51 protein-coding genes and 1 tRNA gene (2 of these 52 cut by a window edge) are annotated in these 57,671 nt (G+C 30.3%); 31 read left to right on the top strand and 21 right to left on the bottom strand.

All coding sequences use genetic code 11. From position 1 onward, the window contains the following. Positions 1–1,332: the 3' portion of a PAS domain S-box protein gene (locus CRV03_RS05100; RefSeq protein ID WP_129084070.1), read on the top strand. The gene continues 870 nt to the left of window position 1, outside the view; the window shows 1,332 of its 2,202 coding nt (coding positions 871–2,202); its start codon lies beyond the left edge, outside the window; it ends in the stop codon at positions 1,330–1,332. On the opposite strand, the gene CRV03_RS05095 is transcribed toward CRV03_RS05100, so the two are convergent. Further along, complete coding sequence (locus CRV03_RS05095; protein ID WP_258239010.1) at positions 1,329–2,051, bottom strand: RluA family pseudouridine synthase; 723 nt, start codon at positions 2,049–2,051, stop codon at positions 1,329–1,331. The genes CRV03_RS05100 and CRV03_RS05095 overlap by 4 nt on opposite strands. A gap of 329 nt (positions 2,052–2,380) precedes the next feature. Between CRV03_RS05095 and purB the strand changes: the two genes are divergently transcribed. The 4 genes from purB to CRV03_RS05075 all read left to right on the top strand — a co-directional run bounded on the left by purB (position 2,381) and on the right by CRV03_RS05075 (position 8,253). Continuing rightward, positions 2,381–3,712, top strand: a complete 1,332-nt coding sequence (purB, locus tag CRV03_RS05090) for an adenylosuccinate lyase (protein WP_129084068.1) — start codon at positions 2,381–2,383, stop codon at positions 3,710–3,712. A gap of 29 nt (positions 3,713–3,741) precedes the next feature. Continuing rightward, the gene (locus CRV03_RS05085) at positions 3,742–6,126 is read left to right on the top strand and encodes a ribonucleoside-diphosphate reductase subunit alpha (RefSeq protein WP_129084067.1); all 2,385 of its coding nucleotides are present in this window, start codon (positions 3,742–3,744) and stop codon (positions 6,124–6,126) included. A gap of 76 nt (positions 6,127–6,202) precedes the next feature. Then, a complete protein-coding gene (locus CRV03_RS05080) occupies positions 6,203–7,222 on the top strand; it encodes a ribonucleotide-diphosphate reductase subunit beta (protein ID WP_129084066.1) in 1,020 nt (339 codons plus the stop codon). Positions 7,223–7,389: 167 nt separating this feature from the next. Next, positions 7,390–8,253 carry a putative phage abortive infection protein gene (locus CRV03_RS05075; protein WP_129084065.1) on the top strand — a complete coding sequence of 288 codons (864 nt, stop codon included), beginning with the start codon at positions 7,390–7,392 and terminating at the stop codon, positions 8,251–8,253. Between the two features lie 346 nt (positions 8,254–8,599). On the opposite strand, the gene CRV03_RS05070 is transcribed toward CRV03_RS05075, so the two are convergent. The 3 genes from CRV03_RS05070 to CRV03_RS05060 form a co-directional block, all read right to left on the bottom strand. Further along, positions 8,600–10,972, bottom strand: a complete 2,373-nt coding sequence (locus tag CRV03_RS05070) for an EAL domain-containing protein (protein WP_129084064.1) — start codon at positions 10,970–10,972, stop codon at positions 8,600–8,602. A 2-nt stretch (positions 10,973–10,974) separates the two neighbouring features. Next, positions 10,975–11,829, bottom strand: coding sequence for a sulfurtransferase (locus CRV03_RS05065; RefSeq protein ID WP_129084063.1), 855 nt, complete (start codon positions 11,827–11,829; stop codon positions 10,975–10,977). A 91-nt stretch (positions 11,830–11,920) separates the two neighbouring features. Next, on the bottom strand, positions 11,921–12,580 hold the full coding sequence (locus tag CRV03_RS05060; RefSeq protein ID WP_129084062.1) for a response regulator transcription factor: 660 nt from the start codon (positions 12,578–12,580) through the stop codon (positions 11,921–11,923). Positions 12,581–12,625: 45 nt separating this feature from the next. On the opposite strand from CRV03_RS05060, the gene CRV03_RS05055 reads away from it, so the two are divergent. From CRV03_RS05055 to CRV03_RS05035, 5 genes are all read left to right on the top strand, one after another. Further along, positions 12,626–13,813, top strand: coding sequence for a HAMP domain-containing sensor histidine kinase (locus CRV03_RS05055; RefSeq protein WP_258239009.1), 1,188 nt, complete (start codon positions 12,626–12,628; stop codon positions 13,811–13,813). Between the two features lie 62 nt (positions 13,814–13,875). Then, entirely contained in the window at positions 13,876–14,256 is a 381-nt protein-coding gene (locus CRV03_RS05050; RefSeq protein ID WP_129084061.1) for a FixH family protein, read from the top strand. A 41-nt stretch (positions 14,257–14,297) separates the two neighbouring features. Beyond that, positions 14,298–15,470, top strand: a complete 1,173-nt coding sequence (locus tag CRV03_RS05045) for a TolC family protein (RefSeq protein WP_164968618.1) — start codon at positions 14,298–14,300, stop codon at positions 15,468–15,470. Continuing rightward, on the top strand, positions 15,467–16,468 hold the full coding sequence (locus CRV03_RS05040) for an efflux RND transporter periplasmic adaptor subunit (RefSeq protein WP_129084059.1): 1,002 nt from the start codon (positions 15,467–15,469) through the stop codon (positions 16,466–16,468). The genes CRV03_RS05045 and CRV03_RS05040 overlap by 4 nt, the downstream gene beginning before the upstream one ends. An 8-nt stretch (positions 16,469–16,476) precedes the next feature. Further along, complete coding sequence (locus tag CRV03_RS05035; protein WP_129084058.1) at positions 16,477–19,593, top strand: efflux RND transporter permease subunit; 3,117 nt, start codon at positions 16,477–16,479, stop codon at positions 19,591–19,593. Positions 19,594–19,808: 215 nt separating this feature from the next. On the opposite strand, the gene CRV03_RS05030 is transcribed toward CRV03_RS05035, so the two are convergent. The 6 genes from CRV03_RS05030 to hisF all read right to left on the bottom strand — a co-directional run bounded on the left by CRV03_RS05030 (position 19,809) and on the right by hisF (position 24,976). Further along, positions 19,809–20,075 (bottom strand): RNA-binding protein, encoded by a 267-nt coding sequence (locus CRV03_RS05030; protein WP_129084057.1) that lies wholly within the window; start codon positions 20,073–20,075, stop codon positions 19,809–19,811. A 66-nt stretch (positions 20,076–20,141) separates the two neighbouring features. Beyond that, entirely contained in the window at positions 20,142–21,554 is a 1,413-nt protein-coding gene (gene gltX / locus CRV03_RS05025; protein ID WP_129084056.1) for a glutamate--tRNA ligase, read from the bottom strand. A 96-nt stretch (positions 21,555–21,650) separates the two neighbouring features. Beyond that, entirely contained in the window at positions 21,651–22,718 is a 1,068-nt protein-coding gene (gene rlmN, locus CRV03_RS05020) for a 23S rRNA (adenine(2503)-C(2))-methyltransferase RlmN (RefSeq protein WP_129084055.1), read from the bottom strand. Between the two features lie 296 nt (positions 22,719–23,014). Further along, complete coding sequence (locus tag CRV03_RS05015) at positions 23,015–23,551, bottom strand: purine-nucleoside phosphorylase (RefSeq protein ID WP_129084054.1); 537 nt, start codon at positions 23,549–23,551, stop codon at positions 23,015–23,017. Further along, the gene (locus tag CRV03_RS05010) at positions 23,551–24,213 is read right to left on the bottom strand and encodes an SIMPL domain-containing protein (protein ID WP_129084053.1); all 663 of its coding nucleotides are present in this window, start codon (positions 24,211–24,213) and stop codon (positions 23,551–23,553) included. The genes CRV03_RS05015 and CRV03_RS05010 overlap by 1 nt, the downstream gene beginning before the upstream one ends. A 1-nt stretch (position 24,214) precedes the next feature. Further along, the gene (gene hisF, locus CRV03_RS05005) at positions 24,215–24,976 is read right to left on the bottom strand and encodes an imidazole glycerol phosphate synthase subunit HisF (protein WP_129084052.1); all 762 of its coding nucleotides are present in this window, start codon (positions 24,974–24,976) and stop codon (positions 24,215–24,217) included. An 89-nt stretch (positions 24,977–25,065) separates the two neighbouring features. Here hisF and rsmA point away from each other — a divergent pair, with 89 nt between their 5' ends. Genes rsmA through CRV03_RS04950 form a run of 11 tightly spaced genes read left to right on the top strand, consistent with a single transcriptional unit; the run spans position 25,066 to position 36,499 of the window. Continuing rightward, positions 25,066–25,860 carry a 16S rRNA (adenine(1518)-N(6)/adenine(1519)-N(6))-dimethyltransferase RsmA gene (rsmA, locus tag CRV03_RS05000; protein WP_129084051.1) on the top strand — a complete coding sequence of 265 codons (795 nt, stop codon included), beginning with the start codon at positions 25,066–25,068 and terminating at the stop codon, positions 25,858–25,860. Next, entirely contained in the window at positions 25,841–27,787 is a 1,947-nt protein-coding gene (locus tag CRV03_RS04995; RefSeq protein WP_129084050.1) for a ribonuclease J, read from the top strand. Before rsmA ends, CRV03_RS04995 begins: the two co-directional genes overlap by 20 nt. Before the next feature lie 10 nt (positions 27,788–27,797). Next, entirely contained in the window at positions 27,798–28,763 is a 966-nt protein-coding gene (locus CRV03_RS04990) for an SIS domain-containing protein (RefSeq protein ID WP_129084049.1), read from the top strand. Next, positions 28,763–29,557 (top strand): pseudouridine synthase, encoded by a 795-nt coding sequence (locus tag CRV03_RS04985; protein ID WP_129084048.1) that lies wholly within the window; start codon positions 28,763–28,765, stop codon positions 29,555–29,557. Before CRV03_RS04990 ends, CRV03_RS04985 begins: the two co-directional genes overlap by 1 nt. Beyond that, on the top strand, positions 29,550–30,737 hold the full coding sequence (locus CRV03_RS04980) for a replication-associated recombination protein A (protein WP_129084047.1): 1,188 nt from the start codon (positions 29,550–29,552) through the stop codon (positions 30,735–30,737). The genes CRV03_RS04985 and CRV03_RS04980 overlap by 8 nt, the downstream gene beginning before the upstream one ends. A 13-nt stretch (positions 30,738–30,750) precedes the next feature. Further along, the gene (gene hemJ, locus CRV03_RS04975) at positions 30,751–31,284 is read left to right on the top strand and encodes a protoporphyrinogen oxidase HemJ (protein ID WP_129084046.1); all 534 of its coding nucleotides are present in this window, start codon (positions 30,751–30,753) and stop codon (positions 31,282–31,284) included. Next, a complete protein-coding gene (locus CRV03_RS04970; RefSeq protein WP_129084045.1) occupies positions 31,284–32,699 on the top strand; it encodes a PhoH family protein in 1,416 nt (471 codons plus the stop codon). Before hemJ ends, CRV03_RS04970 begins: the two co-directional genes overlap by 1 nt. Positions 32,700–32,750: 51 nt before the next feature. After that, entirely contained in the window at positions 32,751–33,680 is a 930-nt protein-coding gene (locus tag CRV03_RS04965) for a D-2-hydroxyacid dehydrogenase (protein WP_129084044.1), read from the top strand. 29 nt (positions 33,681–33,709) lie between these two features. Continuing rightward, positions 33,710–34,171 (top strand): hypothetical protein, encoded by a 462-nt coding sequence (locus CRV03_RS04960; protein ID WP_129084043.1) that lies wholly within the window; start codon positions 33,710–33,712, stop codon positions 34,169–34,171. A gap of 1 nt (position 34,172) precedes the next feature. Continuing rightward, the gene (locus CRV03_RS04955) at positions 34,173–35,774 is read left to right on the top strand and encodes an FAD-binding protein (RefSeq protein ID WP_129084042.1); all 1,602 of its coding nucleotides are present in this window, start codon (positions 34,173–34,175) and stop codon (positions 35,772–35,774) included. After that, positions 35,771–36,499 (top strand): succinate dehydrogenase/fumarate reductase iron-sulfur subunit, encoded by a 729-nt coding sequence (locus CRV03_RS04950; RefSeq protein WP_129084041.1) that lies wholly within the window; start codon positions 35,771–35,773, stop codon positions 36,497–36,499. The genes CRV03_RS04955 and CRV03_RS04950 overlap by 4 nt, the downstream gene beginning before the upstream one ends. Position 36,500: 1 nt before the next feature. Here the strand turns inward: CRV03_RS04950 and CRV03_RS04945 are convergent, their stop codons facing one another. From CRV03_RS04945 to CRV03_RS04910, 8 genes are all read right to left on the bottom strand, one after another. After that, positions 36,501–37,592, bottom strand: a complete 1,092-nt coding sequence (locus tag CRV03_RS04945; RefSeq protein ID WP_129084040.1) for a TRAP transporter substrate-binding protein — start codon at positions 37,590–37,592, stop codon at positions 36,501–36,503. Positions 37,593–37,722: 130 nt separating this feature from the next. Next, complete coding sequence (locus CRV03_RS04940) at positions 37,723–38,772, bottom strand: M48 family metallopeptidase (RefSeq protein WP_129084039.1); 1,050 nt, start codon at positions 38,770–38,772, stop codon at positions 37,723–37,725. Then, positions 38,769–40,244 carry an adenylate/guanylate cyclase domain-containing protein gene (locus CRV03_RS04935; RefSeq protein WP_129084038.1) on the bottom strand — a complete coding sequence of 492 codons (1,476 nt, stop codon included), beginning with the start codon at positions 40,242–40,244 and terminating at the stop codon, positions 38,769–38,771. The genes CRV03_RS04940 and CRV03_RS04935 overlap by 4 nt, the downstream gene beginning before the upstream one ends. 93 nt (positions 40,245–40,337) lie before the next feature. Next, positions 40,338–40,413 (bottom strand) — tRNA-Val (locus CRV03_RS04930). 63 nt (positions 40,414–40,476) lie between these two features. Next, positions 40,477–40,779, bottom strand: a complete 303-nt coding sequence (locus tag CRV03_RS04925; RefSeq protein WP_129084037.1) for a hypothetical protein — start codon at positions 40,777–40,779, stop codon at positions 40,477–40,479. A gap of 98 nt (positions 40,780–40,877) precedes the next feature. After that, positions 40,878–42,656, bottom strand: coding sequence for an asparagine synthase (glutamine-hydrolyzing) (asnB, locus tag CRV03_RS04920; RefSeq protein ID WP_129084036.1), 1,779 nt, complete (start codon positions 42,654–42,656; stop codon positions 40,878–40,880). A gap of 2 nt (positions 42,657–42,658) precedes the next feature. Beyond that, positions 42,659–43,561 (bottom strand): AEC family transporter, encoded by a 903-nt coding sequence (locus tag CRV03_RS04915; RefSeq protein WP_258239017.1) that lies wholly within the window; start codon positions 43,559–43,561, stop codon positions 42,659–42,661. 70 nt (positions 43,562–43,631) lie between these two features. Beyond that, entirely contained in the window at positions 43,632–45,212 is a 1,581-nt protein-coding gene (locus CRV03_RS04910; protein WP_258239008.1) for an inorganic phosphate transporter, read from the bottom strand. A gap of 279 nt (positions 45,213–45,491) precedes the next feature. Here CRV03_RS04910 and CRV03_RS04905 point away from each other — a divergent pair, with 279 nt between their 5' ends. Beyond that, complete coding sequence (locus CRV03_RS04905; RefSeq protein ID WP_129084034.1) at positions 45,492–45,701, top strand: hypothetical protein; 210 nt, start codon at positions 45,492–45,494, stop codon at positions 45,699–45,701. A gap of 25 nt (positions 45,702–45,726) precedes the next feature. Here CRV03_RS04905 and CRV03_RS04900 read toward each other — a convergent pair whose 3' ends face one another. The 3 genes from CRV03_RS04900 to accB all read right to left on the bottom strand — a co-directional run bounded on the left by CRV03_RS04900 (position 45,727) and on the right by accB (position 49,262). Beyond that, positions 45,727–47,190: a DEAD/DEAH box helicase gene (locus CRV03_RS04900; RefSeq protein WP_129084033.1), complete on the bottom strand. Its 1,464-nt coding sequence runs from the start codon at positions 47,188–47,190 to the stop codon at positions 45,727–45,729. Positions 47,191–47,435: 245 nt separating this feature from the next. Beyond that, entirely contained in the window at positions 47,436–48,788 is a 1,353-nt protein-coding gene (locus CRV03_RS04895; RefSeq protein ID WP_129084032.1) for an acetyl-CoA carboxylase biotin carboxylase subunit, read from the bottom strand. A 12-nt stretch (positions 48,789–48,800) separates the two neighbouring features. Beyond that, complete coding sequence (gene accB / locus CRV03_RS04890) at positions 48,801–49,262, bottom strand: acetyl-CoA carboxylase biotin carboxyl carrier protein (protein WP_129084031.1); 462 nt, start codon at positions 49,260–49,262, stop codon at positions 48,801–48,803. A gap of 223 nt (positions 49,263–49,485) precedes the next feature. Between accB and CRV03_RS04885 the strand changes: the two genes are divergently transcribed. The 9 genes from CRV03_RS04885 to CRV03_RS04845 form a co-directional block, all read left to right on the top strand. Then, on the top strand, positions 49,486–49,920 hold the full coding sequence (locus CRV03_RS04885) for a dCMP deaminase family protein (RefSeq protein ID WP_129084030.1): 435 nt from the start codon (positions 49,486–49,488) through the stop codon (positions 49,918–49,920). After that, the gene (locus CRV03_RS04880) at positions 49,917–50,495 is read left to right on the top strand and encodes a class I SAM-dependent methyltransferase (protein ID WP_129084029.1); all 579 of its coding nucleotides are present in this window, start codon (positions 49,917–49,919) and stop codon (positions 50,493–50,495) included. The genes CRV03_RS04885 and CRV03_RS04880 overlap by 4 nt, the downstream gene beginning before the upstream one ends. Before the next feature lie 86 nt (positions 50,496–50,581). After that, positions 50,582–51,325, top strand: a complete 744-nt coding sequence (locus CRV03_RS04875; protein ID WP_129084028.1) for a (Fe-S)-binding protein — start codon at positions 50,582–50,584, stop codon at positions 51,323–51,325. A 2-nt stretch (positions 51,326–51,327) separates the two neighbouring features. After that, on the top strand, positions 51,328–52,710 hold the full coding sequence (locus CRV03_RS04870) for a lactate utilization protein B (protein ID WP_129084027.1): 1,383 nt from the start codon (positions 51,328–51,330) through the stop codon (positions 52,708–52,710). Then, positions 52,700–53,284, top strand: coding sequence for an LUD domain-containing protein (locus CRV03_RS04865; protein ID WP_129084026.1), 585 nt, complete (start codon positions 52,700–52,702; stop codon positions 53,282–53,284). The genes CRV03_RS04870 and CRV03_RS04865 overlap by 11 nt, the downstream gene beginning before the upstream one ends. Before the next feature lie 43 nt (positions 53,285–53,327). Continuing rightward, positions 53,328–55,529, top strand: a complete 2,202-nt coding sequence (locus CRV03_RS04860; RefSeq protein ID WP_258239007.1) for an ABC transporter substrate binding protein — start codon at positions 53,328–53,330, stop codon at positions 55,527–55,529. Further along, positions 55,510–56,154 (top strand): response regulator transcription factor, encoded by a 645-nt coding sequence (locus tag CRV03_RS04855; protein WP_129084025.1) that lies wholly within the window; start codon positions 55,510–55,512, stop codon positions 56,152–56,154. Before CRV03_RS04860 ends, CRV03_RS04855 begins: the two co-directional genes overlap by 20 nt. Positions 56,155–56,327: 173 nt before the next feature. After that, positions 56,328–57,398, top strand: a complete 1,071-nt coding sequence (locus CRV03_RS04850) for a TRAP transporter substrate-binding protein (RefSeq protein ID WP_129084024.1) — start codon at positions 56,328–56,330, stop codon at positions 57,396–57,398. 119 nt (positions 57,399–57,517) lie between these two features. Beyond that, positions 57,518–57,671: the start of a TRAP transporter small permease subunit gene (locus CRV03_RS04845; RefSeq protein WP_258239006.1), read on the top strand. 473 nt of this gene lie beyond the right edge of the window; the window shows 154 of its 627 coding nt (coding positions 1–154); its start codon is at positions 57,518–57,520; the stop codon falls past the right edge of the window.

The raw sequence follows: 57,671 nt of genomic DNA, 5'->3' as shown, positions 1-57,671 counted from the left end.
CTAGAAAATAGTCCTAAAACTTTTTTTAATCTTTTACATGAAGATGATAAAGAGCTTGTTAAAAATCATTTAGAAAAGCACTTTTACAATCCTGAACATACTCCTTATGCCCTTGAAGTTAGGATGAAAGCTAAAGATGGCTCTTATAGATGGGTTTTAACAAGAGGGAAAGCTAGTTTAGATGAAAACGGAGAACCTCTTAGAATGGTAGGTTCTCATACTGATATTACAGCTAGAAAAGAGTTTGAAAGAATACTACAAGAACAAAAAGAGGAGTTTGAAACTATCTTTAACTACTCAAAAGATGGTCTTGCAATGTTAGACTTAGAGAGTAATTTCTTAGATTTTAATGACTCATATTTAAAAATGACAGGTTTTACAAGAAAAGAACTTCTTACAAAGTCTTGTATTGGTTTATCTATGCCAGAAGATAAAGAATCAGCTAAAAAAGTAATGGAAGATACTTTAAAGTATGGCTCTGTAGAAAACTTTGAGAAAGCCTGCGTAGTAAAAGATGAAAAGGTTATTGTTACTAATATGTCTATTGCTTTATTGCCTGATAAAAAAAGAGTTATTATTAGTGCAAAAGATGTTACAGACAAAAAACTAATAGAGTCTCAATCAAAACTAGCTTCAATGGGTGAGATGATAGGAAATATTGCTCACCAATGGAGACAGCCTTTAAGTGCTATTTCTACTGTTGCAAGTGGTATCAAAGTAAAAAATGAGTTTGGTATTATAGAGAGTCAAGATGAGATTTTAAATGACATGGATGTGATTATTGAACAAACTCAATACCTATCAAAAACTATTGATGACTTTAGAAACTTTATTAGAGAAGGGGATAAAAAAAGTGATATCTTTATCTCTTCTGTTATAGATAAGACTTTCTCGATTTTAAATTCAACAATTGTAAACAACAATATCAATGTAATTATCAATAAAGTAGATGATATTAAAATTGATGGTTATGAAAATGAGTTAATTCAAGCACTAATAAATATCATAAACAATGCAAAAGATGCTCTAAAAGACCTTGAAAACGATGATGATAAACTTCTATTTATTGATACAAGAGTTATTGATGATGACTTTGTTCTTAGTATTAAAGATAGTGGAGGTGGTATTAAAGAAGATAGCATGGATAAAATCTTTGAACCATACTTTACAACAAAACATAAAAGTGTTGGAACTGGAATAGGGCTTTCTATGGTTTACCAAATACTTACAGACCATCATAATGCAAAGATAAAAGCTTTTAATGAGTCATATAAGTATAATGGAAAGGTTTATAGAGGAGCAAGGTTTGATATAGTCTTTAAAATAGACTAGTTATCAAACTCTTTATAAATATCCTTATTCTTTGAGTAAATCTTATAAATCACACCTTTGTATCTAAACTCCAAATAGTTTGCTTGTAGCCATAATCTATATGAACCACTATGCTCAACCCTTGTTTCATCTTTTATAGTCTTATTTAAATACTCCTCTGCTACTTCGTCACAAACTCCATAAATAGGGTCACCTAAAATAGTATGTCCAATTGAGTTAAGATGTATTCTTATTTGATGTTGTCTTCCTGTAATTGGATTTACTTCTACAAGAGTTATATCTTTTTCTTTATTGTATTTTAGAGGTTTAACATTTGTAATTGACTCTTTTCCCTCTTCTTTTGAGCAAGTAGCCATTCTAACTCCAATAGCTTTTCCCTCTTTTTTTAGGTTTTTATCAATAGTTAACTCTTCTTCAAGTTTTCCTTTTACAATAGCTAAGTAAGCTTTTTTATACTCTTTTTTCTCAAACATTGTAGCAAGAGCATTTGTTGTTTTGTTGTTTCGCCCTACTAAAACTAAACCAGAAGTCTCTGCATCAATTCTATGAGCTTGATTTGCTTTGTCTCCAAAGTGATATCTTATTTCATCAAGTAAAGAGTATTCAGTATTTTTAGAAATAGGATGAATCATTAAGTTTGAAGGCTTATCAAATATGGCAAAATCAGAAAAAGTAACAAGAGGTTTAAGCCCCCTTGTATGTCCCTCAAAAACAGCCATATATATAAAATCTTCTTCTATAATTTGTGATATTTTATAAGGTACTTTGTTACTATTGAATATCCTGCTTTTACTAAGCATACGGCTCGATATTTTGGGGCTTAGAGTTAAATCCTGTAGTAAAGCAATTTGGATTGTTTTTCCCTTAGTAACTGAAAATTTTTTTAAAGTAAATGGCAATATTGTGTCCTAGAAATTAAGTAAAATTTTAGGCAAAAAATATACAAAAATTAATATAAAATTTTGGCTAATTTAGATAACATATCATACTAAAAAAATGAGAAGTTTTTAATAAAATTTAACAAATATAGATAATAAGGGATTTGCAAATGGTTGAAAGATATGCCAGAGAAGAAATGAAAAAACATTGGACACAACATGCAAGATATGCTGCATGGCTTGAAGTAGAAAAAGCTGCAGTTAAAGCATGGAACAAATTAGGGCTTATCCCTGATGAAGATTGTAAAAAAATCGTTGAAAATGCTACTTTCTCTGTAGAGAGAATTGAAGAGATTGAAGCTGTTACAAAACACGATTTAATTGCATTTAATACAAGTGTTGCTGAGTCACTTGGTGAAGAGTCAAGATGGTTCCACTACGGAATGACTTCTTCAGATGCAGTTGATACAGGTGTTGCACTACAAATGAGAGACTCTTTAAAAATCGTTATTGATGATGTAAAGATGTTAATGGAGTCTATTAAAAAAAGAGCTGAAGAACACAAATTCACTTTAATGGTAGGAAGAAGTCATGGTATTCATGGTGAGCCTATTACATTTGGTCTTACTCTTGCAGTATGGTATGACGAAATGGCTAGACACCTTCAAAACCTTGAAGAAACTATGGAAGTTATTTCTGTAGGTCAAATCTCTGGTGCTATGGGTAACTTTGCTCACGCTCCTTTAGAGCTTGAAGAGTATGCAATGGCTGAATTAGGATTAAAACCTGAGCCTTGTTCAAACCAAGTTGTTCATAGGGACAGATATGCAAGACTTGCAACAGCATTAGCTACAATGGCTTCTTCAATTGAAAAATTTGCAGTTCAAGTAAGACACTTACAAAGAACAGAAGTTTATGAAGCAGAAGAGTATTTTGCAAAAGGACAAAAAGGTTCTTCAGCAATGCCTCACAAAAGAAATCCTATCTTAACTGAAAATATCACTGGTCTTGCAAGATCAATTAGAGCTCACGCTATTCCTGCAATGGAAAACGTTGCATTATGGCATGAAAGAGATATTTCTCACTCATCAAGTGAAAGATTCTGGTTACCAGATGCATTTATTACAACTGACTTTATGCTTCATAGAATGAATAATGTAATCGCAAACTTAACAGTAATGCCAGAAAATATGATGAAAAACCTAAACCAAACTGGTGGATTAGTATTCTCTCAAAGAGTATTATTAGAACTTCCAAAAGCTGGTGTTTCAAGAGAAGATGCATATAAAATCGTTCAAAGAAATGCAATGAAAGTTTGGGAAGAAATCCAACAAGGGAAACCAACTCTAAATGAAAATGGTGAATCACTATACTTAGGACACCTATTAGCTGACGAAGATTTAAGAGCTAAATTAAGTGAAGAGCAAATTAGAGAGTGTTTCAACTATGAATACTACACTAAAAATGTAGATGCAATTTTCAACAGAGTTTTTAAAAAATAAATAATTTATAATCGAAAAAGGCAAGCAATATGGCAATTATGATTGAAAAAAGAAATGGGAGAAAAGAGGTTTTAGATATTACTAAAATCCAGAAAATGACAATCGATGCAACAAAAGATTTAGATGGAGTATCTCAATCTGAGTTGGAACTTGACGCACAAATTAAGTTTGTTGATGGAATGAGTTCTGCAGATATCCAAGATGCGCTAATTAAGACAGCAGTAGAGAAAATAGACATAGATGTTCCAAACTGGACATTTGTTGCTGCAAGACTGTTTTTATTTGACCTTTATCATAGAGTTGGGAAATCAACTCATGGTATTAAAGGTGAGCCATATTGCCATTTAAAAGAGTATCTAAAGTATGGAAAAGAAGCAGGAAGATTAATCCCTAATCTTGGTGAAGGCTATGACTTAGATGATTTAAATGACTATATTGATTCAGATAGAGATTTATTATTTAACTATCTTGGAATTAAAACTTTATATGACAGATATTTAATCAAGAACAAAGAAGGAAACCCAATAGAGCTTCCTCAGCATATGTTTATGGCTATTGCTATGTTCTTAGCTCAAAATGAAGAGAATAAGCAACAAAGAGCAAAAGAGTTCTATGATGTAGTATCTAAATTTGAAGTAATGCTTGCAACTCCTACATTATCAAATGCTAGAACAAATAGACACCAATTAAGTTCTTGTTATATCGGTTCATCTCCTGATAACATCGAAGGTATTTTTGATGGATATAAAGAGATGGCACTACTATCTAAGTATGGTGGTGGTATTGGTTGGGATTGGAACCAAATCAGAGCTTTAGGTGGGATGATTGATGACCATAAAAGTGCAGCTGGTGGTACTGTACCATTCCTTAAAATCACAAATGATATTGCAATCGCAGTTGACCAATTAGGTACAAGAAAAGGTGCAATTGCAGTATATGTAGAGCCATGGCATATGGATATTACAGACTTTATTGACTTAAAGAAAAACTCTGGTGAAGAAAGAAGAAGAGCACACGATTTATTCCCTTCATTATGGATTACTGACCTATTTATGGAAAGAATCTTAGAGGACTCTCATTGGACTTTATTTGACCCACATGAAGTAAAAGATTTATCTGAGCTTCACGGTGATGAGTTCAAGAAAAGATATGAAGAGTATGAAAATGATGAGTCTATTACAAAAGATAGAATCAAAGCAAAAGATTTATGGAAGAAGATATTAACTTCTTACTTTGAATCAGGAAGCCCATTCTTATGCTTTAAAGACAATGCAAACAGAGCTAATCCAAATGCACACGTAGGTCATATTAGGTCTTCAAACCTTTGTACAGAGATTTTCCAAAATACAAACCCTAACCACTATAAGATTAGATTAGAGTTTGAAGATGGAACAATTGAAACATACGAAGAAGGAGATATTGTTTTAGTAGATGGTGGACAAGAGAAGAAAGCAAACAAAGTAACTGCACTTGACTCTATCAACGGTAAAAAAGTATTTATTGTTGAAAAAGAGAAGATTGATGGAGATACAGCAGTTTGTAACTTAGCTTCAGTAAACCTATCTAGAATCTTTACAAAAGAGGATATTGAAAGAGTTGTTCCAACTGCAGTTAGAATGCTTGACAATGTAATTGACTTAAACTTCTATCCTCTTAGAAAAGTAAAAGCTACAAACCTAAAATCAAGATCTATTGGTCTTGGTGTTATGGGTGAGTCTCAAATGCTTGCAGAGCAAAAGCTTGTATGGGGAAGTGAAGACCACTTTAAGAAGATTGATACAATTATGGAAGCGATTTCATATAATGCAATTAAATCTTCATCTGAGTTAGCAGTAGAGAAGGGTACTTATCCTACATTTGATGGTTCAAACTGGTCAAAGGGTATTATGCCTCATGACCATGCTCCACAAGCTGTAAATGCACTTGTAGACAAAGATTTATTTGATGCAGGATATGATTGGGATGCATTAAGAGAGCAAGTAAAAGCAAATGGTATGAGAAATGGTTACCTAATGGCTATTGCTCCTACATCATCTATTTCAATTCTTGTAGGAACAACACAAGCTATTGAGCCAGTTTATAAAAGAAAGTGGTTTGAAGAGAACTTATCAGGACTTATTCCTGTAGTTGTACCAAACCTAAGCCCAGAAACTTGGGTTTACTATACACCAGCATATGAAGTAGATCAAATAGATATTATTAAAGCTGCTGCTGTTAGACAAAAATGGATTGACCAAGGGCAAAGTACAAATATCTTTATGAGTTTAGAAAAAGCAAGTGGTAAATATCTACATGAGATTTATACTACAGCTTGGAAGCTAGGTCTTAAATCAACTTATTATTTAAGATCTCAATCTCCTGAGGCTTCTAATGATGTTGAGGACAGAAGTATGGAGTGTGCAGGTTGTCAATAAGATAACCTTACACTTTTTACATACAAAAGTCTAAAATTAAAATATATAATGTCAAAAAAACAGAGGTAAAACAAACGTGGGTAGAAAAACGATATATAATCCAGATTCTAAAGAGACTTTCAACGAAAGAAGAATCTTCGGTGGAAATCCAGATGGAATGATTAACTTCACAAAGATGAAGTATCAATGGGCTTTAAATCTTTGGGATACAATGGAAGCAAATACATGGTTCCCTAAAGAAGTACAAATGACTGGTGATGCTAAGGATTATAAGTATCTAAGTCCAGCAGAAAAAAGAATGTATGATTTAGTACTTTCTCAATTAATCTTTATGGATTCATTACAAACAAATAACCTAATGGATAATATCAATCCATATATCACTGTTCCTGAGATTAATGCTTGTTTATCAAGACAATCTTATGAAGAGGCAAATCACTCAAAATCATACGCAGTTATGGTTGAGTCTATTTCTGATAATACAGATGAGATTTATGAGAAGTGGAAAACAGATGAAAAGCTAAGAGAAAAAAACAACTATATTGCAGATGTTTATCATAACTTAGCTGGCGATATTACTGATGAAAAGATGGTTTTAGCTATGTTTGCTAACCAAATCTTAGAAGGTCTATATTTCTACGCTGGATTTGCTGCTATGTATGCCCTTGGAAAATCAGGGAAAATGCTTGGTTCTTCACAGATGATTAGATTTATTCAAAGGGATGAAGTAACTCACTTACTTCTTTTCCAAAATATGATTAACTCTACTAGAAAAGAGAGACCTGAACTATTTACAGCTGAATTAGAGCAAACTGTAAGAGGTATGTTTAGAAAGGCTGTAGAGCTTGAATCTTCTTGGGGTGCATATATTACTCAAGGACAGATTTTAGGGTTTACAGACGCTATTATCACTCAATATATCCAATATCTTGCAGATAGAAGACTTGAAGCTGTTGGTTATGCTCCTGAATATAATGTGAAGCATCCTATTCCTTGGGTTGATGGGTATGCATCATTTAATGACCAGAGAACTAACTTCTTTGAGGGGAACGTAGTTAACTATTCGAAAGGTTCGATAGACTTCGACGATTTTTAATAGGTCTTTTAGACCAATCTTTGCGTTGGAGCAGAACTTTAGCTCAAGTCACTTGACATGAGCAAGCTCCTTTCGCTAAAAACCTCCTCCGCCTTAATCTTGACAAAAATACCTATTAAAATACTTTTAGATATAATTAAATAATTTAAAAAATCATGGATAAGATATTGAAAAAAGATAATACACTTTTTAATTTAGGATTACTTTTTAGTGCAGCAATTATATTTGTCTTAGGAATATTTGCTTTTTATATTGATACTTTTTCAAATAAAGTAATTACAAAAGATACACAAAGCTTTGCTTTCTTTGGAGATTTTATAGGAGGAACATTAAATCCTATATTAGCATTTTTAGCTTTTTTAGCATTACTATATACAATAAAAATACAGTCAGATGAGCTAAGTGCAACAAGAGAAGAGTTAGCAAAGTCTGCAAAAGCTCAAGAAGAACAAAGTACATCTCTTGAACTTCAAAATAAAGCAACTAGTTTACAAATATTTGAGAGTACATTTTTTCAACTATTAAAGTTGCATAATGAAGTTATAAATAAGTTTTTTATAGGTAGATATAGTGGAGATGAGGCTTTAGCTGAATATTTAGGAGATTTTTATACCTCTAGAATAAATAATACATATTTAACAGAAGAAGAGTTAAAAATACTATTTAATAATATTAAAAGGAAAAAAAGCTTTAAATTTTTTAGAACATTGATATCTATCTTAATATTAATTTATGATAATCGGAATAAATTAGAATATAAACAAATTCAAAACTACTTATTTATTATACAATCTCAAATATCTGATGCAGAGTTAGTATTATTTTATTATTATGTAATAATTCGTGAAAATGGGAAATTTAAGTTTTTAGTTGAAAAATATTCTTTTTTTGAAAAAATAAAAATAGAAAAATTAAGTTTCTATGACTTGGTTTACTATGATATAAGTGCATTTGGTAAAAATCAGAAAATTATAGATAAATATAATGAATTAAAAGAAAAATCCACATCTGCAAAAGCTGAGGATTTGTAAAATATTTGCGAAATATGTGAGGACTGTTTGAAGAAATAAAAGTGACAAACTCACTTTTATTTATGAGTTCCGCAACATAGCAAATAGTTTTCAAATATGAAGGCACTTGCTTTAGCAAGCTTTGAAGCCGTGGTTGCTTTTTGCGATACTTTTTTCAACAAAAAAGTATCATCTCTTAAAGGCTTTAGCCTTTCTTTATTTTGTAACTTGAATGAAACCAACCCTTAATAAAATAATCTTATCAAATATAAAAAAGGGGAAGTTATGACACTAAAATATGAGAGCGGATTTTTATTTCTAAGTATGAGTATTAGCTACTTTACAACAGCATATTTAAGCTATTTTTTCATTTACTAATACTATCTATTTCTTCTATCTTTACAGGTTTTGCAAAATAGTAACCTTGGAATAGCTTACAACCTAAGCTAACTAAAAAGTCATATTGCTCTTTAGTCTCTATTCCTTCTGCAACTACTTGCAAGTCTAAAGCCTCAGCAAATAGAAGTATACTTTTAACAATAGCTTCATCAGCTTTGTTTTCTAAGATATTATTTACAAAAGACCTATCTATCTTGATTTGATTTAAAGGTAGTTCTCTTAGGTATTGTAAAGATGAGTATCCAGTTCCAAAGTCATCTAAAGAGACTTGTACCCCTAACTCTTTTATTTTAAGCATCTTATCTTTTACCTCTTCAAGACTTTTTGCGAGTATTGATTCTGTTAGTTCTACTTTTAGAAGATTTGATTTTACATTGTATTGCTTTAGATACTTTTCAATAACAGATACGAAATCCTCCTCTAGAAACTGTTTTGCACTAATATTAATAGCAATGACCCAATTTGATGTTTCTTTGCTTTTTTGCCATGTTTCTAGCTGTTTACAAGCTGTTTTTATAACCCATGAACCAATAGGAATAATCAAACCAGTCTTTTCAGCAGTAGGAATAAAAGTATCAGGGGGAATCATTCCTTCTTCTGGATGTATCCATCTGATTAAAGCTTCTGCTCCATATACACGATTTTCATCATCATATTGTAGTTGATAATAAAGCTTGAAATGCTCCTCTTTTATAGCTTTGATTAGTTGTGAATAAGTATCAAGATGATTTTGTGCCATATTCTGTGCTTGTTTATCAAAATATGAAAAGCTCTTTTCCTCTTTCTTTGCTTGATGTAAAGCTGTATCTGCTTGTTTTAGTAGCTTATTTGCGTTGTTGCAGTTTTTGTTATAAATAGATAGTCCTGCGTAGATTATAGGGTTTATTGTTTTATCTTCTATTTTTATTTGCTCAGATAAAGTAGATATTAAAAACTCTGTTAAAAGTTTAGCTTCAATAGAGGCTTGGTTTTTATGTTCGTGAATATGCGGAAACCAAACAGCAAACTCATCAGCTGCTATTCTAGCTATGATTGAAGCATCGTTAAATATCTTCTTTATTTTTGAAGTGATTACCTCAAGTACTTTATCTCCTACACTATAACCATAAGCGTCGTTAATCATCTTAAAATCTTTTAAATCAAAACAAAGAAGTAATCCCCATCTAAACTGCTCTTTTTTGTCTAGGTGAGTTTGTATTTCATTTAAAAGCATCTCTTTATTTGCTAATCCAGTCAAAGAATCATATTGTTTTAGGTATTCAACCTTTGCTTCTGTCTCCTTTTGAATAGTTAAATCAATAAATGAAGCAACATAATAAATCACATTTAAATCATCATCTAAAACAGCTTGGATAGTTAGGTGTTCTGGGAAGATTGTTCCATCTTTGTGTTTATTATATATTTCACCACTCCAGTGATTATACTTATTTAGCTTTTCTTTCATCTCTTTATAGAAGTTTTCATCTTGATATCCAGACCTCAAAACACTAGGAGTTTTTCCTATAACTTCCTCTTTTTCATATCCAGAGATTTTAGTAAAGGCTTTATTTACTTGAAGAATTCTTTCCTTTGCATCAGTAATCATCATACCACTTCTAGTTTCAAAAGCAGCAGCAGCTATCTTTTCAGCTTTTTGAGAGTTTTCAATTCTTTGAAGCATATAATTGATTTCATCATAAAGTTTGCCTATCTCATTATCTTCATTTGTCTTGGCTCTATTTTTTAAAGAATCGATAATATCAATCTTACTTAAAAAAGATACTAGTTTTAAAATAGGTTTTGTAAATCGTTTAGCAAAGAAGTTTGCAAGGGCAAAAGATAAAAGTAAAAGTATTATAGAAATAGAGATTAAAATAGGAATATCTCTTTTTACTACATCCCCTAGAGTTTTTACTTTAAAGTTTAGCTCAACAACTCCTAGTTTTGTGCCTTGATATGTGGCATCAACATAGAGTTTTAAAAGGTTGTTTTTAATACTACTTATTCTTTCAAAATCATCTTTTAGAGGTTTTGCTTCAAAGTTTTTATTGTCTTTACTATATTGGAAAACAGCTTTTTTATCTGTTTTATAAAGAACCATTGAGTCAATATTATCAAAAGACTTTAACTTACTTGTAATATCTGCTGCAACAGCTACTTTCTTTAGCAAGATAAGTTTTGCAATATCTTGGCTTAATACTTTTGCAACAGTACGAGATAGCTCAATAGTTTTGTCATACTGAGATTTCATATTCCAGTAAACAAAACCAGAATATCCTACTGTACCAGTTATCAAAGTAACTAGTAAAATCATTAAAGTAAGTCTTCTTTTTATTGAACCTCTGTACTGTTTTTGTGTCATAACTACAATGAAGGGTTATCTATAGGAACTGCTTCGTCATTTCCCCACTCTGCCCATGAACCATCATATACACTAGCTTTATATCCTAGTTCTTGAAGCACAATATAGTTAAGTGCAGCGTCAGCTCCACCGTCACAATAAAGGATTATCTCTTTATCTTTGGGAATATCTTTATATACAGTTTTTAATTCATCAAGATTTTTAATCTTATTACCTGTACTAGTAACTTGGTAGTTTTGTGTACAAGCATAGTTTTGTGCTGTAGGAATATGTCCAAATCTTTTTGCAATAGACTCTTTACCTAAATAGTGAGACTCTTTTCTTCCATCAATAATTGTCTTTTTACCAATAGAAAGTAGGGTACTTAGTTTAGTTTGAACCTTTGTATTATCAACTCTTGGAGTAAAGTTACTTTTTTTAGGAATAAAAGGTTTAGAACTAAGAGTTAGGGCATTTTCTTCCCAGTTTTTATAGCCTACATTTAAAACACCAACATTGTTGTGTCCTAGAATTTCAAGTATCCAATAAAGTCTTGCTGACCAGATAAAACTTCCATCATCATATGCAACAACTAAAGAGTCCTTTTTGATTCCAGCATTAGAGAAAAGTTCTTGGAGTTGTTCAATATTTGGCATAAAGAATTTTTCAGCAAAAAGATTCTCTAAAGCAGGGATATTAACTGCATTTTTTATATGGTCTTTTTCATAAAGCTCTTTTTTTCTTAAGTCCAATAATATAAGATTTGAATTTGAGATATTTTGTTTTAACCAAGTTAGGTCAACTATTGAGGGCATATTTTTTTCATTAGCAAAAACACAGATGCTAAAAATAAAGATTAACAGTAGTTTCTTTACCATTTTGTGGCCTTTATAGCAAATTAAATAATAAGTATAGCCACTATTTTCTTAAGTTTATAGAGTTAGTTATAAAAATTAATTTAAATTTAAGCTATAGCTCTAGTTTATAGCCAACACCCTTGATATTTATAATAGAATCTTTGCCAAGTATCTTTCTTAGGTTTTTAATATATGTTCTAACTGTAGTATCTGTTGGGGCTTCGTCATAAACCCAATTATTAAGGGCTATTTCTTCTATAGAAACTGCTTTATTTGAGTGTTTTAAGAGGTATTCAAAAACCTTTGCTTCTGTCTTTGATAGTTGAAACTTTTCATCTTTTAAAAGAATGGCTTTTAAATCATAGTTGTAAGAGATTTCATCATTTATCTTTTGCTCTTCCTTTGATTCTATTTTTCTTAGTCTTTTTATATTGTCAATTCTAAGTTTTAACTCACTTAGGTGAAAAGGCTTTCTTATATAATCATCGGCTCCTGCGTTAAAACCTGTTTCCATATCTTTTGTAGTGTGAAGTGAAGTTATAAAAATAGTTGGAATATCTATTGAGTTTGCTTTAAGGCTTTTTAATAAATCAAAGCCATTTATAGAAGGTACATTTACATCTAAAATAAGTAAGTCAAAGTGTTGCTCAAAAATAAGTTCATAGGCTTCTTGCCCATCATAAGTAGAAACTGTTTCATACTCTAACTCTTCTAAAAACTCTTCAATAATCTCATGTAAAAGGGTATCATCTTCAAGTAATAATATTTTCATTTTTAAACTCCATAATAAAGTATATAAACTACACGTGGAAGTTATGTGGAAAATGCTATAATCAATTTTCAAAAGGAGTATACCATAGATTTAACTAGAAGTGAAAAAGTAACCTTTATAAGATTTTTGTCTTTATATTTAGGGGCTTCATTTATTTTATTACTGTTATTATCATTGTTATATTACCAAAATGAAAAGACACTACATCTTGATTTAGCAAAAACAAAAATGGAGAATATCTCTTCTCAATTATCTTCAAGAATTATCTTTTCACATATGATGGAATCAAAACTAGATATTGATGATTATTTAAATATGAAGCAATATGAAATCGCTTTTTATGATAGAGAAGGTAAAAAAATCCTTGGAAATTTTAATGATAAAATAAAATTAGAAAATGGTTTTTATCAAAAAGATAGCAACTATATATTAGTAGATAACTCTACCTTTGGACACCTAGGTATTTTTCACACAGTAATAAAAGATAAACTCTTCCACTCTTTAGTTCATACCACTAGAAACAAAGTATTAGTAGTATTTTTAATCACTTACTCTTTTATTGCCCTTATTGGGTTCTTTTTAGCAAAACTATTTATAAAACCTATCAAAGATGAAAGAGAAAAACTAAACAACTTTATCAAAGACACAACCCATGAATTAAATACTCCAATAAGTGCTATTTTGATGTCATCAGAAAGTGATAATCTCACAAAAAAACAGCTTGAAAGAGTAAAGCTAGCAGTTCATAGAATCTCTGAAATTTATAGTGATTTAACCTATATCTTCTTAGAAGAGAAAGATGAAAATAGGGTAGTTCATGAACTTGAACTAAAAGCTTTAATAGAAGAGCAACTAAAATATTTTGAAGTAATAGCTTTAAAAAGAAAGATAACTATTCACCTAGATTTAGAAGAGTTTTCTTATAAAATAGATAAAAATGACTTCATAAGATTGTTTAACAATATCCTTTCAAATGCAATTAAATACAATAAAAAAGAGGGTGAAGTTTTTATTACTTTAAAGAACTCAATACTTAGTATAAAAGATACAGGAATAGGGATTGAAAAGAAAAAACTAAATGATATCTTCAACAGATACTATAGAGCTACAAAAGAGCAGGGTGGTTTTGGTATTGGGCTTAATATTGTTCAAAATATCTGTAAAGAGTATGATATAAGTTTTGATGTAAAATCTCAAGAGAGAAAAGAGACTACTTTCACTTTCAAATTTTAATTTTCCACACACTTTCCATATTTAACAACTACACTTCTTAGAATAAAATCTAAGGAGACAAAATGAAACTATTGAAAATCTTTTCAATGATTGCACTTTTTATAGGTGTATTAAATGCAGACCCAATTGATTTAAATGGGAGCAAAAACGGATATGACGTGACTTTAAAGTCTGAAAAGTCATTAGTAGTTGGAGACAACACTTTCTATGTAACATTAGCAAAAGATGGTAAGCCTGTAACAGATGCAAAAGTAAAAGCAAAATTCTTTATGCCAGAGATGCCTGGTATGCCATATATGGAATATGTTGGAAAAGCAAAGTTAGTTGATGGTAAATACAAAATGTTAATCAACTTTACTATGAGTGGTACATGGCAGTATCATTTAATGTTTAAAACTGCTGATGGAAAAGTACACAAACTTAGATCTAGCGTGAATTTATAATGTTAAAGCAATCTCTTACTCTCATCTTGTTGTCAAGTCTATTGACAAGTTCTATTTATGCAAAGGAAGTAAGGCAAGTAGTAAATGAAGCTATTAATACAAATAGTTCACTACAAGCTTTAGAACAATCAATTCTTTTAGCAAAAGAACAAATTAACCTTGCAGGAAAATGGCAAAATCCGATTTTAAATTTTGGTGCAAATGATATTCAGTTTGATGATATTTCTAAAAGAGATTTAGAGCCTATGCAAGCGCAGTTTATTGGTCTTAATCAAATGATACCAATAGGAGATAAAAAAGAGTTAGAAGAAGAGATTGCAAGAGATGACTATGAGCTTTCAAAGTTAGTATTAGCTGATAAAAAGCTTGAACTAGAATCAAAAATATATGAGTATATATACAATATAAAATTAGTTGAAGAAAGAGTTGCTCTTTTTTCTAAGTTAAAACAAAATATTGCAGAACTACAAAAACTTTTAGAAGAGTTTTATAAGTACAATAAAGCAAGCCAAATTGATATATTAAAGGTGCAAACTTTATATGATGAGCTTGATATAAGCGAACAAAAACTAAACAATAATCTTAGGGTTTTTAAACTTCAGTTAGAACAACTAACATATACAAAGTTTAAAGATATAGATATTAGTACTGAGTTAGAAAAACTTACTTTAGTAAACAATATTGATTCACACCCTAAGATTTTGCAAATTGAAAAAAATATTGAGAAGTTTAACACTACTTCAAAATTTGAAGAGGAAAAGAAAAACTCAGATATAAATTTTGGAGTAAAATATTTCCAAAGAGATAGTAAATATGAAGACTATATAAATATAAGTGTTGCAATTCCACTTTCTGTTTATGGAAGTGAAGATATAAAAGCACGAAAAGCAAAATTCAAAGCAAATGAATATAAAAATCTTTTACAAGATTCAAAACTAAAATTTACAAATCAAATTAAAATTTTACAAGACAATATAGATAATGCTTTTTATTCATATAAAAAATTAAATGAAAGCATAATTCCAAAATATAATCAAATTCAAAAAACACTAGAAAGTTATAATAGATTTTCATCATTGAAGCAAATTGATTCAAAACAGTTAATTAGAAACTTGAATGAATTAATCAAGTATAAACTAAAAGCGATTGATGAAAAACAGAAATATTTCACAAATTTATCAAATTCTATCTATTTTACAAAGGTTAATAAATGAAAAAGTACATACTAGCCCTATTTTTAGGGGCTTGCATATTAAATGCTGAAATTCTTGAAGTAAAGCAGTTGTTCAACAAAAAGCTCACAGAAGTTAAAAAAGAGCAAATAGGCCCTTTAAAAAGCTTTTATGGACGTCTAGCATTTGATGAGTCAAGAGTTTTTGATGTTGTAAGTAGATTTGATGGATATATAACAAAATTAGATGCTAATAAACTTTATTCTATGGCAAAAAAAGATGAAGCACTTTTTTCAATTTATTCAGATGAAGTTAGTTCAATTATTCAAGAGATTAATATTGCTAAAAAATTTAACAAAAGTTTAGTTGAAAGTAATGTAAATAAATTAAAAGCTTTAGCCGTTCATAAAAAAGAGATAAAAAGAATTATTGATGGAAAAGAGTATATTCATGATATTGCCTTTTATGCTCCTTATGATTCTGTAGTTATTAAAAAAGAGATAAACAATGGAAGCTTTGTAAAAAAAGGAAGTCTTTTAGTTCAACTTGCATCATTAAAAAAACTTTGGGTTATCGCAAGTGTATATCAAAAGGATTTATCTTTTGTAAAGAAAGGTCTTAAAGCAAAAGTTTATATTGATGGTTTTGCTGAACCAGTTATCTCAACAGTTGATTATATCTATCCTACAATAGGTGAAACAAATAAAAGTGTTGATGTAAGACTTGTGATAGATAACAAGGATTTAAAGTACTCACCAAATATGTTTGCTAAAGTTGATATAAAGCAAATCAACAAAGAAATTTTAACTTTACCTAAGACAGCAGTTTTACAAAAAGGTAGTAAACACTATGTTTTCCAATACCTTTCTGAGTCAGAGTATGAGCCAATAGAAGTTACTGCAAAAAGAATTTCATCAAATAAATATGAGATTATAGATGGAATCCAAGAAGGGCAAAGGGTTATTAATAATGCTCTTTTCTTACTTGATTCAGATGCAATTACAAATGGACTTTATAGTTCAGATGATGATGACTGGTAGGATTAATTATGGTTGAATCAATTATTTCACAAAGTATAAAAAACAAATTTTTAATTATCTTTGCAATGCTTGTATTAGCTATTGGCTCTATTTGGGCAATTAAAAATACAAGCTTAGATGCACTTCCTGACCTTTCACCTCCTCAAGTAATTGTGCAAGTGAAGTGGGCAGGGCAAAGTCCTAAGACTATAGAAGAGCAAGTTTCATATCCTCTTATTTCAAATCTTATGAGTCTTCCAAATATTGAGACTGTAAGAGCTATGAGTTCATTTCAAAATGCACTTATTTATGTGATATTTAAAGATGGAACAGATCTTTATGATTCTAGAAATAGAATCCTAGAGCAGCTTTCACAACTTCAAGGTGCTTTCCCAGAAGGTGTTGATGTAGCTATTGGTCCAGATGCTACAGGCGTTGGTTGGGCTTATCAATATGCTTTAAAATCAGATACAAAATCACTTGATGAGTTAAGAACGCTACAAGACTACTATTATAAGTTTGCACTTTTAGGTGTTGATGGTGTTAGTGAAATTGCATCTATTGGTGGATTTATTAAAAACTATGAAATCACTATTGACCAAGATAAGATGGTGCAATATGATGTTTCAATTGCTGATTTAAAAAAAGCCTTAGAATCAAACAATGATGAAAAGGGTGGAAGAATTATTTTAGAAAATGGTTTTGAACACATGATTCAAGCAAAAGGTTTTCTAAAAACTGTTGAAGATATTGAAAATATTACAATAAAGACATTTGATGCTAATCCTTTATTTGTAAAAGATATTGCAAGTGTTAATATCACTTCATCAAATAGAAGAGGAATGGCTGATTTAAATGGTCAAGGTGAAACTGTTGGTGGAATTGTAGTTGTAAGATATGGTGAAAATCCTTATTCAGTAATAAAAAGAGTTAAAGCTAAACTTGATACTTTAAAAATAGATGATGTAGAAGTTGTTGAAGTATATGATAGAAGTTCACTTATTGATAAAGCAATTGATACACTAAAAAATACTCTTATTGAAGAGTCTATTATAGTTATGATTATTGTGGCTCTGTTTTTATTCCACTTTAGGTCAGCACTAATTATTATCATTACTTTACCACTTACAGTTATGATTACTTTTTTACTGATGAAGTTCTTTAACTTAGGTTCAAATATTATGAGTTTAGGTGGTATTGCAATTGCAATTGGTGCTATGGTTGATGCAACTATTGTTATGGTTGAAAATGCCCATAAACATCTTCAAGGTAAAGAGGATATTTCAAATAAAGAGAGAATTGATATTATAATCAAGTCTTCTAAACAAGTAGGGCGACCAATCTTCTTTGCTTTAGTTCTTGTTGTGGTTTCTTTCTTACCAATTTTTGCTCTTACAGGACAAGAAGGAAGATTGTTTACACCACTAGCATTTACTAAAACATTTGCAATGGTAGCTGGAGCAATTTTATCTATTACTATTGTTCCTATACTTATGATTTATTTTATAAAAGGAAAAATTCTAAGTGAAGATAAAAATATTTTAAATAGATTTTTTGTGAAGCTTTATTCTCCTATTTTAAAACTATCACTTAAATTTAGATTTCTAATAGTTGCATTTTTTGTTCTTACTTTAGCTCTTGTATATCCAGTATATAAAAAGTTAAACTGGGAGTTTATGCCTATGATGAATGAGCAAACTTTTATGTATATGCCAGTAACTCCATATGGTATTGGTGTTGATTTATCAAAGGAATTAACTCAAAAAACAAATCAGATATTAAAGTCTTTCCCTGAAGTAGATACGGTATTTGGTAAAGCAGGGCGAGCAGATACTGCAACTGACCCAGCACCTTTAGCAATGATTGAAACAATAGTTACATTCAAACCAGAAGAGCAGTGGCGAGAGGGAATGACATATAAAAAGCTTATGCATGAGATGGACCAAAAATTAAAAGTAGCTGGTCTTATTAACTCATGGACATATCCAATTAGAGGTAGAATTGATATGCTTCTAACAGGTATTAGAACACCTTTAGGAATTAAGCTTTATGGAAATGACCATCAAAAGTTAGAAGATACTGCTTTAGAGTTTGAGAAAAGACTTAAAAAACTTGATTCAACTCTGTCTGTATCAACTGATAAGATTAATTCTGGGTACTATTTAAATATTCATATTGATGAGCAGATGTTATCAAGATATGGTATTACAAAAAATGATATTTTATCTACTGTGTCTTTAGGTGTTGCAGGTTCAAAAGTTACAACGCTATTTGATGGCTTAGAGAGATATCCAGTTTCACTTAGATTTGAAACAACTCAAAGGGAAGATATAAATGCTTTAAATAATCTTCAAGTAAAAACTAAACTTGGATTCCAACCTTTAGAGATGTTTGCAAAGTTAAATTATGAAGAGGGACCATCTGTAATTAAATCTGAGAAAGCACTTAATGTTAACTTCATTTATATTACTCCTAAAGGCGAAATCTCATCAAAACAATATAAAGATGAGGCTAAAGAGATTCTAGCTGATATGAAGCTTCCTGAAGGCTTTTATTATGAGTGGGCAGGGCAGAGTGAATATTTAGAATCAGCAATGGAAAAATTAGCTTACATTATTCCTTTGACATTTGTGTTGATATTTATTCTTATATATTTTGCTCTTAAAAATATCACATATACTATGATTATATTTTTTACTTTACCGTTTGCCCTAACAGGTGGAGTATTTTATTTGGAAATTTTAAACTTTAATATGTCAATAGCAGTTGTTGTTGGATTCTTAGCTTTACTTGGAGTTGCAGCTGAGACTTCTATAGTAATGCTTGTATATTTACATGAAGCAATGAAAGAGCTACAAGAAAAGTGTGAAGAGCCAGATAATACTCATATCTTCCATGCGATTTATAAAGGGGCAGTATTAAGACTTAGACCAAAGCTTATGACATTGTTTGCAATCTTAGGTGGGCTTATTCCTATTATGTATATTGATGGGGTAGGAAGTGAAGTAATGCAAAGAATAGCTGCACCTATGATTGGAGGAATGACTTCTTCCGCGATATTAACATTAGTGATAATACCTGCAATTTTTTATATACTTGCAATTAGAAAAAAGGGTAAAATGGCGGAAATAGATATTTCCCATTAAAAGAAAAAAAATGTGTAGTTATCACACGATAACTACACATAAAAGAAGTAAAATACTTCTACAGTTTTAGCAAATATAATGGAACTCTAACTTACACATAGACATAATATAACCAAACAACCAACCAGCAAAGAGACTTCTCCTTAAGAAGGGGTTCCATTATATAACTGTAAGTTTTGATTTTATATTTTATTGTAGTTTTCGATAAGAGAAGACTAGAATTGTCTTCTAGGTCTCTCTTCTCTTGGTTTAGCTTCGTTAACTCTTAAAGTTCTACCTTCAACTTCGTTACCGTTTAGTTTTTCAATTGCTTCAGAACCAGATGCAGCATCTGCCATTTCAACAAAACCAAAACCTTTTGATCTTCCAGTTTCTCTATCTGTGATAACCTTAGCGCTTTTTACTTCACCGAACTCAGCGAAAACTTTTTCTAAATCACTATCACCCATTCTAAATGATAGATTTCCAACATAAATGTTCATTACTTTTATTCCTTTGTTTAAGTAAAGAACATTATGCCTTATTATTTGTAAATATGCAAGTTTTTTTTAAGCTTCTTTACCAAAGTTTGCACTAATTGCGTTATTTATTCTTGTTTTTGTTTCTTCAAAGCCTAAAATCGCCATGATATCATATACAGAAGGAGCTTGTGTTCCACCTGTAAGAGCAATTCTAATTGGTTGGAATAGTTGAGGGAATTTAAGCTCAAACTCTTCAATAAATGGCTTAGTAATTAGTTCATAATCACAAGCTAAATGTAGAGAATCTTTATTTTCTTCAAGTAGTTGAATATAACTTTCTAAGATTTTAATTGTATTCTCTTTTACAAATTTTTTACTTCCTTTAGCTTCATACTCTGTAGGAACATTTGTAATCTTTTCAATTGCTTCTTTTAAGTCAACTAATGTTTGTGCTCTATCTTTTGAAAGGTCAAGTAACATCTCTTTTTTATCATGTCCATCAATATGACAATCAAAGAACTCTAACTCTTTTGCTAATCTTTCATTAGAAACATTTTTAATGTAGTGAGCATTTAGCCATAATAGCTTTTCTTCATTATATGCAGATGCAGATTTATTGATATTTGAAGGATCAAAAAGTTCTAACATCTCATCCATTGAGAAAATTTCTTGGTCTTTGTTTGACCATCCAAGTCTAACTAAGAAGTTTAAAAGTGCTTCTGGAAGATAACCTTTTCTTTTGTAATCCATAACATCCATCGCACCATCTCTTTTAGATAGCTTTTTACCTTGAGGATTATTAATCATTGGTACGTGATAGAATTTAGGAACTTCAAAACCAAGTGCTTCATAGATAACAATTTGTTTTGGAGTATTTGTTAAGTGGTCATCACCTCTAATAACATCAGTCATTCCCATAAGTGCATCATCAATAGCAACAACAAAGTTATAAGTTGGAATACCATTAGATCTTGCAATTACAAAGTCATCAACTTCAGAAGAGTCAAAGTTCATAATTGATTTAACACCATCAATAAAAGTAATTATTCCATCACTTGGAGCTTTAATTCTAACAACTGGTTCAACACCTTCAGGAATCTCTGGAAGAGTTTTACCATCTTCTGGTCTCCATGTTCCATCATATCTAGGAGTTTGTTTATTTGCCATTTGCTCTTCTCTTAAAGCATCTAGCTCTTCTCTTGACATGTAGCATTTATATGCTTTACCTTCATCAAGAAGTTGTTGAATATATTTTTGGTAGATATCAAGTCTTTTTGATTGATATTCTACTTCTCCATCATAAGATAAACCAACCCAATCAAAAGCTTCAATAATAGCTTTCATTGCGTCATCATTATTTCTTTGAGTGTCAGTGTCTTCAATTCTTAGTTTGAATTCCCCATTTGTTTTTCTAGCCCATAGGTAACTATAAAGTGCAGTTCTTAAACCACCAATATGTAAATATCCTGTTGGACTTGGAGCAAATCTAGTAATTGCCATCTTTGTAATCCTTATTTGTCTTTATTTTTGTAAGATTTAAAAAATCCAATTGCAGAAATTATTGCAACACCTGCGATAAAAATCAGCATTGCTAAATCAAGAGGTTCCATTTGTTTCCTTTTCTTTAAGTTGTCCACATGCTGCTGAGATATCTAATCCTTTAGATTCTCTAATAGTACATAGTAAACCTCTACTAGTTAGATATTCTTGGAATTTTACCATATCATCCCTTTGTGGTCTTTGATATGTAGTTCCTGGATATGGATTAAAATAGATTAGATTTACTTTTGCTTTTATTCCATCAAGAAGTTTTAGAAGTTTTTGTGCAGAAGCAATATCATCATTTTTATCTTTTATTACTAGATATTCAAACATAACTTTTTTTCTAGCATCAACTGGGAACTTTCTAACAGCATCAATAATTGATTTAATATTGTATGCTTTATTCATTGGAATAAGTTCACTTCTTAACTCATCATCAACAGCATGAAGTGAGATAGCAAGTTGAATACCTAAATCTTCATTTCCTAGTTTTTCTATTTTAGAAGATAATCCAGAAGTTGATACAGTTTGTCTTCTTCTTGATATTGCAAGTCCATCAAGCTCAGAGAATACCTTTACAGAGTGAACAAAGTTCTTATAGTTATCAAGTGGTTCACCCATTCCCATAAACACAATATTAAGTGTTTTGTTCTCTGCTATTTCATTATCTCTTTTTATTTGAACAATTTGATTTACTATTTCACCAACTGAAAGGTTTCTAACAAATCCACCTTTTGCTGTTAGACAGAAAGTACATCCAACTTTACATCCAACTTGAGTAGAAATACAAACAGTATATTTTTCTCCTCTTTCAATTGAACCATCTTCATTTATCTTTTTTTCTTTCATAAGTAATAAAACAGATTCAACTGTGTGTCCATCTTTTAATTGGAAAAGATATTTAATACTTCCATCAAGACTTTTTTCTTTCTTAACTATTTTTAGAATATCTATCTCATAGTTTTCTTTTAATTGTTCTTTTAAATCGTTTGGGATATTTTTCATGTCATCATAAGATGTTACATATTTTTTATATATCCAGTTATAAACTTGCTTTGCTCTGAAGCTTGGTTTTAACTTTTCTTTTAATTCATCTAATGTGAAATCATAGATTGTACTCATAGCTTTCCTTTTAAGCTTTAAACTAATTTTGAAGTGTACAAAATCTTTTATTTGTAACAGTTAAAGTAAATAGGTTAGTTTATATTATTGTTGTAGTTTTATCGTGTAGAGATTAAAATATTTTTTAGCTTCTTAGCTGTTTTACAGACTTCGAGGTTTCAACAGTTGACATTTTTTAACATTGTTTCACGTGAAACACCGTAAAAAAAATGTAAATAGTTTTACATTTTTCGGTGTTGAAAGTGTAGTGGAGTGCAAGCTTGAACCCACGTAACTAGAGAAACATTTGAAAAGTATTACTTAATGATTTGTTTTTCTAGTAAATATGAAGTTAGTTTTTCCATTGCTTCTTTGTGATTTTTTAAGAACTCTTCGTGAGCATTTTCATTTGTATAGTTTGTAATAATAAAGATTCCAGCAACTGGAATTTCAAACTCCTTTGCTACTTGTAAAATAGAGTAGTACTCCATATTTTCTGCACCAATTCCATACTCATTAAAGTTTTTTGATAGTTCAAAGTTTTTTGAAATATAGTTAGAAGAGTTTATGATAGTATCATTTCTTACCATCTTATTTTCAGACTCTAAAACATTATCTAATGGAGTATAAGAGTTGTCTTCTAAAAATGATAGTTCAATATTAGCAGCTCTTTTTGATTCTACAATATCAAATATCTCATGGTTTCCATAGCTTCCTGCACTTCCAATAAAAAGTAAAAACTCTGGTTTGTCAAAAAGACATTGTCGTGTAAGATTAATCGCGCTTTCGATTAATCCTACACCCATCTCTTTTGCAAAATTGAATGTTTCATTTCTTCCTGCACAAATAATCATTACTTACACTCCAAAACAAATGATGGGTTAATTGAAATATCTTCTTTGTTAGATTCTGGTACTGCAATCTTTGCATCTGACATTTCAGCATTTGAGTAAACCATTTTTGCCATAGGTCTATAGTTTGAACTATTTATTGAGATATTTTTTACTTTGCACTCTAAGTTTAAATCTTTTGATAAGTTTTTAGCATATCTAGTTCCCCAGTTAATTGCTTCAAGTCTTAAGATATCATTTGCAACATTATAAGTTGAATCTTTAACTGTCCATCTAAGATTACTAATAACTATATTTGTACTTCTTTTTTCTTTCAGTTCAATCATTTCACTAACAAACTCATTTATATAACTTGCATGATTTGAACTTACTTTATATCTTAATTCACCTCTGTATCCAGTAATCTTTGGAGCATTCTTTGAAGTCCTATATTGTGGTCTTACAGTTAGTGTACCACTATCTTTTTCAATTTTATTATACTTCTTTATCTTTTTATTAAATTTTTTAAGAGTTTTATTTATCTCTTTTTCACTATCTCCTTCAACTACAACTGAAAAGTATGTTGTTAAAGTGTCCTCAGCTAAACTTTTCGAAAACTTTTTATTAAAATTTATTTCAAAAGAAAACAAGAAAACTGGTAAAATAAGTAGTGTTAAAAATTTCATTTTAAATCCTTACGGGAATGTTATTCTCTCTTAAATAGTGTTTTAGTTCCATGATGTCAATCTCTTTAAAGTGAAAAATTGATGCTGCTAAAGCTGCACTTGCACCACATTCAAAAGCTTCTTTCATGTGTTCCATTGTTCCAGCACCACCACTAGCAATAACTGGAATATCAACTATTTTAGAGATTTGTGATGTTATATCTAGTTCAAATCCTGTTTTAGCTCCATCAGTGTCCATAGATGTTAATAGGATTTCACCTGCACCTCTATTATAAACCTCTTTTGCCCATTGTATTGCATCAAGTCCTGTGTCTTCTCTTCCACCTTTTACAAAAACATGGTATGAGCCATCTTCAACTTTTTTTACATCAATTGCAACAACAATGCATTGGCTACCAAACCTTTTTGCACCTTCATCAATAAAATCTGGATTTACAACTGCTGAAGAGTTAACTGAAACTTTATCACAACCTACATTTAGTAGTTTATAAATATCATCAAGTTTTCTAATCCCTCCACCAACTGTTAGTGGAATAAATACTTCTTTAGCTACATCTTTTACGATGTCAACGATAGTATCTCTATTTTCATGACTTGCAGTAATATCTAAAAAAGTGATTTCATCTGCACCTTCATTGTTGTATCTTTTTGCAACTTCTACTGGGTCTCCTGCATCTCTAAGACCTACGAAGTTTACCCCTTTAACTACTCTTCCATCTTTTACATCTAAGCAAGGTATGATTCTTTTTGCGAAATAACTCAAAACTTAATCCTTATTGAAATTAAGCAAAAATCTTATCTAATTGTAAGTTAAATACAGATATACTCTTTAGTTCTTAGTAGGAGAAGGTTATAGTTAAAGCAAAGAAAAAATTCGGACAAAACTTTTTAAAAGATAGTACTGTATTAGATAGGATCATCCAATCGATGCCCAAAAATGATAATAAGATTGTTGAAATTGGGCCTGGCTTAGGTGATTTGACAGAAAAATTAGTCAAGTACAAAGATACGTTAGCGTATGAAGTAGATACCGATTTAATTGGTATTTTAAAGACTAAGTTTGCAATTGACATCCACGAGAAGCGTTTTGAACTGATCCACACTGACGTTCTAAAGGTTTGGAATGAAAAAAGTACACTTTACGAAGGAAGCTATGATTTAATAGCTAACTTACCGTACTATATTGCAACGAATATTATTTTAAGGGCAATTGAAGACGATAATTGCGAGAACATTATTGTAATGATACAAAAAGAAGTAGCTCTGAAGTTTGCAGCATCAGAAGGTGAAAAAGAGTTTTCAGGGCTAGGAGTTATTACAAAATTGGCTTCAAAAGAGGCAAGGATACTATTTGATGTACCTCCTGAATCTTTTGATCCAGCTCCAAAAGTTATGTCTTCAATTTTATTTATCAAGAAAGATTTAGGTGTAAAACTAGATAAAAGTTTTTTAAAGTTCTTAAAGGTTTGCTTCTCGCAACCTCGAAAGAAACTTATTAAAAATCTTTCTTCAGTTTATGATAAAAAACTTTTATCTGATGTTTACAGTGACCTTGAATTAATAGAAACTTTAAGACCTCATGAGCTTAGCGCATCTTTGTATAGCCAAATGTATATAAAGGTGAAGAATGGAAAAGAACGAAGTTAAAGTACAAGTACAAGAACAAAACGAAAACAAGCCTAAACAGCAAGAACAAGAAAAAAAACAAACTACAAATAAACCAAATAATCAAAATCAAAAAACTGACAAAAAAGTTTATAATAACAAGAAAAAAAGACCAAATAACAGTAGAGCTAAAACAAATGCTGGGAAGTCTACAAAAACTTGGAATGCTGATTTAAGAAAAGCTTATATTGTAAATGAGAAATCTCATAAAAACAGATTAAACCCACACAATAAACTAAATCTATCTACAAATGCGAAGATTAGAATTACTCCACTTGGTGGATTAGGTGAAATTGGTGGAAATATGATGGTAATTGAAACTGAAAAAAGTGCAATTATTGTTGATGTTGGGATGAGTTTCCCAGATGAAGATATGCACGGAGTTGATATCTTAATCCCTGATTTCACTTATATTAGAGAAATCAAAGATAAGATTGAAGCAGTTGTTATTACTCATGGACATGAAGACCACATTGGTGCTATGCCATATTTATATAAAGAGATGCAGTTTCCTATTTATGGAACATCATTACCATTAGAGATGATTGGTTCTAAGTTTGATGAACACAAAATGAAAGAGTATAGAAAACTATTTAATCCAGTTGAAAAAAGAATTCCAATTAAAATTGGTGACTTTGAAGTTGAGTGGATTCATATTACACACTCAATTATTGATTCATCTTCTTTAGCAATTACAACTGAAGCTGGAACAATTATTCATACAGGTGACTTTAAAATTGACCACACACCAATTGATGGTTTCCCAACAGATTTACATAGATTTGCACATTATGGTGAGAAGGGTGTTTTATTATTAATGTCTGACTCGACAAACTCTCACTCTCCTGGATTTACTAAAACAGAGAAGACTGTAGGACCAACTTTTGATAGACTGTTCTCTACTTCAAAAGGTAGAGTTATTATGTCTACTTTCTCTTCAAATATCCATAGAGTTGCACAAGCAATTGAACATGGTATTAAGTATGGAAGAAAAATCTGTGTTATTGGAAGATCAATGGAGAAAAACCTTGATATTGCAATGAGCTTAGGATATATCAAGTTCCCTAGAGATCAATTTATTGATGCACATGAAGTAAATAAATATGCAGATAAAGAAGTTCTTATTGTAACTACTGGAAGCCAAGGTGAGTCAATGTCAGCTCTTTATAGAATGTCAATTCATGAGCACAGACATATTAAAATTAAGCCAGGTGATCAAATCATTTTATCAGCTAAAGCTATTCCAGGGAATGAAGCTTCTGTGTCTGCTATTATTAATCATTTATTAAAAGCTGGTGCTCAAGTTGCATATCAAGACTTTAGTGAAATTCACGTATCAGGACATGCTGCACAAGAAGAACAAAAGTTAATGATTAGACTTGCTAAGCCTAAATTCTTTATGCCTATTCATGGTGAATATAACCATGCATTAAAACATGCAAAGACAGGTATTGATTGTGGTGTATTAGAAAGAAATACGCATATTATGAGTGATGGTGAGCAAGTTGAAGTTACACCTAAATATCTTAAAAAAGTAAGATCAGTTAAGACTGGAAAAGTTTATATTGATAATCAAATGAATCACAAAATTGCTGATGATATTGTACTTGATAGACAAACTATGGCAAACGAAGGTGTTGTTATGATTGTTGCTCAAGTAAATGCAAACGATAGAAAAATGGAGAATAGACCTAAGGTAACTTCATTTGGTCTTGTTCCAAATAAACAAGATAGAAACTTTGCTAGAGAGATTGAAGATATCTTAGAAACTTTCTTACAAAATGCAAGAGAAGGTGTATTTAAAAACAATAGATACTTAGAAGATGAACTAAGAAAAGTTGTTAGAAAACACTGTTTCAGAAAATATAAAAAATACCCAATGATTGTACCAACACTATTTGTACAATAAGGAAATAAAAATGGATTTCAATAAAATTGCAAGTGATGTATTAGAGATTGAAGCTAATGAACTATTATTAGCTGCTAAAAATATCAAAGATTTTGATATAGAAAAAGCAGTTGATTTAGTAGTTTCTTGCAAGGGAAAACTTATTATTACAGGAGTAGGGAAGTCTGGTTTAGTTGGAGCTAAAATAGCCGCAACATTAGCTAGTACTGGAACATCATCTTTCTTTTTACATCCAACAGAAGCTATGCATGGTGACTTAGGAATGATTGGAAAAGATGATATCGTTTTAGCAATATCTTATAGCGGTGAAAGTGAAGAATTAATTCAACTTCTTCCTCACCTTAAAAGATTTGATATACCATTAATTGCAATGGCTAAAACAAAAGAGTCTACTCTTGGTAAATATTCTGACTTCTTTATGAATATATCTGTATCAAAAGAGGCTTGTCCTTTAGATACAGCTCCTACTTCTTCTACTACATTAACAATGGCTATGGGTGATGCTTTAGCTGTTTGTTTAATGAAAAAAAGAGATTTCAAGAAAGAAGATTTTGCATCATTTCATCCAGGTGGAAGCTTAGGGAAGAAGTTATTTATTAAAGTAGATGACTTACTTAGAAGAGATAATTTACCTGTTGTTTCACGTGAAACAAAGTTAAAAGATGCAATCGTAACTATGAGTGAAGGAAGACTAGGAAGTGTACTTATTGTTGATGAAAACAATAGATTAAGTTCAGTTCTTAGTGATGGGGATTTAAGAAGAGCATTAATGTCTGATGGTTTCTCATTAGATTGTGAAATTGAAACAATATCTACTAAAAATCCTAAAACAGTAAAAGATAAAAACATCTTAGCAAGTGATGCACTAAGAATCATAGAAGAGTATAAGATTCAAGTGTTAATCGTTACAGATGAAGAGGGTAAAATAGAAGGTATTTTACATATTCATGACCTAATTGAAGCAGGAATCAAATAATGAAAAATCAAGAAGAAACAGTAGAATTAACAAGACTTAATAAGTTTATTTCACATAATAGTAATTACTCAAGAAGAGAAGCAGATAAAGTAATAGAAGAAGGAAGAGTTACTATAAATGGAAATCCAGTAACAAACCTTGCTACTAAAGTATCACCAAATGATGATGTAAGAATTGGAAAAAAATTAATTAAAGAAGACAAAAATAGAATGTATACAGTAATAATGTATAATAAACCAAAAGGGGAGTTAGTAACTAAAAATGACCCTCAAGGTAGAAAGACTGTTTTTGATTCTTTAGATAAAAAGTATAAGCACTTTATGCCAATTGGAAGACTAGATTATGCTAGTGAAGGTTTAATTCTTTTAACTGATTCTGTAGATGTAGCAAATAAATTAATGCACTCTAAATTAGAGAGAATCTATAAAATAAAAGTAGATGGTGAAATTCATCCAAAAGTAGAAGAGGCTATGTTACATGGTTTAGAGCTTGAAGATGCAAGTAATGGAGCACATGAAAAGTCAAAGATTAAATCTATGAACTTTGAGCCTTTTGTTGCATACAAGATTTTAACAAACAACAAAAATTTCTCAAAACTAAAAGTTGCAATTGCTGAAGGTAAGAATAGAGAACTTAGAAGATTCTTTGGACACTTTGGTTTAAATGTAATGGACTTAAAAAGATTTGAATTTGGTGGAATGACACTAAACAATCTTCCTACTGGAAAAAGTAGATATTTAACTAAGGATGAATATAAAGATCTAAGATCTTTTCTAAATACTCAAGATGACTGATTTATCAAACATATTACGTCCACAAGCTCTAAATGAGTTTATAGGACAAAAACATATAATCGGTAAAGATAAAACACTATATAAACTAATAGAAAAAAAAGAGATTCCTCATCTCTTTTTTTATGGTAAACCAGGAACTGGAAAAACTACTCTAGCAAAAATCATTGCAAGAAATATCAATACAGATTATTACTACTTTAATGCAACAACTATAAAAATAGAAGATTTAAGAAAGGTATTTGCAAAATACAAAAATGCTTTACTTAAGCCTATCGTTTTTATTGATGAAGTTCATAGGTTATCAAAAAACCAACAAGAAGTATTACTGCCAATAATGGAAAGCTATGAGGCAATTATTATTGGAGCTAGTACAGAAAACCCATTCTTTACTCTTACAAATGCAATTAGGTCTAGATCTTTTTTATATGAGTTTAGAGCCTTTACTAAAGAAGAGATGGAAGAGGTTTTAAAAAAAACATTTAACCATATATCATACACGATAGATAATGATGCTAGAGAGTACTTAATCCTATCAAGTAGTGGTGATGCTAGGGCAATGCTAAACTTGCTTAATTTCGCCGTTAAAATTGATTCTCACGTAACTATGAAAATACTAAAAGAGTTAAGAGAATATCCAATTGGCGATGGAGTTAGTTCAAAAGATAGCCATTATGATTTGGCAAGTGCTATGATTAAGTCAATAAGGGGTTCTGATGTAGATGCAGCACTTTATTATATGGCAAGACTTATAGATGGTGGAGAGAGCGTAGAATTTATCACAAGAAGATTGGTTATTCATGCAAGTGAAGATATAGGAAACGCTAATCCAAATGCTCTTACTATGGCTGTAAATACAATGGTTGCAACCTCAAAAATAGGATATCCAGAGAGTAGAATAATCCTTTCTCAATGTATTATCTATTTAACTTCATGTCCAAAATCAAATGCTTCATATATGGGTATCAATAAAGCACTTGGTGATGTACAAAATGGTAGAATATTAGAAATACCAAAACACCTAAAAGATAAACATATAGGATATAAATATCCCCATGATTATGGTGGTTGGGTAGAGCAACAATATTTAGTAGAACCAACTACATATTATGATTCATTAAATGTCGGATATGAAAAAACATTAAATGAATGGCTGAAAAAAATAAAGACTAAAGACTTTTAGCGAAGGAAAATAGATGGACTTTCTTTTAGATTACTATTTATGGATAGTAGTTTTTCATATTGTAGCAGTGATGTCATGGATGGCAATGCTATTTTATCAACCAAGACTTTATGTATATCATACAGAACACAAAGAAAAAAAAGAGTTTGTAGAAGTTGTTAAAATACAAGAATTAAAGATGTATAAATACATTGGAATGCCAGCTATGTGGGCAACTCTTGCAAGTGGATTTTTGATGGTAGCTATCAATCCTGATTTATTAAAAGGTGATGGATGGCTTCATGCAAAGATATTTTTTGTCTTACTCCTTGTTGCTTACTCTTTTTCTTTAGGACATTATAGAAAAGAGCTTGAAAAAGGAAACTATACAAAAGAAGGAAAGTTCTTTAGAGCTTATAATGAAGTTCCTACAGTATTAGCAGTTCTTATTGTTGGATATGTTGTTACAAAAACATTTTCACTAAGCTTTACAGTAATAACACTATTAATAGGAAGTTTTATAATATATAAAGTATTAAATCACAAATCAAAAGAAAAGAAGAATTAATGAGTTTTGAAAAAGTTTATGTTCTAGATACAAATATTTTACTTGAAGATGCAACAAACATCTTTAAATTAAGTGATGAAAAGAAGAATCTAATTGTCTTACCAGAAACAGTTCTTGATGAAATAGATAGTAAAAAAGGTGGTTTTGATGAAATAAACTTCCAAGCTAGAGAGTTTGCTAGAATACTAGAGAACTCTAAAATCATTGATACAAAAAAAGAAGAGAACTTCAAAATAGTAAGACTAGAGATACAAACTCAAAAAGAAGCAATCATCGATGTTATCTCATGTGAAGAGTATGCTATAAATACTAAAAATGTGGCTTTAAATATCATAAATGATAGAAAAATCCTTGAAGTGGGGCTTTTTGCGAAAAGACATTATGATGAAAATACAACTTTCCTTTCACTTGATATTATGGCAAGAACAAGAGCTGTATCTTTAGATATAAAGACTGATTCCCTTGTTGGTTCAAATCAAGAAGAGTTTAATTATGAGTTTATTAAAACTATTGAGATAAAGTTTGAAGATACAGAGCATTTAGATAACGCCTTAATTACAGACTTTGATAGTGAATATGCACCCCATAATTTTAACTACTGTTTTAAAGTAAAAGGTTCTGACCAAGTTATTCTTGCAACAGTTCAAAATAAAAGAGTAATTTTATTAGATGAAGGTGAAATGAGAAATCAAATAATTACTCCTTTAAATAAAGAGCAACTATTCTTTTCTTGTGGAATCCTTTCTCATTTTTATAATGTACTTATTGTTGAAGCAAAAGCTGGTTCTGGTAAAACTTTACTTGCATTAAGTGGAGCATTAAAGTTAATTAGACAAAAAAACTATCAAAGAGTGATTTATATTAGAAACTCTGTTGAATCCCTTGATAAGGGTGAGGATGTAGGATATCTTCCTGGCTATGAAGAGAAGTTTAGAATCTATAACCACCCATTAATGGATAGTTTAGACTATATTATTAGAACAGAACATAAAAGAAAACAGGCAAATAAAAAGAATGCTGAGAATATTCAAGAGTTAGATGACCAAGAAGTAACTCAAAGAATAGAACAAATGATTCAAAACTATGGAATAGAAACAATGTGGGTAGGAGAAATGAGAGGAAGAACTCTTTCTAATGCCTTTGTTATAATCGATGAAGCACAAAATATGTCAAATAAAACTATGCAAATGGTTTTATCAAGGGTTGATAACACTTGTAAAGTTGTGATTCTAGGAAGTAATAAGCAAATTGATAACTTCTACGTAAATAAACATACAAATGCATTAACTACTCTTTTAAAATCTACAAAAAATGAGAACTCACTTGTGAATATCTTTGCAATTAAGTTACAAAAAGTATTAAGAGGTCCAATCACTGAGTGGGCTGAACAAATATTTACTTCAAAAAATAGATAATTTATTTAAAATTAGATACCTTTATGTATTAAAATATGTAAAGGTATTCAAATGAAAATTGTATTTTTAGACACTAAAACCTTAGGAAATGATATTTCACTTGATAAGTTTGAAACTTTGGGTGAAGTAATAAAATATGAGACTACAGATCCACGTGAAACATTACAAAGAGTTCAAGATTGTGATGTAGTAGTTACAAATAAAGTAGTACTTTCAAAAGAAGTTATAGAAAAGTCAAACTTTAAACTTATTTGTATAACAGCAACTGGAACTAACAATGTAGACCTTGAAACAGCATCTAAAGCAAATGTAGAAGTTAAAAATGTAACTGATTATTCAACTTCAAGTGTTGCTCAATTAACAATAACATTGGTCTTAGAACTTATTCAAAAGATTTCATATTATAAAGAGTATGTTGATTCATTACAGTGGTCAAGAAGCAATCTTTTCACACATATTGACAAACCATTCTTTGAATTAAAAAACAAAAAATGGGGAATAATTGGACTTGGTAATATTGGAAAAGAAGTTGCAAAAATAGCAAGTGCTTTTGGAAGTGAAGTTAATTATTATTCTACTTCAGGTAAGAATTTAAATACAGATTATAATAATGTAAGTCTAGAAGAGTTACTTAAAACTTCTGATGTAATTTCAATTCACTCACCACTTAATGATGCAACATACAATTTGCTAAATAAAACAAATCTAGATATGCTAAAAGAAGATGCTATTTTAGTAAATGTAGGTCGTGGTGGAATTATAAATGAAAGTGATTTGTCTATAAAGTTAGATTCAGCTAAAAGTCTATATTGTGGGCTTGATGTTGTAGAAAAAGAGCCAATTGAAGAGACTAATCCTTTACTTAAAATCAAAAATAAAGACAGATTGATACTAACACCACATGTTGCATGGGCATCAGTAGAAGCAAGAACAACTTTAATGAATAAAGTATTTGACAATATAAAATCTTTTGTATTATAATACGTACTATAATATGTATAGGAGTACACATGAATCTTTTACAGTATAGGTCAGATGAGATGGTTTCATCTACAGAGTTGATTAGAAAAAGTAAAAATATCTTTAATAAGCTTCAAAAAAAAGAGATAGAGAAAGCAGTAATACTTAGAGATGGGAAACCTCAGTTTATGCTTTTAGATTTTGATACTTATGAAGAGTTAATGAGTGAATATCTATCTTTAAAACAACTTTTAGAAAATGGTGAAACTAAAGTTAAGAAAAAGAAAGCAAAAAAAGTTGAAGTAGAGGAAGAGTTTATTGAAATAACTGAAACTTATAAAGATGAAGAGATAAAAAAAGATGAACTTGAAGAAGCTTTAGCTCAAATAGAAAAACTAGGTTTAGAAGAAAAAAGTTCTAAAGCAGAAGAAAAGAAAGACGACCTAGATATTGAAATTGATATTAAAGAGATTAATAAAGAGAAACAACCTTTAAAAGATTTCTGGGAATAAAATGACAACAGATATACTTGTAATTGGTTCAGGAGGAGCTGGATTAACAGCTGCATTAGAAGCAAAAGTAAATAATACAAGAGTAACTGTAGTTTCTAAGTGTTATCCTACTAACTCACAAACTTGTCAAGCACAAGGTGGAATAAATGCTGTATTAGAAACTACTAAAAATGATTCAATAGAAAAGTTTATAGAAGATACTTTTACAGCTTCTAAAGGTATTGCAAGTAAAAGTAATATAAAAAAGATGTGCCAAGCATCAAAAGAGATAATTACTTGGCTAGATGACATAGCAGTACCATTTTCAAAAGATGAACGAAACAGTATAGCCCAAAGAAAATTTGGTGGAACAAAAGCTAAAAGAACCTGTTATAGCTCAGACTATACAGGTTTGAAAATCTTACATACACTTTATGACCAATGTATTAAAAATAAAATAGAGTTTCTAAATGAGTATTTTCTTTTAGATTTTATAAAAGAAGATGAGAGTATTTATGGGGCTGTATTTTTAGATATTAAAACATTGGATGTGATAAAGATTTATGCAAAGAACGTAATCTTAGCAAGTGGTGGTTATGCAGGAATCTATGAAAACAATACTACAAATTCAAGTTTTACTACCTCAGAAGCTTTAGTAAAAGCTTATAAAAATGAAGCAACTTTATCAAATCTAGAGTTTGTACAGTTTCACCCAACAGCTATAGAAGGAACAAATACTTTAATAAGTGAAAGTGCTAGAGCTGAAGGTGCTTATTTAGTTGATGAAGAAGGTAATCGATTTATTGATGAATTAAAATCAAGGGATGAAGTTTCAAGGGCTATAAGTGAAAAACTATTAAACAATGAAAAGGTCTTTTTAGATTTAAGACATCTTGATGAAAAACTAATAAATGAACTTCTTCCTCAGGAAAAACAACTTGCAAAAACATTTAAAGATATAGATATCTCAAAAGAGTTATTGCCTATAGTTAGTGCTGCTCATTATAGTATGGGTGGTATTTTATGTGATGAAAATGCAAAAACATCACTTAAAAACCTTTTTGTATGTGGAGAGTGTGCCCAAGGAAACGTACATGGAGCAAATAGGTTAGGTGGTAACTCTTTATTAGAAGTTATTTACTTAGCAAAAAAAGCTGGAAATAGTGCTTATCAAAACTTGCAAAGTGCAACTATAAAAGAAGATATCAAAACAGTAGATTTTGAAAAAAGTATAGAAGATATACTTTCAAATAAAAATATAATAAATGTCTCTAAAGAGAAAAAAGAGTTTGGAGAGAGACTTTTTAAAGCTCTTGGAGTATTTAAAGATGAAATTAGTATGAAAACTTTATTATCTTATTTAGAGGAGTTAGAGCAAAAATTAAAAGTCTCTACAATAGAAGATAAAAGTAGGGTATATAATAAAAGCTTTATTGAGTTCTTAGAGTTTAAAGAGTCTGTTTATATGGCAAAACTAATAGCTAAGTGTGCTTTAGAGAGAAAAGAGAGTAGAGGGGCACATTTTAGAACAGACTTTAAAGAAGAAAAAGAAGAGTTTGCAAAGATTAGTATTGTAAAGTATGAAAAAGAGCAAGATATTATTTCCTATGAAGACGCAGTATGAAAATAAAAGTAAGTAGATTTAATCAAGAGAAAACTCTTATTGAAGAGTTTGAAGTGAAAGAGAATAAAACACTTTTAGAAAATCTTGTTGAAATAAAACAAGATAAAGACTCTACTTTAACTTTTAAACATGGTTGTAGAAGTGGAGTTTGTGGCTGTTGTTCTGTAAGAGTAAATGGTCAAGAAAGATTAGCCTGTAAAACAAAATTAAAAGAGAATGATTTAGTTGAACCACTTAAAAACTACGAAGTCTTAAAGGATTTAGTAGTTGATACTTCAAAGGAAGAAGAGCTTTTAACTAAAACAAATAGCTTCTTACATAAAAAAGAAGATGTAAGCATTTCAATAAAAGATGAAAAGCAAATAGAGAGACAAAGTAACTGTATTTTATGTCAAAGTTGTTATAGCTCATGTCCTATTTATGAAGTAAATGAAAACTTCTTAGGACCATACGCTTTAACAAGAGCTTTAAGATACGTAGATGATAAAAAAGAGGGTGATAAACTAGCTATTTTAGCCTCTATTCAAGAAGATGGTATTTGGGATTGTACTTTATGTGGAAACTGTACTTTTGTATGCCCTCAGGCAATTGATCCAAAGATGGATATAACAAACCTTAGAATGAAATCAGCTCAAAGTGGTTTTGAAGATAAGAGTATGCAAAACTATAATAGTTTTAATAGTGGATTTGACCCAATGGGAGGTTTTAATCCCAATGGGTTTTAGTTTATAGATTATTTTTAATATATAAATAATCAGACATCTCAGTCCACTCTCTTACATCTTTCATATAAGCATCTTGGTGGTCTAAAATCTCTTTTAACTCAGGAGATTTTGCTCCTAGTTCTGCTCTTAGTTCAGCATTTGCTTTTTTCATCTCATCCATAATCTCTTTAGGGAATGTTTTTACTTGAATATTTGGATGTTCTGCTTTCATCTTTTTCCAAGCTTTTGCATTCATATCATAGTTTTGGATATACATATCATATGCCGCTGTTCTAATTGTAAGTACTAAAATTTCTTGTAAATCTTTTGGTAACTTATCAAAAGTCTTTTTATTGATTAAAAACTGCATTTCTGAAGCTGGTTCATGCCAACCTGTATAGTAGTATGAAGCAATTCTATGGAATCCCATTCCTATATCCATAGATGGACCAACCCATTCTAAAGCATCAATAGTATTTCTATCTAAAGCAGTATAAAGCTCTCCTGGAGCAATATTTGTAACTTGAACACCAAGTTTAGCCATAATCTCACCAGCAAAACCAGGAATTCTCATCCTAAGACCTTGTAAGTCTTCTAAAGATTTAATCTCTTCTTTAAACCATCCACCCATTTGAACTCCAGTACTTCCCCCTGGAAATGAAAGTAGTCCATGTTTTGAGTAAACTTTTTGCATAAGCTCTAAACCACCACCTTCATAAAACCATGCATACTGCTCAGGTGCAGTCATACCAAAAGGCATAGAAGTAAAAGGAAGTGCTGCAATATCTTTACCTTTCCAGTAATATGAAGCAGAGTGACCCATATCGTACTGACCACCTTTTACCATATCTAAAATACCAAGTGGTGACTTATGTTTATTAGAAGCATCAACTCTAATTTTTAATCTTCCATTTGACATAGTTTCAGCATATTTTGCCATATTACGTGCTGAATCAATTAATGGTGATAGTGTAGGTCCCCATGTTGTAGCCATAGTAAGAGTATAGCTTCTTACTTTTTGCTTCTCCTCTTTCTTTGTTCCTTGTTTCTTTGTATCATTACAACCTGTAAAAAGAACAGCTAATGAGACAAAAAGAAGTGTAAGTTTTTTCATCTTTTCCCTTTTTTCTTAGTAGCCATTTATAAGTTATACTAATATTGACTACTAATTTTAGTAGGGCTATTTTAACCAATACTCTCTTATTTCATAGCTATAAATATTATAAATCATATTATTAAACTACTTATCGTAACTTTTTGATTGTATTTAGTTGTTGGTTTATTTTTTTAAGATAAGCATGGGCTCTTCTATTTTCTGGATGGCAAGCAATTATCTTCTCAAAAGTTATCTTGGCCTCATCAAAGTTTTGTTTTATATAAAGATTAATTCCTTTTGCTTCAAGGGTTCCTGTCATATCGCACTTCGCAACTTTAGAAGCACTTATTATCTCTTTTGCTTCTTGGTTGTTTTGATTAATCTTTAAAACTTCTTTTGCAACTTTTGATGCTTTATTATAGTTTTTATTTGCTAAATATGATTTCGCTTCTTCTATTAACTCTTTTTGTTTAATATAGTGCAGATAATTATTGATTGTTTTATCTTCTTGGTAAATAGAGCTTAATAAATTGAACTCTTTTTTTGCTTGAGAATAGTTCTTTTTATTATAAAGAGAGATACTATTTTTAACTAGTCCTTTATAAGAGTTTTTTATTATACTTTTTGCTTTCATTGCTATAGGATTGAAGTCATCATATTTAACTAGTTTCTTTACACTATTATTTAAAGAGCGAGTGTGATAAACCGTCATTTTGTTTTTATTTAGTAGATTTTGAACTTTTTGTTCTTTTTTATTTATAAAGCTTTTTACCTTTGCATCTTCAAGAAGGGTCTCTTTTAATTTAATAGCTTCTTTTAAAGTAGGGTTATTACGCATTGTTATATTTATATAGTATAAGGATTTTATTTTATTTTTTTTAGCATTTGCATGAGCTTTTTTCAAAAAGTACTTAGCATTATATGAGGCTCTATTTTTTAAATTGTTTATATATTCTTTAGAGTAAACCTCTTTTGCTTCATAGAAATTAACTTTTTCATATGCAAGAATAGCCTTGTGGTAATATTTGTTTTTTAAGTGAATATCACCTTCTTTTTTATAACTCTCTATTTCATTAACAACACTATGATATATTTCAAACTTTTTTTCAGCAGAAAGAGAATTCACTGAAACAAGTGAACAAGCTGTAAATAAAAAAGGTATAAGAAGTGTGATTAAAAATGGCATTATTCTTTTCATGGCATATTTTCCTTGAAGACAATTGAGCTTACTTTAATAGCTTGAGAAAACCCTTTTACTTTTAAAGGCTCTATTGGATTAGTTTTATATTTATTATCTAGTTTTTCAATAAGAGTATTTTCTACTAAGATTTCATTTGCTTTTGCATGGGAACAAAGTCTAGCTGCAAGATTAACTGCTGAACCCATTGATGTAAAGTCCATACGTTCGTGTGCTCCTACATTTCCAACGATAGCTTCACCTTTGTTTATTCCAATTCCTACATTGCATATTGTATGCTTTTGTTCTTTTCTATATATATTTTGTTTAGAGATACTATTTTGAATCTCAATTGCAGCATTTATAGCATCTTCTAGACTATTATCTCCTGTAAAAGAAGCCATAACTTCATCTCCAATGAATTTGTCTATATCTCCATTGTTTTTCTTTATAATCTCAGCTTGTAAATTTAGATAGAAGTTAACTATCTCTACAACTTCGCTTGGAGTCTTTTCTTCACTCATTTGAGTAAAACCTCTAATATCAGAGAAAAGGAAAGTTTGCGTACGATACTCACCTCCTAATAGAAGCTCTTGTTTTGTATCCTCTTGAATCATGCTTATTGTAGAACCAGAAACAAACTTCTGCATATGATTACGTTCTCTTAATCCATTTATCATAGTATTAAACTGCTCAGATAAAACACCAATCTCATCTGCTGTATTAATATTTAGTTCAAGATTTAAGTCTCCTTTTGAGACTTTGTTTGCAGCAGCTGTTATTTCTAATATAGGACGAGTAAATTTCAATCCAAAGAAATATACAATCATTGTTGCAATAAAGATAAAAATAAGAGCAGTCAAGATAGAGATATTTATTACTTTATTTATAATTCCATAGATAGCCTCTTTATCATATTTTAGGACTACTGCTCCTAAAAGAATAGTTTGCTCTTTAAAAGTATAAAGAATAGGTCTTGTAAATTGATAGGCTTTTGTATTGTTGTTTATTAAAATATCTTTTTTTAGTATTGATTCAGAGTTTGCACTAGTTAACTGTTTATGTAACTCTTCATCACTTAAGTAGATAGCTTCTTTATTTTTTTTAAAACCAGTTAGATATGTAAATTTATTAGTGTTTTCAATCTTTTGTCGTTGATATATAGATATATCTAAAAAACCATCTATTTTAGATTGTTCAATCTTTTTAACAAGCTCACTTAGATTAAGTTTGTTCTCATATGTTCTTTCTAATAAGGCTTGTCTAGAAAAGTTAGCAATATGAGTAATCGAACTATTTACTACATCAAAAGACTTTTTCTCAATAGAGTCTGTCATAAGCTTAATAATAATAGAACTTAGAATAACTACAGTAGTAATAATAATAGCAATAGTAAACCCAATAAGCTTAAGTTTTATTCCACCATTTTTTAATAATATGTATAATCTATTTTTTAATTCAGTTATTTTATTTTTAATACTTAAAATCCCCACTAGCTACCTTGTATAGATAATCGGAATTATAGTGTATTTTGTTTATAGTTAGGTCAATATATAAAATTATTATTTATTTTGTTGCCAGTAAGGTGGTGACCATGATTGGACTTGAACCAACGACAACTACGATGTCAACGTAGTGCTCTACCAACTGAGCTACACGGTCAAAAAAAGGACTATCACAACAGAAGAAAAGTTGTGATAAGTCTGAGGTACTTAATAAAATATGTTATCTTTTAAGTTCGTGAAGTTCACTAAATAAATAAGCTTCAACTATTTCATCAATACTTCTTTGAGTAGGAGCTACTAAAACAGAAGCATTTTCTTGTTGAAATTGCCAAACATACTCTTGGTCATTTTGAACAACAACTGTCTCAATGAAAGCATTTATTTCATCTTTATCTTTATAAAACTTACAGTTTTCTATTTGTCCTTCGTTTAATTCAACAAAGGCCCAGTATTCAAGTGCATCTAGTGTAGTTAATAGGGCTTCATGCCTTCTATTTGAATCTACAGGGATTAGTAAACTCATACTAAAATCCTTCAAGTTTTCTAAATAATATTATTAGGTGATAAATATTATTCGTTGTATTATATATTCTTACAACTTATTAAAACTTTACTTATTTACTATAGATATATTTTTTTAAACCATTTAGAAAAGATATAGATAGTCCATAGATGTTGTTTGAACTTTCTTTGTGAAGAAAGAGTATAGATATGTTTCAAATACTCTTCGTTAAAAAGGTTTGTTTCTTTATTTACATCTAGAATAGTTTGTAAAATAGAGTCTTTATACTCTTGGTGAATCCATTCATTAAATGGCGAGTTAAAACCTTTTTTTGTACGATTTACTATTTGTTCTGGAATATATTTTAAAGCAATCTTTTTTAGAAGATACTTGTTTGTATCCCCAACTTTTAGCTTTGAATCAATGTTAAAAGCAAGATTTACTAGTCTATAGTCTAAAAATGGAGTTCTAACCTCTAACGAGTTTCGCATAGAGATACGGTCAACCTTACTTAGAAGAGCTTCTCCTAGCCATATTTTTAAATCAATATAACTCATCCAATCAACGGGGTCTTTTTTAGGATTTTCTGTTTTAAAAGTAGGTACTTTTTTAAATAGTTTTCTTTTTTGGATATCTGAATATATTTCACCAAAAGAGTTATAGATATTTTGTTTTTTAACTACTCTTCTTAAGTATTCACTCTCTTTTGTATTGTTTTGTAAGGCACTAATAATAGAGTTTAAAAACTCATTTTGCCCATTGTCTAATGTCTTTGCAAAATCATAATAACCTAAAAACTTTGCATAGTTGTCATATCCTAAAAACAGCTCATCACTTCCTTCTCCACTTAAAACAGTTTTTATTCCTGTTTGATGAATTTTATTAGTAAGTATATTAAGTGGAACTGCTGCACTATCTGCATGGGGTTGTTCAAGTGCAGTTAAAGTATCTTCAAAGTAGTTTATAAAATCATCTTTTCCTATTTCAAGTCTTGTGTGGTTTGAGTTTATATGTTTTGCTGTAATATCTGCATAATCTAGTTCACAATAGTTTTTATATTCACTATATCCTACTGAGAAAGTATTGATTTGTTTGTTTGTAATCTTAGAGTATAAAGCAGATACAAGTGAGCTATCAACTCCACCACTAAGTAAACTTCCAACTTCTACATCTGAAACAAGCCTTGCTTCAATACTTTTGATTAAAGTCTCTTCTATCTTTTCTAGGGCTTCACTTTCATCTTTTACAGCTTTGTAGGTATTGATTTTATAGTATCTTTTCTTTTTTAAATCATTGTTTTGTAAAGTAAAGTACGTTGCTGCTTCAAGAGAGTTTATATCTTGATAGAAAGTATTAGGAGCGATTGGTACAAAATATTGAACATATTGGCTAAGGGCTACTTTATTTAGCTTTGGAGTACTTCCTAGTAGCTTTATAATAGAGTTTATAGAAGAAGAGAAGATAAACTTATTGTCTTTGTGGTAGTAGAAAAATGGTTTCTTCCCATATCTATCCCTTGCACAAAAGTATTTCTCTTTTTTCATATCATAAAGGCAAAAAGAGAACATACCATTTATCTTGTTTAAAAAGTCTTCTTCGTACTTTTGATAAAGTCTTATTAGAACTTCTGTATCCGATGAGGTTTTACACTCTAAAGCCTCTTCTTGTATTAGTTCTTGATAGTTATAGATTTCTCCATTAAAAACAATTAGAATATCATCAAAAACCATTGGTTGATTTGCTTCATTGTCTAAATCAATAATTGCTAATCTTGTGTGACCAAATTCTTTGTCTTTTATTTTTAGTGAAGAGTTATAATCAGGACCTCTATTGTTTAAATTTTCTAAAGCCTCTTTAAAATTGTTTGATAAAAAGTTAGCTCCTAAAATACCACACATCTTTATACTCCAAAAAACTTATCAATAATGATAATATAAACAGCCATAAAACCAATAAAACTTAAGGTACTAATAATTACTGCAAAAGTTGTATCTATAGGTTTACAGTTGTATAAAGCTGATAGATTTACATTATTAACTGCAAGGGGGACGATTAATTCTAAAAAGATAATTGCACCAACAAAAGGGTCAATTTTAAAATAAACAATCACAAATAGACCAATGATAGGTAAGATAATATGTTTAAACAAAGTGATATTTATAGATAAATTCCAGTTAGCACTTTTTACTTTTACTTGTGACATAAAGATACCAAATACAACAAGTTGCATAACTATTGCTGCGTACGCTCCCATTGTAAATACTTTTTCAAAGTTTGCATTTAAAGAGAAACCATAGTAATTAAATAAAATAGCTAAAATAGCTGCATGAATAGCTGGTATTTTAAATATCTCTTTTAAAGCATCAGTGAATTTAAACTTCTCACCTGCAAAGAAGTAAACTGAAAAGATATAGATATAAAACATATTTGCAATATTTAAAATAGAAGTATATGGAACTGAAGCTTCACCAAAAAGAGCAATTCCCAGTGGAATACCTAAGTTCCCTGTATTTCCAACAAGAGATGAAGCTAAAAAGATAGAACGGTCTTGATAGTCTTTAAAGATTTTCTTTGAATAAAAGAAAGCAAAAAATAGTGTGATAAATACAGCAACTGCATAAATTAAAGGTGAAATTATAAATTCATCATTTATAGGAGCTCTTGTTAATCCCCAAAAAATAAGTATAGGTTGTAAGAAATATAGGTTTAGAAGTACAAAACTCTTTTCGTTTACTTGATCTTTAAAACTACGTTTAAAAACAAAACCAATAACAATAAGAATATAGATTGTAGCAACGGAAATAAGAGCGTCTATGATAAATTCCTTTTAATTAAAAAAGGAATTTTATCAAAATAAAGTAGTTTGTTAGCTTTTAGTTCATGATACCTTTAATCATGAAGAAGATAGCAGCAGATAAACAAGCAGCAGCAGGAACAGTAATAACCCATGCAGCTACAATTTTCTTAACCGCATCTCTTTTTACATATTTTACTCTCTTAGCTTGTTTGAAATCTCTTTTTTCTTGTTTTACTTGGTCAACTTTTTCATCAATTAATTTATAAAGTTCAGCAATTCTTACATAGTCAGCTTTACTCTTTTTATCTAGGTTCTCTAACGTATCTAACTCTTCTTGGTACCCATCTAAAATCTTTTTATCTTTTTTAAATCTTTTTCTAGTGTCTGCAATAAATTTGCTCTCTGATGAATCAAGGTACTCTCTTAGGAAACCAACACCAAATACCCCACCAACTGCAATATGAGTTGAAGAGACAGGAAGTCCTAATTGAGAAGCAATAATTACAGTAACAGCAGCAGCCATAGCAATAGAGAATGCTCTCATTTGGTCAAGCTCAGTAATCTCTGAACCAACTGTCTTAATAAGCTTTGGTCCAAATAGTGCAAGACCTACTGCAATACCAAGAGCACCAACTGCCATAACCCAGAATGGAATACCAACTTTAGAGTTAATTCCATGACTTATAATAGCATCATTAATAGCTGCTAATGGTCCAATAGCATTTGCAACATCATTTGCTCCATGGGCAAAAGAAAGTAGGGCTGCTGCAAAAATTAATGGAATAGTAAATAAAGAGTTTACTGAATCTCTGTCATTGCTAAGTTTTTCAGCTGCTTTAGTAATTAGTGGTCTTACAAAATAGTAAACTGCAACTGCAATTATAAGCGCAATTCCAGCAGCTGTAAAGAAATCTAATTTAATTAGTTTTTTAATACCTTTTAAAATTAGGTATGTAGAGAATGCCCAAGTCATAAATGCTACTAAATAAGGAACAACAATTTTTGCTGCTGCTATCATATCCTTTTTAAAGACTATTCTTGTTTTTATTATATAAAGGAAACCAGCTGCAATTAGTCCACCTAAAACTGGAGATATTACCCAAGAAGCTGCAATTTTACCCATAGTATCCCATGAAACAATTGCAAATCCAGCTGCGGCAATACCAGCTCCCATAACTCCACCAACAATAGAGTGAGTTGTTGAAACAGGTGCTCCAATTGATGTAGCAAAGTTAAGCCATAATGCAGCAGATAATAAAGCAGCAGTCATAGCCCAAATAAAAATCTGTGGGTCAGAGATAAGTGCAGGGTCAATAATACCTTTTTTGATTGTTTTAACAACATCTCCACCAGCAATAAATGCACCCATTGCTTCAAATATTACTGCAATTATAATTGCAGCAGTCAAAGTCAGTGCTTTAGAACCAACAGCAGGACCAACATTGTTTGCAACATCATTTGCTCCAATGTTCATAGCCATATATGCACCAAAAACTGCACCAATAATTAAGAACGTATTATTAGGAACATTTCCATGAGATGTATATGACCACAAGAAAACCATAGCCATAAATAATAGTGCTAAAGATATCTTAGCAAACCCTGGAAGTGTTTTTTCCCTAGCTTTGTCGAACTTATCAATTGTTTTAATATCCAACGTATACCCTTTGTGTAACTTTTCTGTAACTAATATTTTGTAGGATTGTATTGGGTAAATCCTTACACAACCTTTAAGTAAGCTTAAACTTTATATTACTAAACTAACTAAGATATTTTATATCTCTATAATATATTCTACACTTTTTTTCAAATTTCTATACTTTTTTTCATATTTTTTTGAAAAAAATATCTTCATTGTAATAAAAAACTTGACAAAAAGTACTTTTTTCTATAGAATGGTAATAAAATATAGAGAAAATACATAAAGGAGTTATAAATGAGTATTAGAATTTTAACTGCCAATGAAAATCCAAAGGTAGAAAAACTAAAAAAAGAGTTTGATATTTTTAGAGTAATCGACATCAAAAAAGGTGAATTACAAATGATTGAATTCTTTAATAAAGATGGAGCATTTAGAGGATTTGGTAGGGATACAAAAACAGCTTTTAAGAAAGCTAAAAAAGTTTTAAAAAACTACTATAGCTAGTAGTTAAAATGAAGCAAGAAGAAGATTATCTTCTTCTTGGTCTTCTTCTTGATGAATCAGAGTGACCATTTCCTCCGCTTCTATTTCTAGAACCAGATCTTCTTTGACCATTTCTTCCTCTTCCACCGTTTCTACCTCTAGAGTCTCTTCCACCTCTATCATCTTTCATTCTTTCGAATAATCTTGTGATATCTTTTTCAGACTTACCAATGTTGTTACTTCCTTTTACGTAAGTAGTATTAGTAAGCATTGAAGCTAGTTTATGAGCAATAGTAGATAAATCGTACTCTTCTTTCATACTTTCAACTAAGTCAATTCCTGAATCATAAACTTTTTGTTCAATAATTTTACTTTTTAGAGTATCAGTTTTCTTTTCTTTTACTGATTCTACGTTTGGAATAACTTTAGCTTCTAGTTTTCCACCAGTTGCTTTTTGAATTTTTTGTAACATTCTAAATTCATGTGGAGTAACAATAGAAACAGCCATACCGTCTTTACCAGCTCTTCCTGTTCTTCCAATTCTGTGTACATAAGATTCTGAATCAAATGGTAAATGGTAGTTAAATACGTGAGTTACATCATTTACATCTAATCCTCTTGCAGCAACATCTGTTGCAATAAGAACTTCAAGTCTTCCTTTTTTGAATGCATTAATAGCTTCTTCTCTTTGTCTTTGTTCCATGTCACCATGAAGACCTTTTGCTGAGAAACCTTGAGATACTAAGAATGTAGCTAATCTATCTACTTCTTTTTTAGTTCTACAGAAGATAATTGATTTATCAGGGTTTTTAAAGTCATATAATCTAATTAAAGCATCATCTCTTTCATGTTCATCAACTACATAGAAAGTTTGTGTGATTTTAGAGTTAGTAATCTCAGATTTAGTAATCGTGATAAACTCTGGCTCTTTTAAAATTGTTTTTGCAAGATTTTTAATTGCATTTGGCATAGTTGCAGAGAAAAGAAGTGTTTGTCTTTCATCTGGAAGATAAGTGAAAATCTCTTTGATATCATCTAAGAATCCCATATCAAGCATTTCATCTGCTTCGTCAAGAACTACAAATGATGGTTTAATATTAATTTTTCCACCCTTTAGTAAATCTAAAAATCTACCTGGAGTTGCAACAATGATACCAGCATTGTCGATATGCTTTAATTGTCTTGAATATGATTGTCCACCATATACTGTAGCAGTGTTAATACCTAGATTTTTACCAAATCTAAATAGCTCATCAGAAACTTGCATTGCAAGTTCTCTTGTAGGAACAATTACTACTGCTTCAACATTTTTGTTGCACTTCATCATATTAATAATTGGAAGTCCAAATGCAGCAGTCTTACCTGTACCTGTATGAGCTTGACCTACTATATCTTTACCTTGTAAAACAACTGGAATTGCGTCTCTTTGGATAGGACTTGGCTCTTTAAATCCTGCGTCATCAATTGCTTTTTGTAAGTTTTCTTTGAAATTTAATTCATTAAAAGTCATTTATTACCTTTTGGTTAGTTTATACTTCGTAGTATATTATTAAAACATACACTTATATAAACTTCTTCTATTAATAGAACTAGATTTAAAAACTTTATGCTTAAATGAAAGAAAGCAGGGCCTTGAAATTAGAGATTCAAAGTAAAAATAGCATATATCTGTGTATAGTTTTGCGGATTATATCTAATTTAATATAAATATAAGCTGTAAGAATGAAACTAAGAGGTTTTACCCTCTATAGCTTCTTAGATATCGTCTAGGCTTTTGTAACCTTCTAGATATTTTGTGTCGTAGTTATTTGCAATGAAGTCTTCATTTTCCATCATTTTTTGGTGGAATGGAATTGTAGTTTTAATTCCTTCTACTTCAAACTCATTAAGAGCTCTTTTCATAATATTGATAGCTTTTTCTCTATCTCTTCCCCAAACAATTAGTTTACCAATCATTGAGTCATAGTATGGAGGTACTACATATCCTGCGTAAACATGAGAGTCAACTCTTACGTTTCTTCCACCTGGTACGAACCATTGTTTTACTTTACCTGGACTTGGTAAGAAAGAGTTTGGATCTTCAGCAGTGATTCTAACTTCAATAGAGTGACCTCTAAATTTAATAGACTCTTGTGGTGGTAACTCTTCACCTTCTGCTACTTTAATCATAAGCTCAATAATATCAATTCCAGAAACCATTTCTGAAACTGGGTGTTCAACTTGAAGTCTAGTATTCATTTCCATAAAGTAGATGTTTTGTTTATCATCTGCTAGGAATTCAAAAGTACCAGCACCTTCGTAGTTTAAGTATTTTGTAGCTTTAACTGCAACATCATGTAAATGCTTTCTTGTTTCATCATTTAATAAAATTGCAGGTGATTCTTCAATAACTTTTTGGTGTCTTCTTTGTAAAGAGCAATCTCTTTCACCAATATGAATAGCATTTCCATGAGAGTCACCAACAACTTGAACCTCAATATGTCTTGGTTTATTGATAAATCTTTCAAGGTACATTGTTCCATCACCAAAGGCAGCTAATGCTTCACTTGACGCAGCAGTAAATAATTGTTCAAACTTATCTTCAGATTCGATAAGTCTCATACCTCTACCACCACCACCTGCTGATGCTTTTGCCATGATTGGATAACCAATTTCATTTGCAACTTTTTTACCTTCTTCAACAGAGTGAACAGCACCGTCAGAACCTGGAACAACTGGAACACCTGCTTTAATCATCTCATCTTTTGCTTTTGATTTATCAGCCATTTTTTCCATTACTTCAACAGATGGACCAATAAATTTAATATTGTGAAGTCTACAAATTTCAACGAAGTCTTGGTTTTCTGATAAGAAACCATAACCTGGGAAAATTGCATCACAACCTGTCATTTCAGCAGCAGTAATAATTGCAGGGATATTTAAGTATGAATCAATTGACTTAACATCACCAATACAAATTGCTTCATCTGCATGTTTTAAGTATGAAGCATTTTTATCTCCAGCAGAATAAACAGCAACAGACTTTTTACCCATTTCTCTAATAGTTCTGATAGCTCTTTGAACTATTTCACCTCTATTAGCAATTAGAATTTTTTTAATTTCAGCCATGTTAGCTTCTTATTATAGTTTTTCTACAACGAACATTGGCATATCATATTCAACTGGGTTTCCGTTTTCAACTAAGATATCAACGATTTTACAATCAAATTCAGCTTCAACTTCATTCATAATTTTCATTGCTTCTAAGATACATAAAGTTTGACCTTTTTTAACTGTATCTCCTTTTTTAACAAAATCAGAAGCTTCTGGAGATGGCGCAGCATAGAATGTTCCAACCATTGGAGAGTTGATAGTGTCACCAGCTGGTACAGCAGGAGCAGCTTCAGTTGTAGCAGCAACTGGTGCAGCAACAGGTGCTTGTGCAGCAGGAGCAACAGCAGCAGGTGCAGAAGTTGTTACAACAGTTCCACCTTCAAAACCTTTTTGCATAGCTACTTCAAATTCACCTTCTTTAACTTTTAATTTATTTAATTCACTTTTATCAAAAACTCTAATTAGTTCTTTAATTTCTTTAAAATCCATGTTTAACCTTTTATAATTAAATTTTTGGAAATAATACCATAAAAAATGTTATAAAACCTAGTACTAATTTTTCAAAATATGGTAAAATTAGCTTTTTTTTGACAAAAACTCATATTAAAATGTTAAAATATAGCAAAAATCAAAGAAAATTAGAAGTTTTGTAAAATTACTACTAAAGAGTAATTTATATGAAATTAATATGAAACTATTTTAGGAAAATTAAATGATAAGTGATAGAAATTTTATAAATATTGCCCATGAAATAGCAAGTGCTTCAAAGTGTGTATCAAAACAAGTAGGTGCTGTTATTGTAAAAGATGGAAGAATACTTTCAACGGGATACAATGGAACACCAACAGGATATACTAATTGTAGTGCACATTGGAATGGAGAATATACAAAAGATCACCATGATTGGTCTAAAACATATGAAATTCATGCTGAAATGAATGCTTTAATTTGGGCAGCAAGAAAAGGTATCTCAATAGAAGATGCAACAATTTATGTAACTTTAGAGCCTTGTAGTGAGTGTTCAAAAAACTTAATAGCAGCAGGAATTAAAAGAATTGTTTATGATAAAGCATATGAACATACAAACTCTGAAGTTGTTTCAAAATTTATTAAAGATAATGGCGTAGTAATAGAACAAATAAAATGATAGGTATAGACAATCACAAATTTTATAAAAAAGCTATTGATAAATATGGAATAAGTGCCCAAGGGGTTCATTGGCAATCTCAGTTTACCCAATATCTTAGATTTGAAATTATAAACTCATTTATAAAAGATGATATAAAAAATTCTTCTATTGTTGATGCAGGTTGTGGTTTTGCAGAGTATTTAAATTATTTAAAGAAATCAAACTTGAAACCTAAAAACTATATTGGCTTAGATTTAGAACAAAGAATGGTAACTTTAAGTAAAGAGAGATTTCCTAGCGAAAAGTTTATGGTTAGAGATATAGTAAAAGATAAACTACCAAAAGCTGACTACTATATTTGTAGTGGAGCTATGAATATACTTAGAAAAAAACAGATGTTTAGATTTATAGAAAACTGCTTGGCTTCATCTAATAAAGGCTTTGTCTTTAACTTCTTAAAAGCAGATAGTTTAAATAATGTTTCTTGTGAAACGATAATAGACTTTTGTGAAGGTTTAGGAAAAGAGATTCATATAAAAGATTACTATTTAGATAACGATATTACTGTTTTTCTAAAACACTTGACTGATTAGTTAAGTAAACTTAAAAATATCATAAGTTTTTCATATCAAGAATATATACTTACAATATAAAGTAAACTAAAATTAAGGATTAGGTAATGAAAGTAGGTTTATTTATTCCCTGTTTTATGAATGAGTTGTATCCAAATAGTTCGATGGCAACTTTAAAACTGTTGAAGAAATTTGATATGGATGTTGAGTATCCAATGGACCAAACCTGTTGTGGGCAGCCAATGGCAAATTCAGGCTGCTCTAAAGATATGAAAACATTAGCACTTAGATTTGTAGATATTTTCAAAAAATATGATTATATCGTTGCTCCAACTGGTTCATGTGTAACTATGGTTAAAGACCATTATAAACCATTTTTTGATGAAGATGACAAAGACTACAACAAAGTAAAAACTTCTATTTATGAAGTTTGTGAGTTTTTACATGACATTATAAAAGTGGAAAAAATAGACTCCTATTTCCCTCATAAAGTAGGAGTTCATAACTCATGTCATGGTCATAGAGGTTTAAAATTAGGAAGCCCAAGTGAACTTAACATCCCTAAAAACAATAAACTAAAAAACCTACTTAACTTAGTAGAGGGAATAGAAATTGTTGAACTAAACAGAGATGATGAGTGTTGTGGTTTTGGTGGAACTTTCTCTGTAACAGAAGAAGATATTTCTGTTGCAATGGGTAAAGATAGAATTAAAGACCATATTGATTCACATGTTGAAATTATGACAGGTGCAGATATGTCATGTCTTATGCATATGCAAGGTTTAGTTAATAGAGAAAATAAACCTTTAAAAATCATGCATATTACTGAGATCCTTGCAGGGGAGGTTTAATTATGAGTGTTTTACATGACCATCCAGCAAAAGCTAAAGAGTTTGTGGCAAATGATGAAAGAATGCATTGGCATGACCAAGCTCTTTGGTTTGTAAGAGAAAAAAGAGATAGAACTACTAAAACTATTCCAGAGTGGGAAACATTAAGAAGGTATGCTGACCAAATCAAGTCTCATACTATGGCAAACTTAGATAAATATCTTTTAGAGTTTGAAAAAAATGCAAATGCAAAGGGAATAAAAGTTCACTTTGCAAAAGATGCAAAAGAACACAATGAAATAGTACATAGAATTTTAAGTGAAAACAATGTTAAAAAAGTTGTTAAATCAAAATCTATGCTAACAGAAGAGTGTCACTTAAATCCTTATTTAGAATCTAAAGGAATGGAAGTTATTGATACAGATTTAGGTGAAAGAATTGTTCAACTAAGAAATGAACCACCTTCACATATTGTACTTCCAGCAATTCACTTAAAAAAGCAAGATGTTTCTGATACTTTCCATGAAAAAATGGGAACTGAAAAAGGAAACTATGACCCAACATATTTAACAAGAGCAGCAAGAGCTGATTTAAGACAAAAGTTCTTAGATGCAGATGCTGGTATTACTGGGGTTAACTTTGCAATTGCAAATACCGGGGGAGTTGTAGTTTGTACAAACGAAGGTAATGCAGATATGGGTGCTTCTTTACCTAAACTTCATATTGCATGTATGGGAATTGAAAAAGTAGTTCCTAGACTTCAAGACTTATCTGTATTTACAAGACTACTTGCAAGAAGTGCTACTGGTCAAGCAATCACTTCATATACATCACACTTTCACGGTCCAGTTGAAGGTGGACAGATGCATATTGTAATTGTAGATAACAAAAGAACACCATTTTTACAATCAGAATCTTATAAAAAAGCATTAAACTGTATTAGATGTGGTGCTTGTATGAATACTTGTCCTATTTATAGAAGGTCAGGTGGTCACTCATATGACTATGTTATTCCTGGACCAATTGGTTCAACACTAGGAACATTTAGAGACCCAAAAAAGCATAAAACACTATCTTTTGCTTGTACACTTTGTGGTTCATGTTCAAATGTTTGTCCTGTGAAGATTGACTTAGATTCGCAGCTTTACACACATAGACAAGACCTAAGAGAGAAAAATATTATCTCTAATCAAAAAAGATTATCAATGCAGTTTGCTTCTTGGCTAATGAGTAAACCAGCACTATTTGATTTTGCAGGAAAGGTAGCCAGAAAAGTGGTACCATTTTTACCTAAATTTATGATTTATAATAGATTTAATGTTTGGGGAAAACAAAGAGATATTCCTACTATGCCTAAGAAGAGTTTTAAAGAGATTTATAAAGAGGAGTTTGGAAATGACAAGTAAAGAATTAATATTAAAGAATATTAGAACTAACAATGTAGTTCAAGATACTAGTTTACCAGATTACTCAAACTTTGGCTTAACTTTTGAAGATAAACATTCACACTTTTCAACTATGCTTGAGTCAGTTGGTGGGAAAGCTTTATTTATAAAAAAAGAAGAGTTAGAAGAAACAATTAAATCTTTATATCCAGATGAAAAACTTATAACTTCAAATATTGAAGGTTTTTCATTAGCAAATTTTGATGCAAATGAGGAAGCAGACCCACATAATCTAAAAGATATTGATTTAGCTGTTGTTAAAGGTGAGTTTGCAGTTGCTGAAAATGGTGCTGTTTGGGTTAAAAATAGAGACAACAGACACAGAGCTTTATATTTTATTGCACAAAATATCATTCTTGTATTAGAAAAAAGTGCAATTGTAAACAATATGCATGAAGCTTATGAATTAATCTCATTTGGTGAGCCTTCTTATGGAGCGTTTATTAGTGGTCCTTCAAAAACTGCTGATATTGAACAGTCATTGGTAATTGGAGCGCACGGTCCAAAATCAGGATATGTAATTTTTGTAGAATAGTTTGCTAATTATGTTATAATTGAAAGATAACATAAGGATTATTTTGAGATTACTGTTAATTTTATTACTGTTTTTAAGTTCTTTATTCGCTTCTAAAGAGGTGTTGTTACTTCATTCTTATCATAAAGGATACAAATGGAGTGATGATATCTCTTTAGAAATAGAGAAGAAGTTTAAAAATGAAAAAGACATAGACCTTACTACTATTTACATGGATACAAAACATGTAGCTACACCTAATTACTTAAATAAATTAGCACAACTTTACAAAGAACAATTTTCAACAAGAAATTTTGACCTTATCATTGTTAGTGATAATAATGCTTTTGAGTTTGCAATAAGATACCATGAGTACCTCTTTAAAGATTTACCAATACTATTTTGTGGAATCAATAATTTCGATAAAGCTTTACTTGGCGAAAACAATATGAAAGAGTATATGACAGGGGTAGTTGAACAAGTTGATTTAGAGAAAAACTTTGAACTTATTCTTCGTATGCAACCAGAACTAGAAAAACTACTTATAATAAATGATAAATCAAAAACAGGACTTGCAGTAAAAAGAGACTTAAGGCCTGTAATTGAGAAGTATTCTGAAAAGATAGATATCGAGTATGTAGATAATTTAGATATTGATAATCTAAAAAAGAAGGTTGTAAATCTAGATAAAAAGAAGAGTGCACTTTTATTTGTACTTTTATTTAAAGACAAAACAGGAAAATTTTTTACCTATAAACAGAGTTTTAAAAAAATATATGAAGTAAGCCAAGTTCCCACATATGGACTTTGGGATTTTTATTTAGATTATGGAATGGTTGGAGGTTTATTAACTTCTGCAAAGGCTCAAGGTGAAGCAGTTGCAAATATGACCTTACAAGTTTTAAATGGCAAAAGTGTAAAAGAAATTCCTGTTATAGAAAAATCTCCAAATAGATATATTTTTGACTATAAAGAGTTAGATAGATTTGATTTAAGTGTTGAAAATATTTTAAAAGAGTATGAGCTTATAAATGAACCCCATGGTTTTTTTAGAAAATATACAAAGTTAGTAGTAGTTATAATCATAATTATTGGAATCCTTTTAATTATGGTTTTTTCTATGAAAGCAAATATTCAAAGAAGAATGAGAGTTGAGAAAGACCTACAAAATAGAATTAAGTTTGATAAAGTTTTATTAGATACTTTACCAAATGCAATTTACTATAAAAATAAAGATGGAAAGTTTTTAGGTTGCAATAAAGCCTTTTCTGAACTTTTAAATATTCCAAAAAAAGATGTGATTGGAAAAACAGCTAAAGATTTCTTTGCCCCTGATATTGCAAGAAAAAATGAAGCAGTTGATAAAAAGCTATTAAGAACTTTTGGAACAGATACTTCAGAGATAACTTTACACCTATCTGACAATCAAATGAAACATATAATTATCAAAAAAGCTGTTTATCTAGATAATGATAGTTCTATTGGTGGAATTGTATGTATTATGGATGATATAACAGAGCGAATTCAGCAAAAGCAGTTTTTAATACAACAAGGTAAGTTAGCTGAAATGGGTGATATGGTTGCAGCAATTGCCCACCAATGGAATGAGCCACTTGTAGAGCTTTCTGCTGAGGTTCAAGATATTCAGACATCATTTTTATTAGGAGAGTTAAAAAACTCTCAGGTTCAAGAGTTTGTTAATGATTCAATGGTGCAAATAAAATATATGTCAAAAACATTAAGTGATTTTAGAAACTTTTTAAAACCTTCTACAAAAAAGATTATCTTCTCAATTAAAAACTCTTTTGAAGAGATTTTTGAGATTATTGGAAAACAGATTTTCTACTCGAATATTAATATGAAAGTAAACTATAACTACGAAGGTGATGATTTACTTATTTATGGTTATGAAAATGAGTTTAAACAGGTTTTATTAAATCTTATAAACAATGCAAAAAATAAAATTATAGATAAACAAACAAATGTAAAATACAATTTAACAATTAATGTAGATGAAAGTAAAAAATATAATATAATAGAAATAATTGATGATGGTGGAAATATTGAAGCAAATATCATTGATAAAATTTTCGAGCCATATTTTACTACTAAAAAAAGAGGTACTGGCTTTGGTCTTTATATGGCAAAGGTAATTGTTGAAGATAAGATGAATGGGCAAATTACAGTACAAAATAAAGACGAGAATGTAGTCTTTACTATAAAACTTCCAAAGAAAGAGGCACAAAATGAAAATCCTACTACTTGAAGATAACAAAAAACTAAATGCAACTATTAAAAAAAGATTAGAGCTAAAAGGGTATAAAGTCTTTAGCTATATAGATGGGCAAGAGGCTTTAAACAACATAGATGAAGGTTTTTCTTGCTTTATTCTTGATATAAATGTGCCAAATATCGATGGAATAAATATCTTAAAAAAGATTAGAAGTTATTACAGTGAAGTTCCAATCATCATTATAAGTGCTACTGTTGAACTTGATATGATAAAAGAGGCTTACGACTTTGGATGTAATGACTATTTAAAAAAGCCATTCTTTATAGATGAGTTAGAGATAAAGGTTGAAAAACTTTGTCAAGTAAAAGATGAAAAAGAGCATTTTGATGAGAACTCATATTTTGATTATAAGTCTTCAACTTTATGTATAGATAATGAAGAACAAAGACTAACAAAAAAAGAGAGACTTCTAATGAATCTTTTTTTAACAAAGAAAAATCAAGTACTTACTTATTCTGCAATTGAAAGTTATGTTTGGGAAGGTTCATTTGCTTCAATTGAATCAATTAGATCTTTAGTTAGAAGACTAAGAAAAGTAGTAAAAAAAGATTACATTCATACAGTTGTAGATACAGGATATATTTTTAAAACTGACTAAATAGTCAAAAATAGCATTAAAATAGCAATTTCTTAAAAAATCATTAATTTGGTGAACATATGCTCAAAACCCTATATTTTATGGGGTTTTTTTCTCAAAAAAATCTAAAATATCATATCTTTTTCATTTCTGGCAGTTACAATTTCCATGAGACACAAAAAAAAGGAGATTACATGAAGATGTTTGGTAAATCAACTAAACTACTTATGGCTGCAGCACTTATTGCGGGATTAGGTTCTGAAGCTTTAGCAAAAAAAGTATATAAATGGAAACTGGCAACTACTTGGGGGCCAACTTTATCACCATTTATTGACGCACCTAAAAATATGGCAAAACTTGTTGAAGAGATGTCTGATGGTAGACTTGTTATCAGAGTAGACGCTTCAAACAAACATAAAGCTGCACTTGGAATTCTAGATATGGTAAAAGGTGGTCAGTATGACATGGGTCACTCTGCATCATATTACTGGAAAGGTAAAGATATCAACACTTTACCATTTAGTACAATGCCATTTGGGATGACTACACCTGAACAATATTCATGGTTCTATCACGGTGGTGGTATGGAACTTATGAAAAAAGTTTATAAAAAACATAAAGTACTATCTTTCCCTGGTGGAAGTTCTGGAAATCAAATGGGTGGTTGGTTTAGAACAGAAATCAACACTGTTGACGATTTAAAAGGTCTTAAAATGAGAATCCCAGGATTTGCTGGTGAAGTTATGGCAAAACTAGGATTAACAGTAACAAATATTGCTCCAGGTGAATTATATACTTCACTTGAAAGAGGAACTATTGACGCATTAGAGTGGGTTGGGCCTGGAATGGACATCAACATGGGATTCAATAAAATTGCTCCTTACTACTATACAGGATGGCATGAGCCAGGATTAGATTTACAATTCTTAGTAAATGAGAGAAAATTCAAAAAGTTACCAAAAGATTTACAACAAATCTTAATTACTGCTATGAGAGTGTCTGCATATGATATGTATATTCAAAACTATCACATGAGTTCTGAAGCTTGGGCAAAAATTGAAAAAGATTATCCAAATATCAAAATCAAAACTTTCCCAAAACCAGTTATGGACGCTATGAAAAAAGCAAATGCTGAGTTAAGAGAAGAGATGGTTAAAGGTCAACCTTTATTAAAAGAGATTTTAGATTCTCAAGAAGCTTACCAAAAGAAAGTTAGAGAGTGGACTAAAATGTCTGATTATATCTACTTAAAAGACAACTTATAAAATTGTCTTTATTCTTACAAAAAACCCCTTTAAGGGGTTTTTTTATACAATGAGTAACATAAACATAGATCAATGAGATATCTTTATCTTACTTATTACAACACACCCAAAGGATTTTTATGTTGTTAAAACTTGAGAAAGGATTCAATAAGTTTGCGGACTTTATTGGACTGATAACAGCAATAGCAATGGTTCTGATGATTTTAAACGTATTTTATGATGTAGTTATGAGATACTTTTTTAAATCAGGAAGTATTGCTATGCAAGAGATGG

The sequence above is a fragment of the Arcobacter sp. F155 genome, assembly GCF_004116455.1.
Taxonomy (GTDB): Bacteria; Campylobacterota; Campylobacteria; order Campylobacterales; family Arcobacteraceae; genus Halarcobacter.
Note: the sequence above shows the minus strand (reverse complement) of the source record. Positions and strands in the feature narration are given on the sequence as shown.

Coding starts and splice junctions, on each gene's coding strand:
- CRV03_RS05095 (WP_258239010.1), bottom strand. CDS start 2,051: ATGGCTGTTTTTGAGGGACATACAAGGGGGCTTAAACCTCTTGTTACT.
- purB (WP_129084068.1), top strand. CDS start 2,381: ATGGTTGAAAGATATGCCAGAGAAGAAATGAAAAAACATTGGACACAA.
- CRV03_RS05085 (WP_129084067.1), top strand. CDS start 3,742: ATGGCAATTATGATTGAAAAAAGAAATGGGAGAAAAGAGGTTTTAGAT.
- CRV03_RS05070 (WP_129084064.1), bottom strand. CDS start 10,972: ATGACACAAAAACAGTACAGAGGTTCAATAAAAAGAAGACTTACTTTA.
- CRV03_RS05065 (WP_129084063.1), bottom strand. CDS start 11,829: ATGGTAAAGAAACTACTGTTAATCTTTATTTTTAGCATCTGTGTTTTT.
- CRV03_RS05060 (WP_129084062.1), bottom strand. CDS start 12,580: ATGAAAATATTATTACTTGAAGATGATACCCTTTTACATGAGATTATT.
- CRV03_RS05050 (WP_129084061.1), top strand. CDS start 13,876: ATGAAACTATTGAAAATCTTTTCAATGATTGCACTTTTTATAGGTGTA.
- CRV03_RS05040 (WP_129084059.1), top strand. CDS start 15,467: ATGAAAAAGTACATACTAGCCCTATTTTTAGGGGCTTGCATATTAAAT.
- CRV03_RS05035 (WP_129084058.1), top strand. CDS start 16,477: ATGGTTGAATCAATTATTTCACAAAGTATAAAAAACAAATTTTTAATT.
- CRV03_RS05030 (WP_129084057.1), bottom strand. CDS start 20,075: ATGAACATTTATGTTGGAAATCTATCATTTAGAATGGGTGATAGTGAT.
- gltX (WP_129084056.1), bottom strand. CDS start 21,554: ATGGCAATTACTAGATTTGCTCCAAGTCCAACAGGATATTTACATATT.
- rlmN (WP_129084055.1), bottom strand. CDS start 22,718: ATGAGTACAATCTATGATTTCACATTAGATGAATTAAAAGAAAAGTTA.
- CRV03_RS05015 (WP_129084054.1), bottom strand. CDS start 23,551: ATGATTATTTGTGCAGGAAGAAATGAAACATTCAATTTTGCAAAAGAG.
- CRV03_RS05010 (WP_129084053.1), bottom strand. CDS start 24,213: ATGAAATTTTTAACACTACTTATTTTACCAGTTTTCTTGTTTTCTTTT.
- CRV03_RS04995 (WP_129084050.1), top strand. CDS start 25,841: ATGGAAAAGAACGAAGTTAAAGTACAAGTACAAGAACAAAACGAAAAC.
- CRV03_RS04990 (WP_129084049.1), top strand. CDS start 27,798: ATGGATTTCAATAAAATTGCAAGTGATGTATTAGAGATTGAAGCTAAT.
- CRV03_RS04985 (WP_129084048.1), top strand. CDS start 28,763: ATGAAAAATCAAGAAGAAACAGTAGAATTAACAAGACTTAATAAGTTT.
- CRV03_RS04980 (WP_129084047.1), top strand. CDS start 29,550: ATGACTGATTTATCAAACATATTACGTCCACAAGCTCTAAATGAGTTT.
- hemJ (WP_129084046.1), top strand. CDS start 30,751: ATGGACTTTCTTTTAGATTACTATTTATGGATAGTAGTTTTTCATATT.
- CRV03_RS04970 (WP_129084045.1), top strand. CDS start 31,284: ATGAGTTTTGAAAAAGTTTATGTTCTAGATACAAATATTTTACTTGAA.
- CRV03_RS04965 (WP_129084044.1), top strand. CDS start 32,751: ATGAAAATTGTATTTTTAGACACTAAAACCTTAGGAAATGATATTTCA.
- CRV03_RS04960 (WP_129084043.1), top strand. CDS start 33,710: ATGAATCTTTTACAGTATAGGTCAGATGAGATGGTTTCATCTACAGAG.
- CRV03_RS04955 (WP_129084042.1), top strand. CDS start 34,173: ATGACAACAGATATACTTGTAATTGGTTCAGGAGGAGCTGGATTAACA.
- CRV03_RS04950 (WP_129084041.1), top strand. CDS start 35,771: ATGAAAATAAAAGTAAGTAGATTTAATCAAGAGAAAACTCTTATTGAA.
- CRV03_RS04945 (WP_129084040.1), bottom strand. CDS start 37,592: ATGAAAAAACTTACACTTCTTTTTGTCTCATTAGCTGTTCTTTTTACA.
- CRV03_RS04940 (WP_129084039.1), bottom strand. CDS start 38,772: ATGAAAAGAATAATGCCATTTTTAATCACACTTCTTATACCTTTTTTA.
- CRV03_RS04925 (WP_129084037.1), bottom strand. CDS start 40,779: ATGAGTTTACTAATCCCTGTAGATTCAAATAGAAGGCATGAAGCCCTA.
- asnB (WP_129084036.1), bottom strand. CDS start 42,656: ATGTGTGGTATTTTAGGAGCTAACTTTTTATCAAACAATTTTAAAGAG.
- CRV03_RS04905 (WP_129084034.1), top strand. CDS start 45,492: ATGAGTATTAGAATTTTAACTGCCAATGAAAATCCAAAGGTAGAAAAA.
- CRV03_RS04900 (WP_129084033.1), bottom strand. CDS start 47,190: ATGACTTTTAATGAATTAAATTTCAAAGAAAACTTACAAAAAGCAATT.
- CRV03_RS04895 (WP_129084032.1), bottom strand. CDS start 48,788: ATGGCTGAAATTAAAAAAATTCTAATTGCTAATAGAGGTGAAATAGTT.
- accB (WP_129084031.1), bottom strand. CDS start 49,262: ATGGATTTTAAAGAAATTAAAGAACTAATTAGAGTTTTTGATAAAAGT.
- CRV03_RS04885 (WP_129084030.1), top strand. CDS start 49,486: ATGATAAGTGATAGAAATTTTATAAATATTGCCCATGAAATAGCAAGT.
- CRV03_RS04880 (WP_129084029.1), top strand. CDS start 49,917: ATGATAGGTATAGACAATCACAAATTTTATAAAAAAGCTATTGATAAA.
- CRV03_RS04875 (WP_129084028.1), top strand. CDS start 50,582: ATGAAAGTAGGTTTATTTATTCCCTGTTTTATGAATGAGTTGTATCCA.
- CRV03_RS04870 (WP_129084027.1), top strand. CDS start 51,328: ATGAGTGTTTTACATGACCATCCAGCAAAAGCTAAAGAGTTTGTGGCA.
- CRV03_RS04865 (WP_129084026.1), top strand. CDS start 52,700: ATGACAAGTAAAGAATTAATATTAAAGAATATTAGAACTAACAATGTA.
- CRV03_RS04855 (WP_129084025.1), top strand. CDS start 55,510: ATGAAAATCCTACTACTTGAAGATAACAAAAAACTAAATGCAACTATT.
- CRV03_RS04850 (WP_129084024.1), top strand. CDS start 56,328: ATGAAGATGTTTGGTAAATCAACTAAACTACTTATGGCTGCAGCACTT.